This is a genomic window from Citrobacter sp. wls708, assembly GCF_005281255.1.
GTDB classification, from domain to species: domain Bacteria; phylum Pseudomonadota; class Gammaproteobacteria; order Enterobacterales; family Enterobacteriaceae; genus Citrobacter; species Citrobacter werkmanii.
On record NZ_SZXE01000003.1, the window covers coordinates 1 to 56,501 of the forward strand.

At 52.5% G+C, this 56,501-nt stretch carries 56 protein-coding genes and 2 pseudogenes (1 of these 58 running past the window's edge); 32 read left to right on the plus strand and 26 right to left on the minus strand.

Annotated elements, in window-relative coordinates; genetic code table 11:
* Positions 1-99: 99 nt before the first annotated feature.
* Positions 100-798 (minus strand): arsenical resistance protein ArsH, encoded by a 699-nt coding sequence (gene arsH / locus FDW97_RS01720; RefSeq protein WP_085049572.1) that lies wholly within the window; start codon positions 796-798, stop codon positions 100-102.
* Between the two features lie 85 nt (positions 799-883).
* Here arsH and FDW97_RS01725 point away from each other — a divergent pair, with 85 nt between their 5' ends.
* The 4 genes from FDW97_RS01725 to FDW97_RS01740 all read left to right on the plus strand — a co-directional run bounded on the left by FDW97_RS01725 (position 884) and on the right by FDW97_RS01740 (position 3,739).
* Positions 884-1,204 (plus strand): transcriptional regulator, encoded by a 321-nt coding sequence (locus FDW97_RS01725; protein ID WP_038636209.1) that lies wholly within the window; start codon positions 884-886, stop codon positions 1,202-1,204.
* A 44-nt stretch (positions 1,205-1,248) separates the two neighbouring features.
* The gene (locus FDW97_RS01730; protein ID WP_137350572.1) at positions 1,249-2,538 is read left to right on the plus strand and encodes an arsenic transporter; all 1,290 of its coding nucleotides are present in this window, start codon (positions 1,249-1,251) and stop codon (positions 2,536-2,538) included.
* Positions 2,539-2,550: 12 nt separating this feature from the next.
* Complete coding sequence (arsC, locus tag FDW97_RS01735) at positions 2,551-2,976, plus strand: glutaredoxin-dependent arsenate reductase (protein WP_085049574.1); 426 nt, start codon at positions 2,551-2,553, stop codon at positions 2,974-2,976.
* A 103-nt stretch (positions 2,977-3,079) separates the two neighbouring features.
* Positions 3,080-3,739 (plus strand): LysE family translocator, encoded by a 660-nt coding sequence (locus FDW97_RS01740; protein WP_121529819.1) that lies wholly within the window; start codon positions 3,080-3,082, stop codon positions 3,737-3,739.
* A gap of 63 nt (positions 3,740-3,802) precedes the next feature.
* Here the strand turns inward: FDW97_RS01740 and FDW97_RS01745 are convergent, their stop codons facing one another.
* Positions 3,803-4,393, minus strand: coding sequence for a GNAT family N-acetyltransferase (locus tag FDW97_RS01745; RefSeq protein WP_087856551.1), 591 nt, complete (start codon positions 4,391-4,393; stop codon positions 3,803-3,805).
* A gap of 248 nt (positions 4,394-4,641) precedes the next feature.
* Between FDW97_RS01745 and FDW97_RS01750 the strand changes: the two genes are divergently transcribed.
* Complete coding sequence (locus tag FDW97_RS01750) at positions 4,642-5,118, plus strand: GNAT family N-acetyltransferase (protein ID WP_137350573.1); 477 nt, start codon at positions 4,642-4,644, stop codon at positions 5,116-5,118.
* 158 nt (positions 5,119-5,276) lie between these two features.
* Here the strand turns inward: FDW97_RS01750 and FDW97_RS01755 are convergent, their stop codons facing one another.
* Entirely contained in the window at positions 5,277-5,438 is a 162-nt protein-coding gene (locus FDW97_RS01755) for a phage protein (RefSeq protein ID WP_003841416.1), read from the minus strand.
* 141 nt (positions 5,439-5,579) lie between these two features.
* Between FDW97_RS01755 and FDW97_RS01760 the strand changes: the two genes are divergently transcribed.
* Positions 5,580-5,936: a hypothetical protein gene (locus FDW97_RS01760; protein WP_137350606.1), complete on the plus strand. Its 357-nt coding sequence runs from the start codon at positions 5,580-5,582 to the stop codon at positions 5,934-5,936.
* 49 nt (positions 5,937-5,985) lie between these two features.
* Here the strand turns inward: FDW97_RS01760 and FDW97_RS01765 are convergent, their stop codons facing one another.
* The 8 genes from FDW97_RS01765 to FDW97_RS01800 all read right to left on the minus strand — a co-directional run bounded on the left by FDW97_RS01765 (position 5,986) and on the right by FDW97_RS01800 (position 12,532).
* Positions 5,986-6,798 (minus strand): shikimate 5-dehydrogenase, encoded by an 813-nt coding sequence (locus FDW97_RS01765; protein WP_137350574.1) that lies wholly within the window; start codon positions 6,796-6,798, stop codon positions 5,986-5,988.
* Between the two features lies 1 nt (position 6,799).
* Positions 6,800-8,023, minus strand: coding sequence for an L-sorbose 1-phosphate reductase (gene sorE / locus FDW97_RS01770; RefSeq protein ID WP_137350575.1), 1,224 nt, complete (start codon positions 8,021-8,023; stop codon positions 6,800-6,802).
* A 68-nt stretch (positions 8,024-8,091) separates the two neighbouring features.
* Positions 8,092-8,916, minus strand: coding sequence for a PTS system mannose/fructose/sorbose family transporter subunit IID (locus FDW97_RS01775; RefSeq protein WP_048216971.1), 825 nt, complete (start codon positions 8,914-8,916; stop codon positions 8,092-8,094).
* A gap of 11 nt (positions 8,917-8,927) precedes the next feature.
* Complete coding sequence (locus FDW97_RS01780) at positions 8,928-9,725, minus strand: PTS mannose/fructose/sorbose transporter subunit IIC (protein ID WP_137350576.1); 798 nt, start codon at positions 9,723-9,725, stop codon at positions 8,928-8,930.
* A 65-nt stretch (positions 9,726-9,790) separates the two neighbouring features.
* Positions 9,791-10,285 (minus strand): mannose/fructose/sorbose PTS transporter subunit IIB, encoded by a 495-nt coding sequence (locus tag FDW97_RS01785; RefSeq protein WP_137350577.1) that lies wholly within the window; start codon positions 10,283-10,285, stop codon positions 9,791-9,793.
* A complete protein-coding gene (locus tag FDW97_RS01790) occupies positions 10,285-10,692 on the minus strand; it encodes a mannose/fructose/sorbose PTS transporter subunit IIA (RefSeq protein ID WP_137350578.1) in 408 nt (135 codons plus the stop codon). The genes FDW97_RS01785 and FDW97_RS01790 overlap by 1 nt, the downstream gene beginning before the upstream one ends.
* Before the next feature lie 9 nt (positions 10,693-10,701).
* Positions 10,702-11,508, minus strand: coding sequence for an SDR family oxidoreductase (locus FDW97_RS01795; protein WP_137350579.1), 807 nt, complete (start codon positions 11,506-11,508; stop codon positions 10,702-10,704).
* Positions 11,509-11,578: 70 nt separating this feature from the next.
* The gene (locus tag FDW97_RS01800) at positions 11,579-12,532 is read right to left on the minus strand and encodes a sugar-binding transcriptional regulator (RefSeq protein ID WP_137350580.1); all 954 of its coding nucleotides are present in this window, start codon (positions 12,530-12,532) and stop codon (positions 11,579-11,581) included.
* Between the two features lie 469 nt (positions 12,533-13,001).
* Between FDW97_RS01800 and rluF the strand changes: the two genes are divergently transcribed.
* Positions 13,002-13,877, plus strand: a complete 876-nt coding sequence (gene rluF / locus FDW97_RS01805; protein WP_137350581.1) for a 23S rRNA pseudouridine(2604) synthase RluF — start codon at positions 13,002-13,004, stop codon at positions 13,875-13,877.
* Here rluF and FDW97_RS01810 read toward each other — a convergent pair.
* The 3 genes from FDW97_RS01810 to lysC form a co-directional block, all read right to left on the minus strand.
* The gene (locus FDW97_RS01810) at positions 13,874-14,146 is read right to left on the minus strand and encodes a DUF3811 domain-containing protein (RefSeq protein ID WP_003826541.1); all 273 of its coding nucleotides are present in this window, start codon (positions 14,144-14,146) and stop codon (positions 13,874-13,876) included. The two genes, rluF and FDW97_RS01810, sit on opposite strands and share 4 nt — an antisense overlap.
* A gap of 144 nt (positions 14,147-14,290) precedes the next feature.
* A complete protein-coding gene (gene panS / locus FDW97_RS01815; protein WP_137350582.1) occupies positions 14,291-15,217 on the minus strand; it encodes a ketopantoate/pantoate/pantothenate transporter PanS in 927 nt (308 codons plus the stop codon).
* Positions 15,218-15,309: 92 nt separating this feature from the next.
* Entirely contained in the window at positions 15,310-16,659 is a 1,350-nt protein-coding gene (gene lysC, locus FDW97_RS01820; protein ID WP_137350583.1) for a lysine-sensitive aspartokinase 3, read from the minus strand.
* 314 nt (positions 16,660-16,973) lie between these two features.
* Here lysC and pgi point away from each other — a divergent pair, with 314 nt between their 5' ends.
* From pgi to FDW97_RS01845, 5 genes are all read left to right on the plus strand, one after another.
* A complete protein-coding gene (gene pgi, locus FDW97_RS01825; protein WP_137350584.1) occupies positions 16,974-18,623 on the plus strand; it encodes a glucose-6-phosphate isomerase in 1,650 nt (549 codons plus the stop codon).
* 421 nt (positions 18,624-19,044) lie between these two features.
* Positions 19,045-19,287, plus strand: coding sequence for an exopolysaccharide production protein YjbE (yjbE, locus tag FDW97_RS01830; protein WP_137350585.1), 243 nt, complete (start codon positions 19,045-19,047; stop codon positions 19,285-19,287).
* Between the two features lie 117 nt (positions 19,288-19,404).
* Positions 19,405-20,043 (plus strand): YjbF family lipoprotein, encoded by a 639-nt coding sequence (locus tag FDW97_RS01835; protein WP_137350586.1) that lies wholly within the window; start codon positions 19,405-19,407, stop codon positions 20,041-20,043.
* Positions 20,040-20,777, plus strand: coding sequence for a capsule biosynthesis GfcC D2 domain-containing protein (locus FDW97_RS01840; protein ID WP_137350587.1), 738 nt, complete (start codon positions 20,040-20,042; stop codon positions 20,775-20,777). Before FDW97_RS01835 ends, FDW97_RS01840 begins: the two co-directional genes overlap by 4 nt.
* Positions 20,777-22,873: a YjbH domain-containing protein gene (locus FDW97_RS01845; RefSeq protein ID WP_038636233.1), complete on the plus strand. Its 2,097-nt coding sequence runs from the start codon at positions 20,777-20,779 to the stop codon at positions 22,871-22,873. Before FDW97_RS01840 ends, FDW97_RS01845 begins: the two co-directional genes overlap by 1 nt.
* 79 nt (positions 22,874-22,952) lie before the next feature.
* On the opposite strand, the gene FDW97_RS01850 is transcribed toward FDW97_RS01845, so the two are convergent.
* Together FDW97_RS01850 and FDW97_RS01855 are read right to left on the minus strand one after the other, a co-directional pair.
* Positions 22,953-23,405 (minus strand): acyltransferase, encoded by a 453-nt coding sequence (locus FDW97_RS01850; protein WP_069325179.1) that lies wholly within the window; start codon positions 23,403-23,405, stop codon positions 22,953-22,955.
* A 13-nt stretch (positions 23,406-23,418) separates the two neighbouring features.
* On the minus strand, positions 23,419-23,928 hold the full coding sequence (locus tag FDW97_RS01855; RefSeq protein WP_137350588.1) for a GNAT family N-acetyltransferase: 510 nt from the start codon (positions 23,926-23,928) through the stop codon (positions 23,419-23,421).
* 139 nt (positions 23,929-24,067) lie between these two features.
* Here FDW97_RS01855 and psiE point away from each other — a divergent pair, with 139 nt between their 5' ends.
* A complete protein-coding gene (psiE, locus tag FDW97_RS01860; protein WP_003031674.1) occupies positions 24,068-24,478 on the plus strand; it encodes a phosphate-starvation-inducible protein PsiE in 411 nt (136 codons plus the stop codon).
* A 45-nt stretch (positions 24,479-24,523) separates the two neighbouring features.
* Here the strand turns inward: psiE and xylE are convergent, their stop codons facing one another.
* The 4 genes from xylE to malE all read right to left on the minus strand — a co-directional run bounded on the left by xylE (position 24,524) and on the right by malE (position 30,093).
* Positions 24,524-25,999, minus strand: a complete 1,476-nt coding sequence (gene xylE / locus FDW97_RS01865) for a D-xylose transporter XylE (protein WP_038636240.1) — start codon at positions 25,997-25,999, stop codon at positions 24,524-24,526.
* Between the two features lie 323 nt (positions 26,000-26,322).
* Complete coding sequence (gene malG / locus FDW97_RS01870; protein WP_038636242.1) at positions 26,323-27,213, minus strand: maltose ABC transporter permease MalG; 891 nt, start codon at positions 27,211-27,213, stop codon at positions 26,323-26,325.
* A 14-nt stretch (positions 27,214-27,227) separates the two neighbouring features.
* A complete protein-coding gene (gene malF, locus FDW97_RS01875; protein WP_137350589.1) occupies positions 27,228-28,772 on the minus strand; it encodes a maltose ABC transporter permease MalF in 1,545 nt (514 codons plus the stop codon).
* A gap of 130 nt (positions 28,773-28,902) precedes the next feature.
* A complete protein-coding gene (malE, locus tag FDW97_RS01880; protein WP_032940895.1) occupies positions 28,903-30,093 on the minus strand; it encodes a maltose/maltodextrin ABC transporter substrate-binding protein MalE in 1,191 nt (396 codons plus the stop codon).
* Positions 30,094-30,453: 360 nt separating this feature from the next.
* Between malE and malK the strand changes: the two genes are divergently transcribed.
* From malK to ubiA, 5 genes are all read left to right on the plus strand, one after another.
* Positions 30,454-31,563 carry a maltose/maltodextrin ABC transporter ATP-binding protein MalK gene (gene malK, locus FDW97_RS01885; RefSeq protein ID WP_038636246.1) on the plus strand — a complete coding sequence of 370 codons (1,110 nt, stop codon included), beginning with the start codon at positions 30,454-30,456 and terminating at the stop codon, positions 31,561-31,563.
* 91 nt (positions 31,564-31,654) lie between these two features.
* Positions 31,655-33,010 (plus strand): maltoporin, encoded by a 1,356-nt coding sequence (locus tag FDW97_RS01890; RefSeq protein ID WP_038636248.1) that lies wholly within the window; start codon positions 31,655-31,657, stop codon positions 33,008-33,010.
* A 113-nt stretch (positions 33,011-33,123) separates the two neighbouring features.
* Entirely contained in the window at positions 33,124-34,071 is a 948-nt protein-coding gene (malM, locus tag FDW97_RS01895) for a maltose operon protein MalM (protein ID WP_137350590.1), read from the plus strand.
* A gap of 180 nt (positions 34,072-34,251) precedes the next feature.
* Positions 34,252-34,749, plus strand: coding sequence for a chorismate lyase (gene ubiC / locus FDW97_RS01900; protein WP_038636252.1), 498 nt, complete (start codon positions 34,252-34,254; stop codon positions 34,747-34,749).
* Between the two features lie 13 nt (positions 34,750-34,762).
* Positions 34,763-35,635: a 4-hydroxybenzoate octaprenyltransferase gene (gene ubiA, locus FDW97_RS01905; RefSeq protein WP_003826589.1), complete on the plus strand. Its 873-nt coding sequence runs from the start codon at positions 34,763-34,765 to the stop codon at positions 35,633-35,635.
* Between the two features lie 54 nt (positions 35,636-35,689).
* Here ubiA and plsB read toward each other — a convergent pair whose 3' ends face one another.
* Positions 35,690-38,110, minus strand: a complete 2,421-nt coding sequence (gene plsB / locus FDW97_RS01910; RefSeq protein WP_038636254.1) for a glycerol-3-phosphate 1-O-acyltransferase PlsB — start codon at positions 38,108-38,110, stop codon at positions 35,690-35,692.
* Between the two features lie 171 nt (positions 38,111-38,281).
* Here plsB and FDW97_RS01915 point away from each other — a divergent pair, with 171 nt between their 5' ends.
* From FDW97_RS01915 to FDW97_RS01930, 4 genes are all read left to right on the plus strand, one after another.
* On the plus strand, positions 38,282-38,650 hold the full coding sequence (locus FDW97_RS01915; protein WP_003826594.1) for a diacylglycerol kinase: 369 nt from the start codon (positions 38,282-38,284) through the stop codon (positions 38,648-38,650).
* Between the two features lie 109 nt (positions 38,651-38,759).
* Positions 38,760-39,368 carry a transcriptional repressor LexA gene (gene lexA, locus FDW97_RS01920; protein WP_003826596.1) on the plus strand — a complete coding sequence of 203 codons (609 nt, stop codon included), beginning with the start codon at positions 38,760-38,762 and terminating at the stop codon, positions 39,366-39,368.
* A 131-nt stretch (positions 39,369-39,499) separates the two neighbouring features.
* On the plus strand, positions 39,500-40,825 hold the full coding sequence (gene dinF / locus FDW97_RS01925) for an MATE family efflux transporter DinF (RefSeq protein ID WP_137350591.1): 1,326 nt from the start codon (positions 39,500-39,502) through the stop codon (positions 40,823-40,825).
* A 131-nt stretch (positions 40,826-40,956) separates the two neighbouring features.
* Positions 40,957-41,166 (plus strand): CsbD family protein, encoded by a 210-nt coding sequence (locus tag FDW97_RS01930; RefSeq protein ID WP_085049594.1) that lies wholly within the window; start codon positions 40,957-40,959, stop codon positions 41,164-41,166.
* A gap of 41 nt (positions 41,167-41,207) precedes the next feature.
* Here FDW97_RS01930 and zur read toward each other — a convergent pair whose 3' ends face one another.
* Positions 41,208-41,726 (minus strand): zinc uptake transcriptional repressor Zur, encoded by a 519-nt coding sequence (gene zur / locus FDW97_RS01935; protein ID WP_038636258.1) that lies wholly within the window; start codon positions 41,724-41,726, stop codon positions 41,208-41,210.
* Positions 41,727-41,840: 114 nt separating this feature from the next.
* Between zur and FDW97_RS01940 the strand changes: the two are divergent.
* The 3 genes and pseudogenes from FDW97_RS01940 to pspG all read left to right on the plus strand — a co-directional run bounded on the left by FDW97_RS01940 (position 41,841) and on the right by pspG (position 43,810).
* A pseudogene (locus FDW97_RS01940) lies at positions 41,841-42,328 on the plus strand (cupin domain-containing protein).
* A 106-nt stretch (positions 42,329-42,434) separates the two neighbouring features.
* Entirely contained in the window at positions 42,435-43,433 is a 999-nt protein-coding gene (dusA, locus tag FDW97_RS01945; protein WP_121529835.1) for a tRNA dihydrouridine(20/20a) synthase DusA, read from the plus strand.
* A gap of 134 nt (positions 43,434-43,567) precedes the next feature.
* Positions 43,568-43,810 (plus strand): envelope stress response protein PspG, encoded by a 243-nt coding sequence (pspG, locus tag FDW97_RS01950; protein WP_016155352.1) that lies wholly within the window; start codon positions 43,568-43,570, stop codon positions 43,808-43,810.
* A gap of 164 nt (positions 43,811-43,974) precedes the next feature.
* Here the strand turns inward: pspG and FDW97_RS01955 are convergent, their stop codons facing one another.
* Positions 43,975-44,958 carry a quinone oxidoreductase gene (locus tag FDW97_RS01955; RefSeq protein WP_038642960.1) on the minus strand — a complete coding sequence of 328 codons (984 nt, stop codon included), beginning with the start codon at positions 44,956-44,958 and terminating at the stop codon, positions 43,975-43,977.
* A gap of 64 nt (positions 44,959-45,022) precedes the next feature.
* Between FDW97_RS01955 and dnaB the strand changes: the two genes are divergently transcribed.
* The 3 genes from dnaB to tyrB all read left to right on the plus strand — a co-directional run bounded on the left by dnaB (position 45,023) and on the right by tyrB (position 48,991).
* Positions 45,023-46,438 (plus strand): replicative DNA helicase, encoded by a 1,416-nt coding sequence (gene dnaB / locus FDW97_RS01960; RefSeq protein WP_137350592.1) that lies wholly within the window; start codon positions 45,023-45,025, stop codon positions 46,436-46,438.
* A 145-nt stretch (positions 46,439-46,583) separates the two neighbouring features.
* On the plus strand, positions 46,584-47,663 hold the full coding sequence (alr, locus tag FDW97_RS01965; RefSeq protein WP_085049635.1) for an alanine racemase: 1,080 nt from the start codon (positions 46,584-46,586) through the stop codon (positions 47,661-47,663).
* 134 nt (positions 47,664-47,797) lie between these two features.
* On the plus strand, positions 47,798-48,991 hold the full coding sequence (tyrB, locus tag FDW97_RS01970; RefSeq protein WP_085049636.1) for an aromatic amino acid transaminase: 1,194 nt from the start codon (positions 47,798-47,800) through the stop codon (positions 48,989-48,991).
* Here tyrB and FDW97_RS23750 read toward each other — a convergent pair.
* A pseudogene (locus FDW97_RS23750) lies at positions 48,943-49,092 on the minus strand (hypothetical protein); the annotation flags it as partial. The gene tyrB and the pseudogene FDW97_RS23750 sit on opposite strands and share 49 nt — an antisense overlap.
* A gap of 144 nt (positions 49,093-49,236) precedes the next feature.
* Between FDW97_RS23750 and aphA the strand changes: the two are divergent.
* Both aphA and FDW97_RS01980 read left to right on the plus strand, forming a co-directional pair.
* Positions 49,237-49,950, plus strand: a complete 714-nt coding sequence (gene aphA / locus FDW97_RS01975; RefSeq protein ID WP_085049637.1) for an acid phosphatase AphA — start codon at positions 49,237-49,239, stop codon at positions 49,948-49,950.
* A 126-nt stretch (positions 49,951-50,076) separates the two neighbouring features.
* Positions 50,077-50,433, plus strand: coding sequence for an MmcQ/YjbR family DNA-binding protein (locus tag FDW97_RS01980; protein WP_038636271.1), 357 nt, complete (start codon positions 50,077-50,079; stop codon positions 50,431-50,433).
* Between the two features lie 85 nt (positions 50,434-50,518).
* On the opposite strand, the gene uvrA is transcribed toward FDW97_RS01980, so the two are convergent.
* Entirely contained in the window at positions 50,519-53,341 is a 2,823-nt protein-coding gene (gene uvrA / locus FDW97_RS01985; protein ID WP_085049638.1) for an excinuclease ABC subunit UvrA, read from the minus strand.
* A gap of 251 nt (positions 53,342-53,592) precedes the next feature.
* Between uvrA and ssb1 the strand changes: the two genes are divergently transcribed.
* A complete protein-coding gene (gene ssb1, locus FDW97_RS01995) occupies positions 53,593-54,117 on the plus strand; it encodes a single-stranded DNA-binding protein SSB1 (protein WP_003826621.1) in 525 nt (174 codons plus the stop codon).
* Positions 54,118-54,182: 65 nt separating this feature from the next.
* On the opposite strand, the gene FDW97_RS02000 is transcribed toward ssb1, so the two are convergent.
* On the minus strand, positions 54,183-54,464 hold the full coding sequence (locus tag FDW97_RS02000; protein WP_038636276.1) for a YjcB family protein: 282 nt from the start codon (positions 54,462-54,464) through the stop codon (positions 54,183-54,185).
* A gap of 551 nt (positions 54,465-55,015) precedes the next feature.
* On the opposite strand from FDW97_RS02000, the gene FDW97_RS02005 reads away from it, so the two are divergent.
* Positions 55,016-56,501, plus strand: partial view of an EAL domain-containing protein gene (locus FDW97_RS02005; protein WP_085049639.1) — the 5' portion only. The gene runs 101 nt beyond the window's last position; the window shows 1,486 of its 1,587 coding nt (coding positions 1-1,486); its start codon is at positions 55,016-55,018; its stop codon lies off the right edge, out of view.

Here is a 56,501-nt window from a genome sequence, read left to right on the forward strand (position 1 = left end):
CCATCATTATTTAAGCACAATGTCAGCTCTTCGCTCACAGCGGACCTTCATCTCAGTTAGCTCGTCCGCTTCGTGCTGTGAGCTCAATAAGTAAGGACGTTATATTTTGTCCTGATTGACACGGGATGAAAGCTCCTGATGGCTCTCTTTTCGCTCGCTGTAACGATCTGCAAGGTAACCGGTTTGTCCCTTAAGCAGCAGCGTGATTTTAAACAGCTCCTCGGCGACATCGACGATACGGTCATACCATGACGAAGGTTTCATTCGTCCGTTTTCGTCGAACTCTTGCCATGCCTTGGCTACAGAGGACTGGTTGGGGATCGTAAACATCCGCATCCAGCGACCCAGAATACGCATCTGGTTCACGGCATTGAAGGACTGTGAACCGCCGCAGACCTGCATTACCGCAAGTGTTTTGCCCTGCGAAGGACGAACCGCGCCTTCACTTAAGGGTATCCAGTCAATCTGCGCCTTCATCACCGCGCTCATAGCACCATGCCGTTCCGGAGAACTCCACACCATCCCGTCACACCATCTGACCAGACCGCGCAGCTCGGTGACTTTGGGATGCGTGTCCGGCGCATCATCCGGCAGGGGTAAACCGGAGGGGTTAAAGAGTTTCACCTCCGCGCCCATCGCCGTCAGCAGGCGACCCACTTCCTCCGCGGCAAAGCGGCTGTAGGAGCGCTCTCTTACTGAACCATACAGGATCAGAATTCTTGGTGGCTCCTGCAGATGCAGGCGTTCAGCGATGTCTTGATCAAAGCATTCCGTATTCAGGGCAGGAAATTGTTCCATTTTTCTCCTCCAGAGAGAGCATATGATTTCAAAGTTAATATATATGATTTATCATATATATATTCTAAAGGGAACGGAGAGGAAAATGCTACAACCTGTTCAGCTTTTCAAAATCCTGTCGGATGAAACACGGCTCGCCATTGTCATGCTTCTGCGGGAGTCCGGAGAACTGTGCGTGTGCGATATCTGTGCAGCTACCGCCGAATCACAGCCCAAAATATCACGCCATATGGCTATTCTTCGCGAGTCTGGGCTAGTTCTGGATCGTCGGGAAGGCAAATGGATTCACTATCGTCTGTCACCTCATATTCCTGCGTGGGCCGCTGAGACAATCACGACGTCCTGGCAGTGCCTTCGGGAAGATGTGCGGGAATGGTTGGCAAAGTCGGCCTGCACCTCTTGCTGAGGAAGGAAAACATATTCACATAATCATATATAACGGGGTTTGAAATGTTTTTGGCAGGGAGTATATTTTTACTGACGCTGGTACTGGTGATCTGGCAACCCAGAGGTCTGAGTATTGGCTGGAGCGCGAGTATCGGAGCTGCGCTGGCGCTGGGTACCGGAGTCATCCATATCGCTGATATTCCCGTTGTCTGGAATATCGTCTGGAACGCGACAGCGGCATTTATTGCGGTCATCATCATCAGCCTGCTGCTCGATGAGTCCGGCTTCTTTGAATGGGCCGCACTGCACGTCTCCCGCTGGGGTAACGGACGTGGCCGCCTTTTGTTTACCTGGATAGTCTTGCTTGGGGCCGCTGTTGCTGCGTTGTTTGCCAATGACGGCGCCGCACTGATCCTGACGCCGATTGTAATTGCGATGCTGCTCGCACTGGGGTTCAGCCAGGGCACGACATTGGCCTTTGTCATGGCCGCAGGATTTATTGCAGATACGGCCAGCCTGCCGCTGATAGTTTCCAATCTGGTGAATATCGTCTCGGCGGACTTTTTCGGTCTGGGCTTTACGCAGTATGCCTCCGTTATGATCCCCGTAGATGTGGCCGCGATTGCGGCCACTCTGGTCATGCTGCATCTCTTCTTCCGCAAGGACATTCCGGAGACGTATGACGTTTCGCTGCTGAAGACGCCTGCCAGTGTGATAAAGGATCCGGCAACGTTCAGGGCGGGCTGGATTGTCCTGTTATTGCTGCTTGTCGGTTTCTTTGTGCTGGAACCTCTGGGGATCCCGGTCAGTGCGATAGCGGCTACTGGCGCAGCAGTACTGTTTATAGTGGCGAAAAGAGGTCATGCCATCAACACCGGAAAAGTCCTGCGCGGTGCGCCATGGCAGATTGTTATTTTTTCGCTGGGCATGTACCTGGTGGTCTATGGCCTGCGCAATGCAGGACTCACGGAGTATCTGTCTGACGTGCTGAACCTGCTGGCAGAAAAGGGGTTATGGGCAGCAACGTTCGGCACCGGTTTCCTGACCGCGTTCCTGTCATCGGTGATGAACAATATGCCGACGGTGCTGATTGGCGCACTGTCGATTGACGGGAGTACGGCGACTGGCGTCGTCAAAGAGGCTATGATTTATGCCAATGTGATTGGCTGCGATTTAGGCCCGAAAATCACCCCGATTGGCAGTTTGGCAACCTTGCTTTGGCTGCATGTGCTTGGCCAGAAAAATATAACGATTACATGGGGATATTACTTCCGCACTGGCATTATCATGACTCTGCCCGTGCTGTTTGTCACTCTGGCCGCGCTGGCGTTGCGGTTCTCCATCACTTTGTAATGAGATACAGATATGAGCAACATTACCATCTATCACAACCCTGCCTGCGGCACTTCTCGTAACACGCTGGAGATGATCCGTAACAGCGGCAACGAACCGACGATAATTTATTATCTCGATACGCCACCGACCCGTGATGAGCTGATTAAACTTATTTCAGAAATGGGAATTACGGTGCGTGCATTACTGCGTAAGAATGTTGAGCCTTATGAACACCTGGGTCTTGATGAAGAGAAATTTAGTGATGAGCAGTTGATTGATTTCATGCTTCAACATCCGATCCTGATTAATCGGCCGGTAGTCGTTACGCCGCTTGGCACTCGTCTTTGCCGCCCTTCAGAAATAGTGTTGGATATTCTACCGGAAGGTCAGAAACGAGCGTTTACCAAAGAGGATGGCGAGAAGGTCATTGACGAAACGGGGAAGCGGGTTAAGTAATCTGCCCACTTCGAGCCAGGAGCGGGCGCTGCGGTATATTACGCTTTCTGCTCGAATCGGACTGAGGTAACGTAGCGGAAATATTTTTCCGGATTCAACCAAGATGCCTTCGATCGAAACGTTTATGACCTTCCTTCTTGCGCTGACTCTACTGGAGATTTCTCCGGGGCCAGACATGATGCTAACTATCGCCAGAGGAGTCGGTCAGGGAAGACGTATTGCACTGCTTACGGTACTGGGTAATGTATTTGTAGCTGGTTTTGTACAAGTTTCTTTTCTTGTCCTGGGGCTGGTAACCGTTGTTCATGCCTGGCCGGTGGCGCTAGATCTGCTAAGGTGGGCTGGCGCAGCTTATCTGATATGGCTGGGCATAAAAATGATTGCGACTTCAGGCACTGATACACGTCTGCGAAAAACTGCAAAAATTTCTGACTGGAATGCCGTTAAGGAAGGCGCCCTGAATAGCCTGACTAACCCAAAATCCCTGTTGTTCATGTTTGCTTTTCTTCCTCAGTTTGTCGATCCCACCGCGGGTCCTGTCTGGCTGCAATTACTTGTTCTGGGTAGTATCCAAAAGCTGGCAGGAATCGTTTCCCTGGGGTCGGTCGCGATGGCATCAGGGACATTTGGAAACTGGCTGGGTAAACACCCAGGCTTTATCAAATGGCAGGAACGGTTTACCGGAGTTGTCATGATAGGCCTCGGTATCCGCATGTTGTTTAGCGGGTCTGGTGTAGTATCGAAATCTGCCAGAGAAGCTTAACCGAAACGGTAAACCCAGTGTCCGCTTCGTTTACAGCAGACCATCCGCCCGCAAAAGCTCGAGTTATTTCTCTTTGCTGTAACTGGAGAGGCGGCGCTCAAGGTTAGTCCGAACCTGCGGCCACTCATCATCAATTATGCTATACCGTATAGAAGTACGTTTTCGGCCATCAGGCATAATTCGTTCATTTCTGATGATGCTTTCCTGGACTGCGCCAATACGGAGAATGGCAGCTTGAGAGCGCTCATTCAATACATCAGTCGTAAACTGAACGCGAACACAGTTCAGTTGCTCAAAGGCGTATCGCAGCAGTAACAGTTTACTCTCGGTATTTGCAGCTGTTTTTTGCCAGCTTTGTGAATACCAGGTATGACCAATTTCGAGCTTTCGGTTTTCTCTATCAATCTTCCAGAAACGTGTTGACCCAATGACGCGTTGGTCTGATGAGAGCGTTACAGCAAACGGCATGACTGTGCCTTCAGTTTGCCCCTGCAGGGCTTTCTGAATGTACGACTCAGCTGTGTCAGCAGACGGAACTACCGTAAATGGCAGGGACCAGAGTTCCCCATCCGCAGCAGCATCAATCAATAGCTGAGCATCTGTCTTAAGCAGAGGACGGAGCGTGACAAGAGATCCTTGCAATGTAGGCGTCATATTTGTGACCTTACAGTTATTTTGTGTCGATGGATTGGACTGCATAATCCTGTACCGAATGACTTACTATGCTCCGTTTACATTTAATAATCGACTAATCAAGAGGTGATTATCTGCTTACTGCTCATGATGGCAGCTTGTCCGCTCCGTGCCTGGAATGGACTTTCCTCTTTTGTTAAACAAAGATATTGAAACGAAACCGTTTCATGATAAATCTATAAATATAATAAGACGAAAAGGAAGAACAAATGAAAATCAGACTTGCAGTACCTGAAGAGGCAGAGGAATGCTGGAATATAAGGAATCTTTCTATTCGGGAAGGATGTAAGCCAAGTTATTGTGCCTGGGTGCTTGAGGCCTGGACGCCTGAAGCTATGCCTGAACATTACAGGGAGGTTATTACGGAAAATCCTTTCTTTGTTGTCGATCTGCCTGATGCAGGATTGGTAGCAACGGGATATCTGGATCTTACCCAAGGTAGCGTAGAAGCTATTTTTACATTGCCGGATTATTTTGGTAAAGGTTTTGCTAGCCTGATTATTGAAACGATTAAAGCTGAAGCGATTAAAAGAGGGTTGAAACAGTTAACCTTGACCTCAACACCAAACGCGCAAACTTTCTACGAAAAGCATGGATTTATGTTTATCAAGGAAACAACATCCCCATCAAGACTTGCCCAAACAGATCTGCGTTGCATGGACATGTCCATCGTATTATCAGCCTAAGTTTCTTTTGCTCTGGCAGGAAAGCTCACCAACGGAAATCTAATCGCTACGAGTTCAGTTCGGCAGCTTCGAAGCTTTGGGCTGACTATAACTCATATGTTCAATGTCCGTTCCCCGCTCTAAACAGATCTTCAGAAAACGACACATAATGCTGACCACTAGACTTCGATCCCTTTCTGTTTCAGCTCTTTTCTAATCACACGCTTAATCCAGGCAGCCAACGATTCATCGCCATCCTGCCGTTGTGCTTCTTCCATCGCTTTGCGAAGTTCCGGATCCAGACGGAATTGAAACGGAGGATTGCCTCTTCTTTCGTTCATGTGTGTTGACACCTTAATTACACAAGAGTAGTGTGAGTATGTGTGATGACACATTACTCTCACACACCCAAAATGACAACGCCCCGAAAGTGCGGGAACACGATCAGGGCGTCTAACCACAACATTATACGAGGTAATGCTATGGCTGATGCTAATAGTACCACTAACGCCTGTTTTGCGTCTTCTTCTCCCATTCCGCAAGCCGATCTGCTTTATTTTCCACTCGCCGAGGCGTTCCGCCATCTTGATTGTAGCTATCTCTCCACCGAAGAAAATCTGGCGCTATCGTTTGGCTGTGAAGAGGCGCTGGCAGGGTTGTACCAGACGCTGAATTTTATGGGCGAAAGCCTGCTGACCATGGCGGGTGAAGGTCAGGAACATTTTGCGTATGAGAGCATATGCCAGTTAGGACACAGCCTGGTCAACATCAGCCAGTTGATTCCCGCGCTGGCGCAATTGGAAGCGAAAGCTGACCAGCAATTGTTCGCTGTTGCATAGTACCTAAAATAAACAGAGCGCCCATCCCTGGCGCTCTGTTCCTGCTACTTTACCCCGCCCGAGCAAATTCTGCCGCTTCGGCGATTAGCGCGTCATCCGGGCGTACGCCGGTGTACATGGCGAACTGCTCCACGGCCTGTAAGGCAATCACCTCTGCGCCGCTGATGGTCTTTTTACCTAATTGCTGTGCCAGTTTGATTACCGGTGTTTCCGGCGGCAGGGCGACCACGTCAAACACCACGCTGGCGGCAGCGACCATCGCTTCGCTGTAGGCCAGTTCATCGCTCTCTTTACCGCCAGCCATGCCGACGGGCGTCACGTTGACCAGAATATCGCAGGTAATCCCTTCCGGCTGCGGTTGCCACTGGAAACCGTACTGTTTTGCCAGCGCCGGACCTCTCTCCCGGTTACGGGCGGCGACGATCACATCGCGAAAACCGGCATCGCGAAATCCAGCAATGACCGCTTTACCCATTCCACCGCTGCCGCGGATCATGACGCGTGCGTGGTTATCAAGCTGGTGGCTGGTAATCAGGCTTTTTACCGCAATGTAGTCGGTGTTAAATCCTGTCAGCGTACCGTTGTCATTGACGATGGTGTTGACGGAGTCAATGACTTTTGCGGAAGGATCGATGGCATCCAGAAACGGCATGCAACTCTCTTTAAACGGCATAGAGACCGCACAGCCGCGAATCCCGAGTGCGCGAACGCCTTTCACTGCGGCCTCAATATCCTGCGTAGTAAAGGCTTTGTAGATAAAATTTAACCCCAACTTTTCATACAAATAGTTGTGAAAACGTGTGCCGAAGTTGCCGGGTCGGCCGGCAAGCGACATGCACAGCTGGGTGTCGCGGTTAATCATGTTAAATCTCCTCGGCGTGAGACAATATGTACTGTTCGGCTTCCTGCGACCAAATCCCCTGATGACGCTTCAGGATATCGCGCAAGGCTGGATCATCAATCTGAGTGAGCGCGGTTAATGGTAAGGCTTTGCCGGTGTAAACCAGTTTTTTACCGCCACCGACCTGCGGCAGCTCCAGCGTTGTTTCACCTGCCGCATTCAATCCCAGAATGTGCGTCACCACTTTTGCCGCCTGAACTTTCTTCTCTTCGATCAGTTTTACCGCCGTGCGCATGTCGTCGGTATTGCCGCCAGATGTCCCAACATAATGGGTGAAGGCATAGTGCACGTCGTAGAAGTTAATCGGCGCGCTAAACTGCTTATCCTGCGGACCCGCAAAGAAGTTCATGCAGCCATCGGCAGCCAGCAGGGAAGAAGCCAGCGTGACCAGTTCTTCGTTGGGCACAAATACAAAGATGTCGTCAAACCCATGTCCGCCGCTCAATGCCATCAATGAGTCATAAGCCGCATCCTGAGCGTGAAGGTAGTGGATTAACGTTTGTGGCTCCGACGGATAGTGCTTGCGGGCATAGCTCAATTTTTCGTTGTTGGTGTCGGTCACTACCAGCAGCGCCGGGTTAACCGGACCATGCAGCGCGTAGTCGATCGCCAGTAGTCCCATTGGCCCGGTGCCGCCGAGAATTAACGTCCGCCCCTGCGGACGAATGCCCATCTTATGGTTATAAGTGCCTTCCTGCAGGTGATAGTTGGCGTTGAATGCGCCAATCACGCAGGATAGCGGCTCAACCAGCGAGCCTTCAAAATAGGTTTCGCCTTCGTAGGCCAACAAGCAGTCCTGCTGCATGACTTCATCAGGAATGATGACGTGCGTGGCTTCACCGCCTACCCACGGGAAGGAGTAGCCGGGGCAGTCCGGGCGATCCGGCAGTTGCAGGTTGGCCTGAATGACATAGCGTTGACCCGGCTGAAACTTATGCTGCCATTTTTTCCCTACGGCGAGAATATCGCCGCAGAACTCGTGGCCGATGATTATCGGGTTGATGGCTACATCGTCCGGCACCTTTTTGTGGTTCTCGCCCTGGTTAGCCTCTTTCCAGGAAGAAAGGCACAGGCTGTCGGTCACGACCGAAGCCAGAATTTCATCGTCCTGCATTTCGGGAAGGTCGAAGGTTTCCAGGCGCAGATCGCGTTTACCATAAAGGCGTAAAGCTGTTGTTGTTTGCATTGTTACCACCTCTTCCTCTTTCGAGGACAATTTATTGAAGGTGCCCCAGCATCGCCGGGGCGGAAAAATCAGGACAGGAAGCCCAGTGCGTTACCAATAATCCCCAGCGCAAACAGGGCGAAGATCAGCCATACTGGATTAATTTTTTTGTTGAGTAGCCGTACCATCAGAAGCGTCAGACCCAGCGCCAGCAGGCCAGGACAGAGTTGGTCGAGGATGTTCTGCACGGTCATGGTGACGGTGGCGCCGTCTGCGCCAGGCGTTTGCGATACCACCAGCGGCACGTTGATGCTGGTCCATTTGGTGACCAGCACTCCCATGACAAACAGGCCAAGAATTGATGCGCCTTCGGTCAGTTTTTGCAGCAGGTTGCCGCCCATGTCGCTGACGATATTGACCCCTTTACGAAAGCCAAGCTGTAAGCCGTACCACTTCATTGCCAGACGTACTGCATTGAAAATAAAGAAGAACAATAATGGGCCGAGAATGTTACCGGACAGTGCGAGCGAGGCGCCGAGCGCGGCGGTAATCGGGCGCAGCGTTCCCCATACCAGCGGATCGCCGACGCCGGCCAGCGGACCCATCAGCCCAACTTTGATGCCATTGATTGCGCCGTCGTCAATTTCAGCGCCGTTGGCGCGGGCTTCTTCCATCGCGGCGGTCACGCCAATCACCGGGCCGCAAACGGCAGGTGTGGTATTGAAGAACACCAGGTGACGTTTGAGTGCTGCAACCTGGTCCTCTTTCAGTGGATACAGCCGCTTGATGGCAGGGATCATGTCGTAGCAAAAGCCCAACCCATGAATGCGTTCAAAGTTGAATGATGCCTGTTGCAGGTTGGAGCGAACAAACATGCTAAACAGGTCGGATTTGGTCAGTTTTTTCTGTTCCATGGCTGGCTCCATTAGTCATCAAGCTGATCGAGAGCTTGAGAAGAGGCGGGTTGCGCCTGCGGTTCGGCTTTACGCCACTGTGGGTTCAACTGGATGTAGACCAGCGCGATAATCACGCCCACGCCACCGAAAGCCAGCAGACTCAAATCGAGATACCCTCCGGCAATAAATCCGAGAAAGAAGAAGGGCATCAGGTACTTCACGCCCATCATGCGCAGCACCATGGCGTAACCGACCACCACGATAAAGCCACCGGCTATCTGTAACCCGCGAGTGACGAATTCCGGAATGGCGTTGAGCATGTTGCTGACCATATCCGCGCTGACAAACAGCGAGACAATCAGCGCGGGGATGGCGACACGCAGCGCCTGTACGCCGAGAGCGGAAACGTGCAGCATGTCGATGGTGCGAAAGCGGGCGTCTTCGGCTGCTTTATCTGCCGCGTGCTGGAACACCACGGTAATGGTACGGGCAAAGACTGTCAGTACCTGACCTGCTGCTGCCACCGGCAGGGCGATAGCGATACCGGTAGCAATGCTTTGCTGACCGACGATAACCAGAATGGCGGAGATAATACTGGCGAGCGCCGAATCGGGAGACTGCGCTGCGCCGACGTTCATCCAACCCAGAGCAATTAACTCCAGCGTGCCGCCGAGCATAATCCCGGTTTTTAAATCACCGAGGATCAGGCCGATAACGGTACAAGCGATGAGAGGACGGTGGGTCTGGAACTCATCCAGCACGCTGCCTATTCCGGCAATACAGGAAAATATAAATATGGCGATAATTTGTAGGGTACTTATTTCCATAATATGTCACCTTGTGAATGTGGTCATCCCTGCCTGTTAAAGCATAAGTACACAGGCATTTTTATTTATTCAGCGAGCGATTGTTCTTTTATTTTATCGAGAATATTAATTGATGGATCCGATGTGACGACGCGTAAATCCAGCGTGACACCTAGTTTATCTAACTCACGAAACGCATTAATGTCGTCGCTGTCTAAAGAAACGGCTTTGGTTAATTGTTTTTTACCCGGTCGCCAGGCCATGCCGCCAATATTTAACGTGGCAATTTTTACCCCTTGTTTTACCATTGCTAAAACATCCTGCGGGCGGGTAAACAGATAAAAAACAGTTTCGCTCTGATATTGCGGGTTATGGTAAACAGCGACTGCCTTTTCGATATTAACGACGTTAACCTTCATTCCTGGCGGGGCTGCCTGACGTAATAATGTTCGACGTACTTCATCGTTATAAACGTCGTCATTGCAGATAATAATTCGTTGGGCATTCGCCACCTTCGACCAGACGGTGGTTACCTGACCGTGAATCAAGCGGTCATCGATACGAGCAAGGGTAATGTTCATCAGAAATCCTCTTCGGTCGTTTCCAGATGTTGCCAGACGACACAGGTTTGTTGAGCAATGGTCGTCAGGTGTTCGCACAGTTCATCCACATTCATACTGCTTTGGTTGTCTACCAGTTCCAGCGCTAATGGCAGCGACAACCCGCTAATGACGCGAATGGTGGGGTTTTGCATTGCCAGCGAAGCGGCAGCATTCCAGGGGCTGCCACACTGCAGATCGACGGCAATCAGCCATTCATTACTGGTGTGAGTGCTTACTAACTTTTCCAGCTTTTCCACGATGTTGCTGGCGTTCTCTCCTGGGACAAATGCCACCGCTTCGACGTTGACATCGCCGTAGACCATCTGTACCGATTCCAGCATGGCGCAGGCCAGATTGCCGTGAGCACAGAAGATTGCATTGACCATAAAACCTCCTTAGCCGCGCGTTTTTCCGCCCGCAATGTTAGTGGTTACTCCGGTGATATAACTGGCGCGATCTGAGAGGAGATAACAAACAAAATCAGCGACTTCACTTAAACGTCCTGAACGACCGATCGGGATCGCGTTCCTGGTATAACCCTCACGCAGCTGTTCGACGGTGATGTTGCGGGTCCAGGCCAGCGCTTCTTCATACTCGGGGGTGCGCAGACCGGTTTTTTCCAGAATGCCAGGCGCAATTCCCACCACACGAATACCGTGTTTGCCCAACTCTTTCGACCAGGAGCGGGTAAAGCTATTCAACGCGGCTTTGGTGGCGGCATAGCAGCTTTGGCCCTCTGAACCTTCCAGCCCGCTTTCGGAAGAGACATTCACGATCACGCCGTTATGCTGTTTTACCATTTGGCGTGCCGTTGCTTGCGACATTAAGAACACACCTTTCTGGTTGATATTAACCATTTTTTCAAAAGCAGCTTCGTTGAGTTCGTATTGCCCGGCGGGTGCTTTTTCATCAACCAGCAGCCGTGGGAAGTTAACGCCAGCATTATTTACCAGTCCATCAATACGTCCGTAGCGTTGGATTATTTCAGCAACAGTATGATTAACCGCTTTGGCACTGGAAATATCCGTTGGCCAGAAATGATATCCGCTATGGCTGTCATATTTACCTTCTCCGCCATGAATATCCGCCATTTGTACATTAGCGCCTTGCGCTAATAGCTCCTCGACAATGGCCAGGCCAATTCCGGATGCACCACCGGTAACAATAATGACTTTGCCCTGCAAGTTTAACCACGTTTGCATAATAAACTCCCGATTTCAGATAAGGGGATCCCACATAAAATTAATTATGGCAGGACCAATTAGAATTTATTTACTTCAACAATAATTCAGCGGTATGACTGTTGGTGACTAAACAGTTAATATAATTCCCACGTAATGCGCCTAATATCCCACTGTATTTTTCTTCACCCATCGCAATACCAATGGAGTAACGTGCCTGTTTTAATTTATCGGTTTCGATGGCGAGCGTCTTTTCACTCATCCTGGTCTCTACGGTCACACCGTTGATATCGTAAAAGCGCGAGCAAATGTCTCCGGCGACATGGCGGGCATGCAGGTCATCACTCTCTTCGCTGCCGTAAAAAGCGAGCCAGTTGGCGCCATCGCGTATTGCCGGAGACCCAATTCCAACCAGCGCGACATCCAGATTATCCCAGTAAGCGGAAATCGATTTGAAGTGCCGGGACTGCATAATGCCGTTACGGATCAGCGGGTTTTCCAGCAGCGCCGGGAAATCGGCCAGGTGTGATTCCCCTTTCAGCTTTGCCGCGGCACCGTAGGTCAGCGTATTGACGTGGTAGCGGCTTTCAAGTTTACCGGACGGTCCGCCGATAATCGGCACACAGATAAGCTGGCGTGACTGGCTGGCCGGGGATAATCCTTCAACCAATCCTCGCACCGCGCGACCCCATGAAAAACCAATAATGTCGCCGGGTTCCAGTAAGCGTTCCAGCAGCTGTGCGCCGTGCACGCCCATCATAGTGAGTTGTTCATCTTCCTGTTCGCTGTCGCAGGAGACTACGACCGCTTCTTTCAGGCCAAATTTCTGTTTTAGCTGCTGTTCCAGCCACAGATTTTCGTTGTAGTCGTAATTAATAGCGATGGTGACGATACCCTGCTCGCGGCCACGTTTTAGTAATCGGCTGATCGTGGTGCGGTAAATCCCCAGTTCGCGGGCGATTTGCGCTTGTGTCATATCCTGCTCGTAATAAAGCTGCGCTATTTTTACGATCAGGCGGATATCATCGCTGTTTTCCGTCGCCATTTTTGGACTCCTGCACATTTGTGCAAATCACGAAATTGCCTTCTTGATCTGATATAACCCCATCCTTTCCACATCTCAAAGCTATTTTCACTTATTTCAGCGCGTTAAACTGGCCGATTATGTTGCACATTTGATGTGGCGATAGCACGCTGTCGGCACAGATGTGCATGTTGCTCTAATGTATTGATTCTGCTTGTTTTCACTCAGCAAAATTGCAGGTATGCATTACTAACACTTTTGTGTCAAAAGCTGGGACAGATCACAAATAGCGCTCGGGCATTTGAACACGATTATTTTTTATCGCCCACAAGGTAGGGTATATTTCGCTTTTAATACACAAAATCATTCAAGTTGTATCAAGGCGGCAAGGGAACGAATCCCTGGGAGCATAGATTGCTATGTGACCTGGGGGTGTGAGGGCAGCCAACGCAGAGACAGCTTGAAGGATGAAGTGTATACAGGAGAAATTATGCTGCCCGACTCATCCATCCGACTAAATAAATACATCAGTGAAAGCGGAATCTGCTCGCGTCGCGAGGCGGATCGCTTTATCGAACAAGGGAATGTCTTCCTGAATGGCAAACGCGCCACCATTGGCGATCAGGTAAAGCCTGGCGACGTCGTAAAAGTGAATGGTCGGTTGATTGAGCCGCGTGAAGCGGAAGATCTGGTCTTTATCGCGCTGAATAAGCCGGTAGGGATTGTCAGCACCACCGAAGACAGCGAGCGCGACAACATTGTTGATTTCGTGAATCACAGCAAGCGTGTGTTCCCAATCGGTCGTCTGGACAAAGATTCCCAGGGACTTATCTTTCTGACCAACCACGGCGACCTGGTGAATAAAATCCTGCGTGCCGGTAACGATCACGAAAAAGAGTATCTGGTGACGGTCGATAAGCCGGTCACTGATGACTTTATCCGTGGGATGGGGGCCGGTGTGCCTATTCTCGGTACCGTCACCAAAAAATGTAAGGTGAAGAAAGAAGCGCCGTTTGTGTTTCGCATTACGCTGATTCAGGGGCTGAACCGCCAGATCCGCCGCATGTGCGAGCACTTTGGCTATGAAGTTACCAAACTTGAGCGTACGCGTATCATGAACGTTAGTTTATCCGGCCTGCCGCTTGGCGAATGGCGCGACCTGACGGATGACGAACTGATCGAACTCTTTAAGCTGATCGAGAACTCGTCCTCGGAAGCCAAACCGAAGGCGAAAGCGAAGCCAAAAACCACAGGCATTAAGCGCCCGGTAGTGAAAATCGAAAAATCTGCGGAGAAAGAGAAATCGCGCCCGGCAGCAAACGGCAAACGCTTTACCTCGCCGGGGCGTAAGAAGAAAGGGCGTTAACGTCTGCCGCGCGTTGGCGTATTCGCTGACCAGGAAAACGATGCTTCCGCATCCGGTTTATAAGCCTGCTTTTTCTTTAACTGGCGGGCTTTTTTTGCTTCCGCTTCGCGCAAGGCCATCAGTTTATCGATGTACTCTTTCTTGATGCTGTTGGTCTCTGCGTTGGTCAGCAGTCGACCATGCGCTATGCGCGCGCGGTCGAGCAGCGTTTTCAGTTCACGCTGCTCGCGCTCGGTCATCTCTTTTTGGGTAATGCGGGGGAGTGCCATAGGGGTGCCCTCTGTTAGCCGATGTCCTCAGTGTACGGCAAAGTGCAGAGGCTGGGTAGGCCGGATAAGGCGTTAGCCGCCATCCGGCGACGTGCGCGTATTATGCCTGCTAGCGCTTACACTTATCAGGCCTACAGCCGACAATTAGCGGCGTGCTTTCTCTTTAATCGGCTTACCGGACCAGTAGCCTGCCAGCAGCGAACCGGAAAGGTTGTGCCAAACGGAGAACAGCGCGCCGGGCAGGGCGGCAAGCGGGCCGAAATAGATTTTACCCAGCGCAGCGGCCAGCCCCGAATTCTGCATGCCAACTTCGATAGCTAACGTACGACAGGTCGACTCGTCGAAACCAAACAGTTTTCCGCCCCAGTATCCGCCGAGCAGGCCAATGGTGTTATGCAGGATAACGGCGATAATCACCACAAAGCCAACGGACGCAATGTGCGAAGCGGAGCCTGCCACGACGGCGCTGATGATCGCCAGGATGCACACCATAGAAAACGCAGGCAGAAACGGCTCGACGGCTTTTACGACGCGTGGGAACAGATGGTGAATGACCAGTCCCAGGGCAATCGGAATGACCACGATCTGCAGAATACTCAGCAGCATACCCATCACATCCACCTGAATATGCGCATCGACATACAGCCGTGTCAGCAGCGGTGTGGCGACGACGCCGACCAACGTTGAAACGGATGAAATAGTCACGGAGAGCGCCACATCGCCTTTGGCCAGATAGATCATGACGTTAGACGCTGTTCCGCTGGCGACACTCCCGACCAGCACCATGCCTGCGGACAGTTCCGGCGGCATATTAAAAGCCAGCGCCAAAATCCAGGCGGCGAGCGGCATCACCAGATAATGCAGGAAAATACCCGCGGCGACCGGCGCAGGACGTGAGAGTACACGTTTAAAGTCATCCACCTTCAAATGGACGCCCATGCCGAACATAATCAGCATCAGTAACGACGGCACGAATGGCCCGACAGGTGTAAAGGTGGGGGGCGTGTAATACGCAATAACAGAGAGCAGCAGCGCCCATAATGGGAACAGCCGCGTCAGAGTAGCGAGCATGTTATATTCCTTGCGATTGAAATGTGTTGTGTTGTTATAAAAAAGCCGGGTTCGAGCCCGGCTATAGTTATTATTTATCGCGTGATGAAATATTATTCAAACAAATTATGGTGCAGCTTCTGTACCACCTGTTCGGCTTCGGTACCTGGCACCAGGAAGCACAGGTTATGGCTGGACGCGCCGTAGCAAATCATGCGGATGTTGAACGGCTCCAGTACGCCGAACACCTCTTTACCCACGCCACAGGCTTTGGACAGGTCGTTGCCAATCAGCGCCACCAGCGCCAGGTCTTCTTCCACTTCAACCCGACACAGGGCAGACAGTTCGATCAGCAGAGACTGTGTTAACAGCGTATCGCCGGTAGACGTTGAACCGGTGGTATCCAGCGTCAGCGCCACGCTGACTTCCGATGTGGTAATTAAATCTACCGAGATGTTGTGGCGCGCCAGGATGCCGAACACTTCCGCTAAAAAGCCGCGAGAGTGCAGCATATTCAGGCTATGCAGCGTTAGCAGCGTTTGCTTACGGCGTAGCGCCAGGGCACGGAACAACGGTGGATTTTGGGTTTTATTGCATACCAGCGTACCGCCTGCTTTTGGATCCTTACTGGAGCCAACAAACACCGGGATATCGCTACGTACGGCAGGTAACAGGGTTGCCGGGTGCAGCACTTTCGCGCCGAAGGTCGCCATTTCCGCGGCTTCTTCGAAGGCGATTTCATCAATACGTTTAGCGGCTGGAACGACGCGCGGATCGGTGGTGTAAATGCCGGGAACATCGGTCCAGATATCGACGCGCGTTGCGTGCAGCGCTTCAGCCAGCAGGGCGGCCGTATAATCACTGCCGCCGCGTCCCAGCGTGGTGGTGCGGCCTTTGCTTTCGCTGCCGATAAAGCCTTGGGTAATCACCAGACCTTCACTCAGACGTGGTGCTAACTGGAGCGTTGCCAGTTCGGCCAGCGCCGCGACGTCGGGTTCTGCACGACCGAAACGATCGTTAGTGCGCATCACTTTACGTACGTCAAACCACTGCGCTTGCACGTTGCGCTCACGCAGGATCTCAACAAACAGGAGGGTAGACATCAGCTCACCGTGGCTGACCAGTTCGTCGGTCAGCGCGGTTGAGGTCGCCAGTGACGCCGCCTCTGCCAGCGTGGTGATGTTTTCCAGCAGGCGTTCGATCTCTTCACGAATCACGTTTGGATAACGCAGGCGTTCCAGAATATTGAACTGAATTTGGCGAATGGCGTCGAGTTTTTCGAAACGCTCGGTTGGCTCCAGCCCTTCCGCCAGAGCAACCAGCAGGTTGGTAATACCTGCCGATGCGGAGAGCACCACTAACCGGACGTTCGCATCAGAAAGCACCACATCAGCGCTGCGATTCATGGCATCAAAGTCCGCCACGCTGGTACCGCCAAACTTGGAGACAACTACATCAGTCATAACTACCTCGTGTCAGGGAGTGAATAGAGCGACCATGGCACATAAGGCAGAACGGAAACCGGTGCAGGCGCAAATGCAAATACCGTATTTATAAATAAAATGTGTAGCTTGCACTGTCAACGCTGGGATTATGCGGATTTTTCATGCTGCAACTGCGTTGAGTAACGGTACTAATAACAACGCTGATAACGGCTATACTTTGTAGCCTCGTTTGGCGGATGCCCTGGCAATGGCATTAAAACAATCACACTTTTCTGTGACTGGCGTTACAATCGATCTCAGTCACAATTCTCAAAATCAGAAGAGTATTGCTAATGAAAAACATCAATCCAACGCAGACCTCAGCCTGGCAGGCACTACAAAAACACTTTGAAGAGATGAAAGACGTTACTATCGCCGATCTGTTCGCGAAAGATAGCGATCGTTTCACCAAATTTTCCGCGACGTTTGACGATCTGATGCTGGTGGATTTCTCCAAAAACCGTATCACTGAAGAGACGCTGGCCAAACTGCAGGATCTGGCGAAAGAGACCGATTTGGCAGGCGCCATCAAGTCCATGTTCTCCGGTGAGAAAATCAACCGTACCGAAGACCGTGCCGTGCTGCACGTGGCGCTGCGTAACCGTAGCAATACCCCAATCATCGTTGACGGCAAAGATGTGATGCCGGAAGTGAACGCGGTGCTGGAGAAGATGAAATCCTTCTCTGAAGCGATCATCTCCGGAAGCTGGAAAGGCTATACCGGCAAAGCCATTACTGATGTAGTGAACATCGGTATCGGCGGTTCCGACCTTGGTCCGTTCATGGTGACCGAAGCGCTGCGTCCGTACAAAAACCATCTGAACATGCACTTTGTGTCTAACGTCGATGGGACGCACATCGCTGAAGTGCTGAAGAAAGTGAACCCGGAAACCACGCTGTTCCTGGTCGCATCTAAAACCTTCACCACTCAGGAAACCATGACTAACGCCCACAGCGCGCGCGACTGGTTCCTGGCGACCGCGGGCGACAACAAGCACGTTGCCAAACATTTCGCGGCGCTCTCCACCAACGGTAAAGCGGTTGGCGAATTCGGTATTGATACCGCTAATATGTTCGAATTCTGGGATTGGGTTGGCGGTCGTTACTCCCTGTGGTCAGCGATTGGTCTGTCGATCATCCTGTCCGTCGGTTTCGACAACTTCGTAGAGCTGCTGTCCGGCGCGCACGCGATGGACAAACATTTCTCCACTACCCCGGCGGAGAAAAACCTGCCGGTGCTGCTGGCGCTGATCGGTATCTGGTACAACAATTTCTTCGGTGCTGAAACCGAAGCGATCCTGCCGTATGACCAGTATATGCACCGTTTCGCGGCCTACTTCCAGCAGGGCAATATGGAATCCAACGGTAAATACGTGGACCGTAACGGCAATGCGGTGGATTACCAGACCGGCCCAATCATTTGGGGTGAGCCGGGGACTAACGGCCAGCATGCGTTCTACCAGCTGATCCACCAGGGTACAAAAATGGTGCCGTGCGATTTCATCGCCCCGGCTATTACCCACAACCCGCTGTCGGATCACCATCCGAAACTGTTGTCTAACTTCTTCGCTCAGACCGAAGCGCTGGCGTTCGGTAAATCTCGTGATGTGGTTGAGCAGGAATATCGCGACCAGGGTAAAGATCCGGCAACGCTGGAACACGTGGTGCCGTTCAAAGTGTTCGAAGGCAACCGCCCAACCAACTCCATCCTGCTGCGTGAAATCACGCCGTTCAGCCTGGGGGCGCTAATTGCGCTGTATGAGCACAAAATCTTTACTCAGGGCGCAATCCTGAACATCTTCACTTTCGACCAGTGGGGCGTGGAGCTGGGCAAACAGCTGGCAAATCGCATCCTGCCGGAGCTGAATGATGATAAAGAGATTACCAGCCATGATTGCTCGACTAACGGTTTGATTAACCGTTATAAGTCCTGGCGCGCCTGATGACACTGCGCTTATCCGGCCTACAGGCACACATTTGTAGGCCGGATAAGGCGTTTAGCCGTCATCCGGCATTAATGAAATAAAAAAGCCGATATTAATATCGGCTTTTTTTATAAGATTGCTCCAGGATATCTACGCTTTTGCTTCACTCCCTAATTGAGCATAATCCTAAAATAATTAACTTAACGGAATTTAATTTCTGTTGTTTTCAGAATTTACGGATATTGTATTTCTGGTGTGTGTATTTTAACTGATTGATTTTACTGTTTAATGCTATTAATTAATAATAGCAATCTACTTTCATTTCTCATTATCCTAAATTCCCGCCAGGCGTAATTTGCACACTTTGGCTTGTGTATACTCGATCTCGCCCGAAATTCTTTTGGGTAAATCTCCATTCATTAAATGAAGGGAATTTGTGATGAAAAAAGTTCTGTATGGCCTTTGGGCTATATCTGCGCTTGCGGCGACCTCTGCCTATGCTGCCCCCGTTCAGGTGGGTGAAGCTGCAGGGTCGGCTGCCGCGTCGGTTTCGGCAGGAAGTTCCTCTGCCACCAGCGTGAGCACCGTAAGTTCTGCGGTGGGGGTGGCCCTTGCGGCGACCGGTGGTGGTGATGGTTCTAATACCGGAACGACAACCACGACAACCACCAGTACCCAGTAATACCGGTACGTTTAATTCTAACCACACTTCGGTGTGGTTATTTTGAATTGCCAAAAGTCTGCGGGATTTGTAGGCCGGGTAAGCGTTGCGCACCCGGCAATAATGCGGAGAAGTGTCGTGAAGCGACCAGCGCTCATATTGGTTTGCCTGTTACTACAGGCGTGCTCGGCCACCACCGAAGGGCTGGGCCATTCGCTGTGGGATAGTGTGTTTGGTACTCCCGGCGTTCAGATGACGGATGATGAAATCCAAAACATGCCCTACGCCAGCAAGTATATGCAGCTCAATGGTGGTCCACAGCTGTTTGTCGTACTCGCGTTTGCAGAAAACGGACAACAGAAATGGGTGACTCAGGATCAGGCCATTCTCGTCACGCAGCATGGGCGCATTGTGAAAACGCAGCTCGGCGGTGACAACCTGATTGAGGTGAATAATCTGGCAGCGGACCCGCTCATCAAACCCAATCAGATAGCCGATGGCGCAACATGGACCCGCACGATGGGCTGGACTGAACATCAGCAGGTGCGCTATGCCACCGCCCGCTCTGTTTTCACATGGGATGGCACTGACAGCATTCAGGTCGGCAGCGATAAAACGCCAGTACGCATCCTTGATGAAGAGATAACGACCGATCAAACGCGCTGGCATAACCGCTACTGGATCGATAGCGAAGGGCAAATCCGTCAGTCGGAACAGTATCTGGGAGCTAACTTCTTCCCGGTGAAAACCACGCTGATTAAGGCGGCAAAATCATGATGAAACGAGCCGTAATGGCGCTGGTTTTTAGCCTGAGCGCACCCTCTGTTTTTGCTGCGGGCAATGTCAAAGTCATGATTGCAGACAGCGCTGAACCCAAAATATTGACCGGTGCGGAGCATCTGATTGATCTGGTTGGACAGCCGCGGCTGAGTAATAGCTGGTGGCCCGGAGCGGTCATCAGCGAAGAGCGGGCAACGGCAGCGGCAGAACGCCAGCGGCAGACACTACTGGCTCGTCTGGCAGCGCTGAGTGCTGAAGAAAGCGGTGACGATGCGGCGGCTATCAACGCATTACGCCAGCAAATTCAGGCGCTGAAGGTGACCGGCAGACAGAACATTAACCTTGACCCGGATGTGGTGCGCGTCAGCGAGCGAAGCAACCCGCCGTTGCAGGGCAACTACACGCTATGGGTTGGATCGCAGCCAACGGATATCACATTGTTTGGTTTGCTAAGCCGTCCGGGTAAACAACCGTTTGTGCCTGGGCGTGATGTCGCCAGCTATCTCGATGGGCAAAGTCGGCTCAGCGGTGCGGATCGCAGCTACGCGTGGGTCATCTATCCCGATGGACGCTCGCAAAAAGTCCCTATCGCTTACTGGAACAAACGTCACGTTGAGCCGATGCCCGGCAGCATCATTTTTGTCGGACTCTCTGATGCCTTCTGGAGCAGTACCCCGGATGAAATCAATGCCGATATTCTTCACACCCTGACCCAGCGGATACCTGAATAATGAGAAAAACTTATCTGCTCAGCTTACTGGCGCTGGGCGTAAGCGTTGCCTGTCACGGTGAAACATGGCCTGCGCCTATTGGTCCATCCCAGTCCGATTTTGGCGGCGTGGGCCTGCTGCAAACCCCGACAGCACGGATGGCGCGTGAAGGGGAAATGAGCCTCAACTACCGGGACAACGATCAGTACCGCTACTACTCTGCGTCGGTGCAACTGTTCCCCTGGCTGGAAACCACGCTGCGCTATACCGATGTGCGTACCAAAAAATACAGCAGCGTGGAGTCATTTTCTGGCGATCAGACATACAAGGATAAAGCGTTTGATCTCAAACTGCGGCTGTGGGAAGAGAGCTACTGGATGCCGCAGGTGGCCGTTGGCGCGCGGGATATCGGCGGGACGGGTCTGTTTGATGCGGAGTATATTGTAGCGAACAAAGCCTGGGGCCCGTTTGATTTCTCGCTCGGTCTGGGCTGGGGGTATCTTGGCACCAGCGGCAACGTCAGCAATCCGTTTTGCTCATACAGCGATAAATTCTGTCATCGCGATAACAGCTACAAGCAGGCTGGTTCTATTGACGGCAGTCAGATGTTTCATGGTCCGGCATCGTTATTTGGCGGCGTGGAATATCAGACACCCTGGCAGCCGCTGCGCCTGAAACTGGAGTATGAAGGCAATAATTACCAGCAGGATTTTGCGGGCAAGCTGGATCAAAAGAGCAAGTTTAACGTCGGCGCTATCTATCGCGTCACCGATTGGGCCGACGTTAACCTCAGCTATGAGCGCGGGAACACCTTTATGTTTGGGTTTACGCTGCGGACTAACTTCAACGACTTGCGACCAAACTATAACGATAACGCCCGTCCGAAGTATCAACCACAGCCGCAGGATGCGATTCTGCAACATTCGGTAGTGGCGAATCAGTTAACGCTGCTGAAATATAACGCCGGGCTGGCGGATCCCAAAATCCAGGTACAGGGCGATACGCTGTATGTGACCGGCGAACAGGTGAAATATCGTGATTCGCGAGAAGGGATCGAACGCGCCAATCGGATCGTGATGAACGATCTTCCCGACGGGATCCGCACGATCCGGATTACCGAAAATCGCCTTAACTTGCCGCAGGTGACGACCGAAACGGATGTTTCCAGCCTTAAGCGACACCTGGAAGGTGAGCCGCTGGGTCATGAAACACAACTGGCGCAAAAACGCGTTGAGCCCGTGGTGCCGAAAACGACCGAGCAGGGTTGGTATATTGATAAGTCTCGCTTTGATTTTCATATCGATCCGGTGCTCAATCAGTCGGTGGGCGGCCCGGAAAACTTCTATATGTACCAGTTGGGCGTAATGGGAACTGCGGATTGGTGGGTGACCGATCATCTGCTGACCACCGGGAGTTTGTTCGCCAACCTCGCCAATAACTATGACAAATTTAACTACACCAACCCGCCGCAGGATTCGCATTTACCACGCGTGCGTACTCATGTGCGCGAGTATGTGCAAAACGATGTCTACGTGAATAACCTGCAGGCCAACTACTTCCAGTCACTCGGAAACGGGTTCTACGGACAGGTTTACGCTGGTTACCTGGAGACCATGTACGGCGGGGCGGGGGCAGAAGTGTTGTATCGTCCGTTAGACAGCAACTGGGCGTTTGGCATTGACGCCAACTATGTGAAACAGCGTGACTGGCGTAGCGCGCAGGATATGATGAAATTCACCGACTACAGCGTGAAGACCGGGCATTTGACGGCTTACTGGAATCCTTCATTCGCCCAGGATGTACTGGTGAAAGCCAGCGTCGGCCAGTATCTGGCGGGAGATAAGGGTGGCACGCTGGAAATTGCCAAACGCTTCGACAGCGGTGTGGTGGTGGGCGGCTATGCGACCATCACCGACGCCTCGCCGGATGAATATGGAGAGGGCGATTTTACCAAAGGGGTGTACGTTTCCGTGCCGCTGGATCTCTTCTCTTCAGGTCCAACCCGCAGTCGTGCGGCGATTGGCTGGACACCGTTGACGCGTGACGGTGGGCAGCAGTTGGGACGTAAGTTTGGTCTGTATGATATGACCAGCGACAGAAGTGAGAACTTCCGTTAATGCTTGATCGCCCGGTGCGCTGCGCTTATCCGGCCTACATTGTCGGTCGGATAAGGCATTTATGCCGCCACCCGGCAACTTACAAACGACGCAATAATTTTGCCGGGTTGCCCGCGTACACGCCTTTCTCGGTAATCGATTTTGTCACCACGCTTCCCGCGCCGATGACTGCGCCATCGCAGATTGTGACTGCCAGAATGGTCGCCCCACTGCCGATCGAGACATCATTACCAATCGTAATTCTTCCCCAACTGGTGCGGTCGGCATTGGGTTTTCCTTGCCGAAACATATCGTTGGCGAACATCACGCCATGACCGATAAAACAGCGGGAACCGATGGTGACATATTCGCAGATGAAGGTGTGCGACTGAATTTTGCTATCTGCGCCAATCTGCGTGTTGCCCTGGATTTCAACAAATGGTCCGACAAAAACGTTGTCTTCCAGTATGCAGTCGTACAGGTTCGCCGGTTCATAAACCACCACATTCTCACCGCACGTGACGTTGCGGACAGCGGATTGACGAATATTCATCATTTATATCCTCTTAAATCTGCTTTTCCATAACGTACAAAATACTGGTCTGGGAGGCGGTAGTGAAAGCAGTTTCCTTCACAAGCGTCATCCCTTGCCGTTCATAGAACTGCCGGGCCTTAGGATTATCAGCCAGTACCTCAAGCCAGAGCCATTTTTCATCCTGCTCTTTGGCCTGGCGAATAACATCGGCAAAAAGCTGCTCACCGTACTGTTTGCCCGTTGCATCTGGCATCAGGTAGATCTTATGTAGCAATGCCCCTGAACGCCCTTCTGGATCAATAGAGTGGCGGAGACTGTATTTGGCAAAGCCAACCGGCGCGTCGGCAAAGGCGATAAGCCAGAAGGTTCCGGGCTCGGCCAAACTGCTGGATATCGCTGGTAAGGAATATTCCTGCTCAAGATAAGCGTCGAGCTCGCTCGGGTTTTTCCACAAAGGCGCAAAGTGATGTCGATAGCTGATATAGCCCATTGCGCTTAGCAAGCTGGCATCGTCGACGGTTGCCATTTCAATCTTAAGCATTTCTATTCCGTTCAAGATGTTAGTGTCAAAAGCATTGTTGCACTATTATTGAGCTGCACAAAACATAAACAAAAAATGTAGATCTCTGTCACATTTCTGCGTTATACAGGAACCTTGTTACTGAACAGGAGGGGCCGTTATGACGTCGCTATCTCGTCCGCGCGTGGAGTTTATCTCCACCATCTTGCAGACCGTGTTGAATCTGGGGCTGTTGAGTCTGGGCCTGATCCTGGTTGTATTCCTTGGGAAAGAAACGCTACACCTGGCGGATGTACTGTTCGCGCCTGAACAGACCAGCAAGTATGAGCTGGTGGAAGGGCTGGTGGTTTACTTTCTCTATTTTGAATTTATCGCGCTGATTGTGAAGTACTTTCAGTCAGGATTTCACTTTCCGCTGCGCTACTTTGTTTATATCGGGATCACCGCAATTGTGCGGTTGATCATTGTCGATCATAAAGCGCCGATGGATGTATTGATCTATTCTGCGGCGATCCTGCTGTTAGTGATTACGCTGTGGCTGTGTAACTCTAAACGGCTGAAGCGAGAGTAAAAGACAACACGCCGCAATCCGGCTGCGGCGTGTTGTATGTCAGGGTTACTGCGCAGAGGCTGGCTGGGTTTTCTCTGCTGCGGGTTCCCACAGTTCTTCAAGTTCTTCCAGCGTTTTGCCTTTGGTTTCCGGCACGAACTTCCACATAAACAGCGCCGCCAGAATACCCATACAACCGTAAATCCAGTAGGAGAAACCGTTGTGGAAATGGGAAACCAGCCACGAATTTTTGTCCATCATCGGGAAGGTCCAGGAGACGAAGTAGTTCGCCAGCCACTGAGCGGCGACGGCAATGGCGAGCGCTTTGCCACGAATCGCGTTCGGGAAGATTTCTGCCAACAGCACCCAACAAACCGGTCCCCAGGACATGGCGAATGCGGCGACGTAAAACAGCATCGACAGCAGCGCTATCAGCCCGGAAGCCTGGGTGTAAAACGCGGTGCCAAGGCTGAACATCCCAAGAGCCATACCCAATGCGCCAATTATTTGCAGCGGTTTGCGACCAAATTTGTCCACCGTCATGATTGCCAGCACGGTGAAGCTCAGGTTGATTACGCCGACAATAATAGTCTGCAAGAGCGCCACATCGGTGCTGGCCCCTAACGTTTTAAACACTTCCGGCGCGTAGTACAGCACGACATTAATACCGACAAACTGCTGGAAGATGGAGAGCATCACACCGATGACGATAACGCCCACACCAAACATCAACAGGCGTCCGCCGGTTTTACGGCCATGCTCCAGTGACTGATTGATCTCCTGCATGGCCTGGGTGGCGAGGCTGTTGCCCATAATTTTGCGCAGAATGCCCTCCGCCTGCTCGTGTCTGCCACGCGCCATCAGCCAGCGCGGGCTTTCCGGTACGGTGTACAGCAACAGTAAGAACAGCAGGGCGGGAATGCTTTCGGAAGCAAACATATATCGCCAGCCATCGGTATTCAGCCAGTTAGCGTCACCGGAACGGGCAATAAAATAGTTAACGCAATACACCAGCAGTTGACCAAAAATAATGGCGAACTGGTTAAAGGAAACCAGTTTCCCACGAATATGCGCTGGAGCCAGTTCTGCAATATACATCGGTGAGAGCATTGAGGCTAAACCAACGCCAATACCACCAATGATGCGATAAATAACAAATTCGGGGACGTATCCGGCCAAATAAACAGGCACGGCATTATCTGGGTTAATCGTGGTAAATCCTAATTCTGGCCACGCAGAACCAATACCGGAAATAAAGAACAGCAGGGCGGCGATTTTCAGCGAGTCCCGGCGACCGAAGCGGTTACTGCAATAACCGCCCAGCGCACCGCCGATGATGCAGCCAATCAACGCGCTGGCAACGCAAAAGCCTAACAGCGAGTTGGCGGCGGATTCACTTAAATGTTGCGGGGCGACAAACACGGTATTTAAGGATTCTACCGTTCCGGATATGACGGCGGTGTCATAGCCGAATAATAGCCCTCCTAATGTTGCTACTAATGTAATCGAAAAAATATAACTGGAATTATATTGGGTGTTCATTCAGACCTGCCTTAGAGGATACAGCTCTTTTGATCAGTGTCGTGATGGTGGATTTAACAGGCAGGGAAGACAATTATCATTTTTTACATTGCAATTATGTTTTGTCTTTTCTGTGATCTTAATTCTGTTTAATTTGTCTGTTTTCAGGTGGTAAATATAATTGCAGTGATGGGGGCCACGAAAGGAAATAATCGTAACAGCAATGCAAAATAACATAAAAAAGGGCGCTCCGCAGAGCGCCGAATAACAGTCACAGGTTGGGATAACATAAGTTGAGGGTTGCAGTGGCATTGCCCGTTGCCGGGCAGGTACTTCGATAAAACTTAACCTTTCACACCACCCGCCGTCAGGCCGTTGACCAGCCAGCGTTGTGCCAGCAGGAACACCAGAGTGATCGGAATAGCGGAAAGTACAGCAGCGGCGGCAAAGTCGCCCCACAAGTAGTTCTGTGGATTGAGGTACTGCTGCATACCAACCGCAAGGGTGTAGCTGTTCACATCACGCAGCAGCAGTGACGCGACCGGTACTTCGGTAATAGCGGCAATGAATGACAGAATAAACACGACCGCCAGAATTGGTACGGAAAGCGGCAGCAGTACCAGGCGGAATGCCTGCCACGGCGTGGCGCCATCCAGCGCGGCCGCTTCTTCCAGCGAACCGTCGATGGTTTCAAAATAGCCCTTAATTGTCCACACATGCAGCGCGATACCGCCGAGATAGGCGAAGATCACGCCGCCGTGAGTGTTCAGGCCGATAAATGGAATGTACTGGCCCAGGCGGTCAAACAAGGCGTACAACGCGACCAGAGACAGCACCGCCGGGAACATCTGGAAGATTAGCATCCCTTTCAGCAGGGTCGCTTTACCCGGGAAGCGCATACGGGCAAAGGCGTAAGCACAGGTGGTGGAAAGCGTCACAATACCAATCGCGGTAATGGTGGCGACTTTCACCGAGTTCCACAACCACAGCAGTACCGGGAACGGCGGCGGAGTGACGCGGCCATCCGCATGTTCTACGCTAAAGCCCAGCGCCAGTTTCCAGTGTTCCCAGGAAATATTATCCGGGATCAGGCTGCCAGTAGCGAAGTTACCTTCACGCAGCGAAATGGCGATGACCATCAGCAGCGGGAACATGATCGCCGCGATAAAAATCAGCAGCCCTAAGTGCGTTGCGAATAAACGTAACTTTTGTGATTTCGGTTGGACCATAGCCATTGTCGTTGTCTCCCTTAATCAAACTTCATACGTGTGGCTTTCAGGTTCACAATCGCCAGCGCGCCAACCAGCAGGAAGATCAGGGTGGCAATCGCCGCCGCCAGCCCGAAGTCCTGACCGCCGCCGCCTTCAAAGGCGATACGGTAGGTGTAGCTGACGAGCAGGTCGGTGTAACCGGCAGGCGTAGTGGTGCCAAGACGGTCCGGACCGCCGTTGGTCAACAGTTGAATCAGCACGAAGTTATTAAAGTTAAAGGCGAAGCTGGCGATCATCAGCGGCGTCAGCGGCTTGATCAGCAGCGGTAACGTAATTTTAAAGAAGTTCTGGAACGGACCCGCGCCGTCCATTGCCGAGGCTTCATACAGATCGTCAGGAATCGCTTTCAGCAGCCCCATGCACAGGATCATCATGTACGGATAACCCAGCCAGGTGTTAACGATGATAATCATCGAACGCGCGGTGGTTGGATCGCTAAACCAGGCCGGCTTGATACCAAACAGCGCGCTGAGCATCATGTTGATTTCACCAAAACTCTGGTTGAACAGCCCTTTGAAAATCAGAATCGAGATAAACGATGGTACGGCGTAGGGCAGAATCAGCAGGACGCGGTAAATCGCTTTGCCCTTCAGAGATTCCCACTGCACCAGACAGGCCAGCACCATACCCACAGCCACGGTCAGAATCACCGTCAGGACTGAGAACACTACCGTCCAGACAAAGATGGCGAAGAACGGTTTCTGGATGCCCTCGTCGGTAAATACGCGAGTGAAATTGTCCCAGCCGATGGTGACGGTATAGCCCGGGCTGAGTTTTTCAGTACCCCAGCTACCGTCTGCGTTAATGGCCTGATAATAACCAATATCGTTATTAGCGCGGTACTTCACGCCGCTTTGGTTGTTGGTGAGCGTCCCATCATCGGCCAGGGAGTAGAGCGGCTGCGTACCGGAGAACTGACGCAGTGAACTCATGATGACTTTGCTTTCGTCCGGCAGAATGGCTGTTAGCTGAGTCAGCGCCTGACGATTCTGGGTGATGATGCGCAGCGTCGCACGTTCGCCCGCTGGCAGCGCCTCGGTTTCTTTTAACTGCAGCTTCTGTTCGCCGCCAAATTTAAAGGCGTCGGAAACATAATTTTTTCCCGTTTCACCGTCGGTGAGGGCCAGTTGCCACTCATCACCCGCCGGATACAGGCCAAAGTTGTAGGTTTTTCCTGCCTGATAAGAACGATCCATCAGGACTTGTTGAGTACGTTCAAAGGTCAGTTGGTTGGTGCTGCTGTAGTTGGTAAAAGCAATGGCGATGGTACAAATGAGCGGAAACAGGACAAACAGCCCCATACCGGCCACGCCAGGATAAACATAGCGCCAGGCATAGGCTTTACGGTTAGCGAAAATATACAGGCCAACAGAGCTTAAAATGAGCGTCATGATGGCAAACAGATACTCCCCCTGAGCGTACATCAAAACAACAAGGTAACCGACCAGCAGACCAAGCAGACCCATTACTGACCATTTCAGCATGTCGCTTTGCCACCAGTGTTTCTTTTTAATGACATCCATGGGGTTCAATCCTCAACAACAATGAAAACCTGTTGGTCAGCGTGCCTGATGGCGCTGCGCTTATCAGGCCTACATACGTTGTAGGCCGGATAAGGCATGTATGCCGCCATCCGGCACGTTCACAACTGTATTACTTGGTGATACGACCCTGCGCGTCTTTCAGCGCGGCATCGACGGTCTGACGACCGCTGGCGGCGTTGATCACTGCGGTACGCACGGCATACCAGAATGCGGACATCTGCGGGATGTTCGGCATGATTTCGCCTTTCTGGGCGTTATCCATGGTGGCCGCGATACGCGGATCTTTCGCTAACTGTTCCTGGAAGGATTTCAGCGCAACCGCGCCCAGTGGTTTGTCCTTGTTCACTTCATCCAGACCCTGGTCGGTCAACAGGTAGTTTTCGAGGAACTCTTTCGCCAGTTCTTTGTTCGGGCTGGCGGCGTTGATACCCGCGCTCAGTACGCCAACGAACGGTTTAGACGGCTTGCCTTTGAAGGTTGGCAGCAGCGTAACGCCGTAGTTCACCTTGCTCTTATCGATGTTGGACCACGCCCACGGACCGTTGATGGTCATCGCGGTATCGCCTTTGTTAAAGGCCGCTTCGGCGATGGAGTAGTCGGTATCCGCATTCATGTGTTTGTTTTTGATTAGGTCGACCAGGAAGGTCAGGCCCGCTTTCGCGCCAGCGCTATCCACGCCAACGTCTTTCACGTCGTACTTGCCGTTTTCAAACTTGAACGCGTAACCGCCGTCGGCGGCAATCAGCGGCCAGGTGAAGTACGGTTCTTGCAGGTTGAACATCAGCGCGGATTTACCTTTTGCTTTCAGCTCTTTATCCAGCGCCGGAATTTCTTCCCAGGTTTTCGGTGGGTTCGGAACGAGGTCTTTGTTGTAAATCAGCGACAGCGCTTCCACGGCGATCGGGTACGCAATCAGTTTGCCGTTATAGCGTACGGCATCCCAGGTGAACGGATAGAGCTTGTCCTGGAACGCTTTGTCTGGGGTGATTTCAGCCAGCAGGCCAGATTGTGCGTAGCCGCCAAAACGGTCATGCGCCCAGAAGATGATGTCCGGGCCGTCGCCAGTCGCGGCAACCTGCGGGAACTTCTCTTCCAGCTTGTCCGGGTGCTCAATGGTAACTTTGATACCCGTGTCTTTCTCGAATTTTTTACCCACTTCAGCGAGGCCGTTATAGCCTTTGTCGCCGTTAATCCAGATGACCAACTTACCTTCTTCAATCTTGGCGAGAGCCGAGGCGGAAAACATCATCGTCGTTAATGCAGACAATGCGAGGATGCGTGCGCCAGTTTTGATATTCATAGTTCCCATCCTGTTTGGTGATTTTGCAGAGGTGGCTTAACGGGTACTAGTTTCTTTATACGGCAACCTCTTTCCATCCTCCTTACACCTACGCCCCACCCGTTCTTTATGTGATCTGTGTTACATAAATGTGAGTATTGCGCACTGGCGCACATAAAACCCCACCCATTTTTGCAAGCTGCATCACGAAATTCCTCTGAGGCTGGTGGTCCGGGTCTCAGACGCTGCGCTCTCATCCTCCCGCCTCCTCCCCCATAAAAAAGCTGGGGGGTGGAGGATTCACGCCCGTGAGGGATAACGCATAGTCAGTCCATCATGAATGTTGCTGTCGATGACAGGTTGTAACGAAGGGAGAAGGGCATGGCGAGCGTACAGCTGCGAAATGTAACGAAAGCCTGGGGTGACGTGGTGGTATCGAAGGATATCAATCTCGACATTCACGAAGGGGAATTCGTGGTGTTTGTCGGACCGTCAGGCTGTGGTAAGTCGACCTTGCTGCGTATGATCGCCGGACTTGAAACCATCACCAGCGGCGACCTGTTTATCGGGGAGACCCGGATGAACGATATTCCACCCGCCGAACGCGGTGTGGGCATGGTCTTCCAGTCCTATGCGTTATACCCCCATTTATCCGTCGCGGAAAACATGTCGTTCGGCCTCAAACTGGCCGGCGCGAAAAAAGAGGTAATGAACCAGCGCGTTAATCAGGTAGCTGAGGTTCTGCAACTGGCGCACCTGCTGGACCGTAAACCGAAAGCGCTGTCCGGTGGACAACGTCAGCGTGTGGCGATTGGCCGTACGTTGGTTGCCGAGCCGCGAGTATTCCTGCTGGACGAACCGTTGTCGAACCTTGATGCCGCGCTGCGCGTCCAGATGCGTATTGAAATCTCCCGCCTGCATAAACGTCTTGGCCGCACGATGATTTACGTCACCCACGATCAGGTCGAAGCGATGACCCTGGCAGACAAAATTGTGGTGTTGGATGCCGGTCGTGTGGCGCAGGTCGGTAAACCCCTGGAGCTGTACCACTATCCTGCCGACCGCTTTGTCGCGGGCTTTATCGGTTCGCCAAAGATGAATTTCCTGCCGGTGAAAGTTACCGCAACGGCAATTGATCAGGTGCAGGTTGAATTACCAAACCGCCAGCAAGTCTGGTTACCCGTCGACAGTGCCCGCGTTCAGGTGGGTGCCAATATGTCTTTAGGTATCCGCCCGGAACATCTGCTGCCCAGTGAAATCGCCGATGTCACCCTCGAAGGTGAAGTCCAGGTGGTCGAACAACTTGGTCACGAAACACAAATTCATATCCAGATCCCCGCCATCCGTCAAAACCTGGTTTACCGCCAGAACGACGTGGTGTTGGTAGAAGAGGGTGCCACATTCGCTATCGGCCTGCCGCCAGAGCGTTGCCATCTGTTCCGTGAGGATGGCACTGCATGTCGTCGGTTGCACCAGGAGCCGGGCGTTTAAGGTCCCCATAAAAAAACGAAACGCAAAACCATTCGCAGTTTCAGAAGGTGGCAGCGTTTAAAGAAAAGCAATGATCTCAGGAGATAGAACGATGATTACTCTGCGCAAACTTCCTCTGGCGGTTGCTGTGGCAGCAGGCATTATGTCTGTTCAGGCAATGGCTGTGGATTTCCATGGTTATGCTCGTTCCGGTATCGGTTGGACGGGTAGCGGCGGCGAACAACAATGTTTCCAGGCAACAGGTGCACAAAGTAAATACCGTCTCGGTAACGAATGTGAAACCTATGCGGAAATCAAATTAGGTCAGGAAGTGTGGAAAGAAGGCGATAAGAGCTTCTACTTCGACACCAACGTCGCCTACTCCGTAGCACAGCAGAATGACTGGGAAGGAACTGATCCAGCCTTCCGTGAAGCCAACGTGCAGGGTAAAAACCTGATTGAATGGCTGCCAGGCTCTACTATCTGGGCCGGTAAGCGCTTCTACCAACGTCATGACGTGCACATGATCGACTTCTACTACTGGGATATTTCAGGTCCTGGCGCCGGTATTGAAAACATCGATCTGGGCTTCGGTAAACTGTCTCTGGCCGCGAGCCGTTCTCAGGAAGCGGGTGGTTCATACGCGTTCAGCAGCCAGAATATCTATGATCGTACCAAAGACACCGCCAACGACGTATTTGACGTTCGTTTAGCGCAGTTGGCAACGAACACTGACGGTATGTTGGAACTGGGTGTTGACTACGGTCGTGCGAATACGACAGATGATTACAGCCTGGCAGACGGCGCATCAAAAGATGGCTGGATGTTCACCGCTGAACATACTCAGAGCATGCTGAAGGGCTACAACAAGTTTGTTGTTCAGTACGCGACAGACTCCATGACCACGCAGGGTAAAGGTTTGAACCAGGGTTCTTACGGTTCTTCTTCCTTCACCATTACTAATCCAGATGGTAGTAAAACCAATTACGCCAATAACGTGATTAATAACAACGGTAGCCTGGTGCGTATTCTCGACCACGGCGCCATCTCCCTGGGCGACAAATGGGATCTGATGTACGTCGGTATGTACCAGAACCTCGATATGGATAACGATCTGGGTACCGAATGGTACACCGTCGGTATCCGCCCGATGTACAAATGGACGCCAATCATGAGCACCCTGATGGAAGTCGGCTACGACAACGTCAAATCTCAGCAGACTGGCGATCGCAACAGCCAGTACAAAATCACCCTCGCGCAACAGTGGCAGGCTGGCGACAGCATCTGGTCCCGCCCGGCAATTCGTGTCTTCGCAACCTATGCCAAGTGGGATGAGGAGTGGGGCTACGTCAAAAATGGTAACGACGTAACCAAATATGCAGCTGCAACGAACTCTGGTATCAGCACCACCAGCCGTGGCGACAGCGATGAGTGGTCCTTCGGGGCTCAGATGGAAATCTGGTGGTAATTCAGCACTAACCTGACGTAAAGACCGAAAGAGGGGCTTACGCCCCTCTTGATTACGGTTTAGCGCGCTATTGCCTGGCCACCGCTGAACCCATGCTATCTGAGGTGATAACAATGAAAATGAAGAAAAGTCTCGTTGCCCTTTGTTTATCTGCAGGGTTATTTGCCAGCGCGCCTGGCATCAGCCTGGCCGATGTGAATATTGTTCCGCAGAACACCACCGCGGCGCCTGCTATTCCCACTGCTGCGTTGCAACAGCTAACCTGGACGCCTGTTGATCAATCCAAAACTCAGTCCACGCAGCTTGCGAGCGCGGGCCAGCGTTTGGATGTTGCTGGTATTACCGGTCCGGTCGCGGCCTGGAGCGTACCGGCCAATATTGGCGAGTTAAGTCTGACGCTAACCAGCGAAGTAAACAAACAAACCAGCGTATTTGCGCCAAACGTCTTAATTCTTGATCAGAACATGACGCCATCTGCGTTCTTCCCCAGCAGCTATTTCACCTACCAGGAGCCCGGCGTAATGAGTGCCGATCGCCTGGAAGGCGTAATGCGTCTGACGCCAGCGCTGGGCCAGCAAAAGCTTTATGTTCTGGTCTTTACGACGGATAAAGACCTCCAGCAGACCACGACCCTGCTTGATCCGGCAAAAGCCTATGCCAAGGGCGTCGGTAACGCCGTTCCCGATATTCCGGACCCGATCGCGCGTCATACCACCGATGGTCTGTTGAAATTGAAAGTCAAAACCAGCTCGTCCTCCAGTGTGTTGGTCGGGCCGCTGTTCGGTTCTTCCGGCCCTGGCCCTGTCACTGTCGGCAATACCGCAGCGCCTGCAGTGACTTATGCTGCTCCGGCAGCAGCGGTTGCCGCTCCTGCGCCGCAGCCGGTGAAGAAAAGTGAGCCGATGCTGAACGACACCGAAAGCTATTTTAATCAGGCGATTAAGGATGCCGTGGCGAAAGGCGATGTCGATAAAGCGCTGAAGCTGCTTGATGAAGCTGAACGTCTGGGATCCAAATCAGCCCGATCCACCTTTATCAGCAGTGTAAAAGGCAAGGGGTAAACATCACCCCACATTGTTGATTTTGCAACAACTGGTGCGTCTCCTGGCGCACCTTTTTTTATCCTTCAGTGCGAATTGTTACGCTTATGTTGCTCTGCCGATCACTTAATTGTGTTTGCTCACCCCGTAATGCCTTTTCTGCGATACAATGCCTTTAGGTTATAAATCGGAGAGTAAGGCATGCCACACCCTGCGTTAACGCAACTGCGTGCGCTGCGTTATTTTGATGCGATCCCGGCGCTGGACCCGCAACTGCTCGACTGGTTGTTACTGGAAGATTCCATGACCAAACGTTTTGAGCAGCAGGGCAAAGAAGTCACCGTCACGTTGATTCGCGAAGCGTTCGTTGGGCAAAATGAGGTGGCTGAAGAACTGACGCTGCTGCCTAAAGAGTCCCGCTATTGGTTACGCGAAATCCTGTTATGCGCGGATGGTGAACCCTGGCTTGCCGGGCGTACCGTGGTGCCTGAATCCACCCTGTGTGGCCCTGAACTGGCCTTACAAAACCTGGGGAAAACCCCGCTCGGACGCTACCTGTTTACGTCATCGACATTGACCCGAGATTTTATTGAGATTGGCCGCGATGCAGCGCTGTGGGGGCGTCGTTCCCGCCTGCGGCTGAGCGGTAAGCCGTTGATGCTTACCGAGCTTTTTCTGCCTGCATCGCCGTTGTACTGAGAGGAAGATAAAGATGGAGTGGAGTCTGACGCAGAATAAGCTGCTGGCGTTTCACCGCTTGATGCGTACGGATAAGCCAATCGGCGCCTTACTGCTGCTCTGGCCTACGCTGTGGGCATTATGGGTAGCAACCCCTGGCATGCCGCAACTGTGGATCCTGGCGGTTTTTGTCGCCGGCGTATGGTTAATGCGCGCTGCCGGATGCGTGGTGAATGACTATGCCGACAGGAAGTTTGACGGCCACGTTAAGCGTACCGCGAATCGACCGCTGCCGAGCGGGGCTGTCACCGAGAAAGAAGCCCGAACGCTGTTTGTCGTACTGGTATTGCTGGCCTTCCTGCTGGTATTGACGCTCAATACGATGACCATTTTGTTGTCCGTTGCGGCATTAGCGCTGGCGTGGGTTTACCCGTTTATGAAGCGCTATACGCATCTGCCGCAGGTGGTGCTGGGGGCGGCGTTTGGCTGGTCGATCCCGATGGCGTTCGCCGCCGTGAGCGAGTCCGTACCGCTGAGCTGCTGGCTGATGTTCCTCGCCAATATCCTCTGGGCGGTGGCCTATGATACGCAGTATGCAATGGTTGACCGCGATGATGACCTGAAGATCGGTATTAAATCGACCGCGATTCTGTTCGGCCAGAACGACAAGCTGATTATTGGTATTCTGCAGGTGGGCGTGCTGGTGCTGATGGCGCTGGTGGGCTGGTTAAACGGGTTGGGACTGGGCTATTACTGGTCTCTGTTAGTGGCTGGGGCGCTGTTTGTGTATCAGCAGAAACTGATCGTCAACCGTGAACGTGACGCCTGCTTTAAAGCGTTTATGAACAATAACTATGTTGGTCTGGTGCTGTTCTTAGGCCTGGCAATGAGCTACTGGCATTTTTGAGTTTGGCTTAGCCTGCAAAATAAAAACCGGTCATTTCGACCGGTTTTTTTATGCTTACTCGCCTTGTGTGGCGCTCTCGATGGTCAGACGCACATCCGACGTGACCAGTTCGGCCAGCATCTGATAGATCTTCATCGTCTCTTCCGGTTCGGCATCTCCGGTATCGCTGATATATCCCTCGTCACGCAGCGTCAGCACCAGAGAGCTGAAAACGGCCTTGTCGAAGAATTCCGGCGCGTTAATGCCGTGCAGGACAGAAAGACGCTGAGCCACGGTGCGGCTCTCTTTCTCCAGCGTACCACGGTTGATAGATGGGTTAGCGCTCAGTAGCCAGAAGGTAATAGCGTAGCGCTGCAACGTCTCACGAGCACCCGCCGCCAGCAGCTGTAGCGTACGGGAGCGGGCCGGATTGATATGCAGTTCGTCATCGTCCAGGGTGATGAGTCCCTGGCGCTGCATTTCGCTGGCCAGTTCGTCGATCACGCCAGCGAGTTCGTCACGCTCCCAGCGCAGGAACAGCTCCGCTTTCAGCATTGGGTATAGCGCTTCAATATGCTGCAGCAGCGCGGCGCGTGAAATATGACGATGCTGGGTTACGATGGCCGCCATTAACGAAGGCAGAACCAGCATATGCGCAATGTTGTTGCGGTAGTACGTCATCAATACCGCCTGCTCACGCGGCAGAATAATGATGTCGCCAATGGTGTCTTTCTCGACCTCAAACTTGTTCATCTGCAAGGCATGGTCAATCAGTTCACTGGCGCTCTGCGCAGGAACCGTCGCATCCGGGGCATACGGTACGTTGCGCAGCAGACTCAGATAGCAATCGAGTTGTTCAGTCAACTGCTCACGGGTCAGAGAGCGCTGGCGGGAAGCCAGTAACGCGGTACAGCACAGGTTCATGGCGTTGGCCGCGCCTGCGTTGTTAATGCGTACCATCAGATCGGCGGCAATGTTATTTACCGTCGGCGTCAGCCAGGCTGGACGGATAGACTCGATAGGATCGATAGATTCACGCCACTCCGGCACATGCTGGTTGAGGTAAGTCATCAACGGCATCGGCTCGCCAAAGTTAACGTAACCCTGACCCAGATTACGCAGCTTGCTTAAGCCACGCAGCATTTGCGGCAGGCTCTCTTTCTCTTTCGTCGCGCCCCGCAGTTCTTTCGCATACGTGCCCACTTCCATGACGTGCTCGTAGCCGATGTAGATCGGTACGAGGGTAATCGGACGCGTACCGCCGCGCAGCATCGCCTGAATGGTCATCGACAGCGTGCCGGTTTTCGGGTCGAGCAAACGACCAGTACGTGAACGACCGCCTTCGACAAAGTACTCAACCGAGTAGCCGCGGCTGAACAACTCGCCCAGGTATTCGCGGAAAACGGTGGAATAAAGCTTGTTGCCCTTGAAGGTACGACGAATAAAGAACGCGCCCAGGCGGCGGAAGATGGGACCTGCTGGCCAGAAATTCAGGTTGATGCCTGCCGCGATGTGCGGCGGAACCAGACCCTGATGATACAGCACGTACGACAGCAGCATATAGTCCATATGGCTGCGGTGGCACGGAACATAGACGATTTCATGGCCATCGTGCGCCAACTGGCGTACACGCTCTGCATTATGAACGTTAATCCCCTGATACAGACGGTTCCAGGTAAAGCCCAGAATACGGTCTGTCAGACGGATCATCTCGTAGGAGAAGTTGGCGGCAATCTCTTCCATCAGCGCTATCGCATTTTGCTGCGCTTTTTCGTGGGAGATTTTTTTACTGCGCGCTTCATCTTCTACCGCGCGCGCGATAGCTTTTGAGGCCAACAGCTTGTTGAACAGATCCTGTCGGGCAGGGAGGCGCGGACCGACTGCGGCCAGGCGCTGGCGTGCAAAGTGCATACGCGCTACGCGCGCCAGCTTCTGGGCGATAATTTTATCTGTACCGTGTTCATCCGCCATGCGACGCAGGGAAACCGACGGGGAGAAGCGGACAAAGCTGTCGCGACCCAGCCAGGACACAGCAAAGAATTTTTGTACGCCGTTCAGCATACGTAGCGGCGGGTTGACCTCGCCTTTTTCGCGTCCAGGCGCACGGCCAAACATTACCGAAACCGGCACCATCTGCACATCCAGGTCTGGATTGCTGCGATGCAAGTCGAGGTAGTTATGGAACAGCTTAATAGACTCTTCTTTTGGCGTGTAATAGGTGAAGACACGTGGGCCGCCGTGAATAAACACGTAGCGCGGCAGTAGAGTTCCGTCTATCTCCAGCGGTTCCAGGGGATCCGGGAGATCGTGCGCCAGACATTGGGCGCGCAGCGTCAGCAAGTCTGCTTTGGAGTTGTACGGTAGGACGTACATAATGGGGCGAGAAGTATCGAGCCCCAATTCCGGTGCGGGTTCCGCCGGAATAGACTTGCTTTTTACCAGTACGCTTAATGGTAAATTCAGTAATTTGTAGTAAATTCGTGGCCAGCCGGACATAAACGATGTAAAGCCTCTGGTTAATAATGCAAATGCGCTGCAAGGATATCAGAAAGTTTAGTGAATTTCTGGTGTATCCGGTCATACTTCGCGCTGCTTTGCCACACCCTGAAACAAACGGGGTAACGTTACAATGACATTGACGCTAATAATGTAAAAAGGTTCTTTTTGATGGCCAATAATACCACTGGATTCACCCGAATTATCAAAGCTGCAGGCTATTCCTGGAAAGGTTTTCGCGCCGCATGGATTAATGAGGCGGCATTTCGTCAGGAAAGCGTTGCCGTTCTGCTAGGCGTTGCCATCGCCTGCTGGCTGGACGTCGACGCCATTACGCGCGTGTTGCTGATTGGTTCCGTGATGCTGGTGATGATCGTTGAAATCCTCAATAGTGCGATTGAGGCGGTGGTTGATCGTATCGGTTCCGAGTACCACGAACTGTCTGGTCGTGCGAAAGACATGGGGTCGGCGGCGGTATTGCTGTCGATTTTTGTCGCCTTGATCACCTGGGGCATCCTGTTGTGGTCGCATTTGCGATAAAGATTCCACAACTTCATCATTCTCCTGTTTTTTGTGCAGTTTGCGGTTCCAAAATCACCTTTAGCTGTATATACTCACAGCATAACTGTATATACACCCAGGGGGCGGAATGAAAGCGTTAACGGCCAGGCAGCAAGAGGTGTTTGATCTTATTAGAGATCACATCAGCCAGACAGGTATGCCACCGACGCGTGCGGAGATCGCGCAGCGTTTGGGGTTCCGTTCCCCAAACGCTGCTGAAGAACATCTGAAAGCGCTGGCGCGTAAAGGCGTGCTGGAAATTGTATCCGGCGCATCGCGTGGTATTCGTCTGTTGCAGGAAGAAGAAGAAGGTTTACCGCTTGTCGGTCGCGTTGCGGCAGGTGAGCCACTTCTGGCGCAGCAACACATCGAAGGCCATTATCAGGTCGATCCTTCACTGTTCAAACCGAACGCCGATTTTCTGCTGCGCGTCAGCGGTATGTCGATGAAAGACATCGGGATTATGGACGGTGATTTGCTGGCCGTGCATAAAACACAGGATGTGCGTAACGGTCAGGTTGTTGTTGCGCGCATTGATGACGAAGTGACGGTGAAGCGCCTGAAAAAACAGGGCAACAAGGTTGAACTCCTGCCAGAAAACAGCGAATTCAAACCCATTGTGGTCGACCTGCGCGAGCAAAACTTCACTATTGAAGGGCTGGCGGTAGGCGTCATTCGTAACGGGGAATGGCTGTAATACTCTGTTGAGTCCCTGTAGGCCGGATAAGACGTTTGCGTCGCCATCCGGCAACTCGCCCGGTGGCACTGCGCTTACCGGGCCAGGGCAACATCTTCCAGTACCTCTAACTTCTTTTCAGGCTCTATTTCATGCCTTTCTTTACCTCCTCCGACAAAGCACTCTGGCGTCTTGCCTTACCGATGATCTTCTCCAATATCACCGTTCCCTTGCTGGGATTGGTCGATACCGCGGTCATTGGTCATCTGGATAGTCCGGTCTATCTTGGCGGCGTTGCCGTTGGCGCCACCGCGACCAGTTTTCTCTTTATGCTGCTGCTTTTTTTACGCATGAGCACCACAGGTCTTACCGCCCAGGCATTTGGCGCGAAAGATCCGCAGGCACTGGCGCGTGCGCTGGTGCAGCCGCTAATGCTGGCGCTGGGGGCGGGGCTGCTTATCGCACTGTTTCGTACGCCGATTATCGATCTGGCTCTGAATATTGTCGGCGGCAGTGAAGCCGTACTGGAGCAGGCCCGACGTTTCCTGGAAATCCGTTGGTTAAGCGCCCCCGCCTCGCTGGCGAATCTGGTGCTGCTCGGCTGGCTGCTTGGCGTTCAGTATGCGCGGGCGCCGGTTATCCTGCTGATTGTCGGTAATGTTCTCAATATTGTGCTCGACTTATGGCTGGTGATGGGCCTGCATATGAACGTGCAGGGCGCGGCGCTGGCGACGGTCACCGCCGAATATGCCACCTTGCTGATCGGTCTGTTAATGGTACGCAAAGTCCTGCATATGCGCGGAATTTCGCTGGCAATGTTGAAACAGGCCTGGCGTGGCAATTTCCGCCGCTTACTGGCGCTTAACCGTGACATTATGCTGCGCTCGCTGTTGCTGCAGCTCTGTTTTGGTGCCATTACGGTGCTGGGCGCGCGCCTGGGGAGCGATATCATTGCGGTAAATGCCGTTCTGATGACCCTGCTGACCTTTACCGCCTACGCGCTGGACGGGTTTGCCTACGCCGTTGAAGCGCATTCTGGTCAGGCCTATGGCGCACGGGATGGCAGCCAGTTACTGGATGTCTGGCGCGCAGCCTGTCGACAGTCCGGTCTTGTGGCGATTCTGTTTTCGCTGGTTTATGCCCTGTTTGGCGAGCACATTATAGCGTTGCTGACCTCGCTCCCGCAGATTCAACTGCTGGCCGATCGTTATCTTATCTGGCAGGTGATTTTGCCGCTGGTTGGCGTCTGGTGTTATTTGCTGGACGGTATGTTTATCGGCGCAACACGGGCTGCAGAAATGCGCAACAGCATGGCCGTTGCCGCCGCGGGATTCGCATTAACGTTACTGGCTTTACCGCTGCTGGGTAACCACGGCTTGTGGCTGGCGCTCACCGTGTTTCTTGCCCTGCGCGGGCTTTCGCTGGCCTTTATCTGGCGACGTCACTGGCGCAACGGGACGTGGTTCGTTGAAGCCTGACGGTTAAAAATTCTGAATAGTGAATCGAATGCCGAATCAGTGACTACACTTATTCTCACGTCCAGCAGAAAAGATAGCGGAGTTGGACGAGATACTCTGGCTATTCACAACCTAACGATGAGGATTTGATGATGAATAAAGACGAAGTCGGCGGCAACTGGAAACAGTTCAAAGGTAAAGTGAAAGAGCAATGGGGCAAACTGACCGACGATGATATGACGGTCATTGAAGGCAAACGTGACCAACTGGTCGGTAAAGTCCAGGAGCGTTACGGTTATGCAAAAGATCAGGCGGAGAAAGAAGTCACTGACTGGGAAAACCGCAACGATTACCGCTGGTAATTAGTCCCCTCCTGAGAGTACAAGGATGTACGCTCTCTGGCTTAGCGACCGACTTTCTTTTTCACCAGAATTGAGTGGTCATGCTGGCATTCGCCCGGATGGCGACAGGCTTCAACCTCCACGCATGCCGGGCACAGCCCGTGAGCTTCAATCACGTTATGCCGCAGAGCAAAACCCATTTTTGCCGCCAGCATATGCATGATGTCTTCCACACCCTCCGCACACTCTTCTTTTACCACGCCACAGCGATCGCAAATAAACATCGCAGAACTGTGGGTCGGTTGATCGAACAGGTGACACAGCACGTAGCTGTTGGTCGATTCCACTTTATGTACAAAACCTTGTTCCAGCAGAAAATCGAGCGCACGATAAACGGTCGGTGGCTTGGCCTGCGGCTCGGTTTCCCGTAGCAGGTCGAGCAGGTCATAAGCGCTAATGGCGCCTTCCTGCAGGCTCATCAGGCGCAGCACTTCGAGGCGCTGTGGCGTTAGCCGCACGTTGCGTTGCGCACAGAGTTTTTCAGCTTGAGCCAATAACTCCTGCGTGGTGGTTTTGTCCATTTGGCGCCTCGATTTGTGTGAAAGGTTAATCCCTTACTTTATCATGTTCTGCTTAAAACGCCGAGATCCGCCGCTGTGTGCTATACCTGACGCATCGTATTCTGGAGAATCCACATGAAAAGACCCGACTGTATTCGCCACTGGCGAGAGGTGGAGGGGCTGATGACTCCACCTACCCCGACAGCAATGAACTTTTTGCTATTGGCGCGCCGCTTGCCCGTAAACTGGGGTTAGGAAGACTAGGTATTCATCATGAACGCCTGCCGCCGGGGCGTCGCACATCTTATCCTCATGCCGAAAGCGATGAAGAAGAGTTTATCTATGTGCTGGAAGGTTATCCGGAAGCCTGGATTAACGGCTATTTATGGAAGCTCGAACCTGGCGACAGCGTCGGTTTTCCGGCAGGAACCGGGGTGTGCCACACCTTTATCAATAACACCAGTGAAGAGGTGCGCTTGCTGGTCGTGGGTGAGACAAACAAAAAATATAATCGCATTTATTACCCGCTTAACCCGGTTTATGCCGCCACGCGCGAGGATCGCTGGGTTGACCATCCGCCGCAGTTTTTTGGCCCACATGACGGCAAACCGGGGCGCAAATAACGCTCTGTGAGAATATGCTGTGCGAGCCACGATGATGGGGCGCACTATCGCACCGGTCTATGCTATAGTAGCGCCCCTTTTTTAACCGGATGCTTGAATATTCGCCATGCTGCCTGAATCTCAGTCTACCGCTTTTCCCGCTCATCGTTTTTCTATCGCGCCGATGCTCGACTGGACGGACAGACATTGCCGCTACTTTTTGCGCTTACTGTCCCGCCAGACGCTGCTGTATACGGAGATGGTGACCACCGGAGCGATCATTCATGGTAAAGGCGATTATCTGGCGTATAGCGAAGAAGAACATCCGGTCGCGTTGCAACTGGGCGGGAGCGATCCGGCTGCGCTGGCGCAGTGTGCGAAGCTCGCTGAACAGCGGGGCTATGACGAAATTAACCTCAACGTGGGTTGTCCTTCCGACCGCGTACAGAATGGCATGTTTGGCGCCTGTCTGATGGGGAATGCGCAACTGGTCGCCGATTGCGTCAAGGCGATGCGCGATGTGGTGTCGATTCCGGTGACGGTGAAGACCCGAATCGGCATTGATGATCAAGACAGCTACGAATTCCTGTGCGATTTCATCAACACGGTATCTGGCAACGGCGAATGCGAGATGTTCATCATTCACGCCCGCAAGGCCTGGCTGTCCGGATTAAGCCCGAAAGAAAACCGCGAGATCCCTCCGCTGGATTATGACCGTGTTTATCAGTTAAAGCGTGATTTCCCACATCTGACGATGTCGATCAACGGCGGTATTAAATCGCTGGAAGAAGCGAAAAAGCATCTGCAACATATGGATGGCGTGATGGTGGGGCGTGAAGCCTATCAAAATCCCGGAATTCTGGCGTCAGTCGATCGCGAAATTTTTGCTACTGCTACTCATGATGCTGATCCGGTCGCCGTGGTGCGTGCCATGTACCCATATATTGAGCGTGAACTGAGTCAGGGCACTTATCTGGGGCATGTGACGCGCCATATGTTGGGACTGTTTCAGGGGATCCCCGGCGCACGTCAGTGGCGTCGTTACCTGAGTGAGAACGCGCATAAAGCCGGAGCCGATATTAACGTCCTGGAACATGCTTTGAAGCTGGTGGCTGATAAGCGTTAGTTTCTCACTAAAAGTTAGTTAATTTCACCACACCCTGTGCGTTGTCACAGGGTGTTTTGTTTTATAAATCAGTAGATTAACTTTGGCATGTTTCTTGTAAAGGAATGGAGAGTATTTTATTTCGGGAGAGAGTCATGCTGGAACTACTTTTTGTGATTGGATTTTTTATCATGCTGATGGTCACCGGCGTCTCGTTGCTGGGGGTGCTGGCCGCGCTGGTGGTAGCCACCGTCGTCATGTTTTTGGGCGGGCTATTTGCCTTGATGATTAAACTGTTGCCCTGGCTGTTACTGGCCGTTGCCGTGGTGTGGGTGATCAAGGCGATAAAAGCGCCAAAAGTCCCACAGTATCAGCGCAATAACCGCCGATTTTACTAAGGTATTGAGTGGTCCGTCACAACCTGAAACATTGCCTTTAGAACCAAATAGGAATTGATTATAAAATCTGTCACTATTGCCTGGTTAACGAATTCATCGAGCTGTACCCTACATACAGCCGAACTAAAAAAAAGAAAGGGCTTCCTGCGGGAAGCCCTAATTCTTTACGGGATTAGCAGACTCGATCCCTGCGTGGCGCGACTTTCCAGCACTTCATGAGCACGCTGCGCGTCGTGCAGCGCAAATGTCTGACCAGGTGCGACATCCACTTTGATCACCCCGCTGGCAATCAGCGAGAACAGCTCATTGCTGGCTTCGGTTAATTCATGGTGGTTGGTGATGTAACCCTGGAGCGAAGGGCGGGTCACGTACAGCGAACCTTTCTGATTCAGAATCCCTAAATTTACACCAGTCACGGGTCCGGACGCGTTGCCAAAACTGACCATCAGTCCGCGGCGCTGCAGACAATCGAGAGACGCCTCCCAGGTATCTTTCCCCACCGAGTCGTACACCACCCGCACTTTTTTACCGCCGGTGATCTCTTTTACCCGCTCAACAATGCTTTCTTCACGATAGTTAATCACCTGCCACGCGCCGGCCTGCTGCGCAATTTGCGCTTTTTGCGCATTGCCGACGGTGCCAATCAGTTTCGCTCCCAACGCTTTCGCCCACTGACAAGCGATCAGACCGACGCCACCTGCGGCTGCGTGGAATAAAAACGGTTCGTCAGGCTGGATTTCATAGGTTTTGCGCAACAGGTAAAAAACGGTCAGCCCCTTCAGAAACGAGGCGGCTGCCTGTTCAAACGAGATAGCGTTAGGCAGAATAGCGGCTTTATCAGCCGGCACGTTATGCACTGAGCTGTAAGCGCCAAGCGCAGACTGAGCATACACCACGCGATCGCCAGCTTTGATGTGCGTCACTTTGCTGCCAACTTTGCTGACCACGCCTGCGGCTTCGGTACCCAGACCGCTGGGCAGAGAAGGCGGCGGATAAAGACCACTGCGGATGTAGGTGTCGATGTAGTTGATCCCTATCGCTTTATTCTCGACCTGGATTTCGTTTTCCGCCGGGTCAACCGGCGTAAACTCCACAGCCTTGAGTACATCAGGCCCACCATGCTTGTGAAATTCAATACGTGTTGCCATGCTTCCTCCAAAAGAAATGTGGTAATCTTTCGACCCAATCATTATCTCGGTAACTCCATTCACTATGGCAGGAAATAAACCCTTCAACAAACAACAGACTGATGCTCGTGAGCGCGATTCCCAGGTCGCCGGGCTGAAAGTACCGCCGCACTCGATTGAAGCGGAACAGTCGGTGTTGGGCGGTTTAATGCTGGATAACGAACGCTGGGATGACGTGGCCGAACGCGTGGTCGCGGAGGATTTTTATACCCGCCCGCACCGGCATATCTTTACGGAAATGCATCGCCTGCAGGAGATGGGAAAACCCATCGATCTGATTACCCTGGCAGAGTCGCTGGAGGTTCAGGGCCAGCTGGACAGCGTGGGCGGTTTTGCGTACCTGGCTGAGTTATCGAAAAATACGCCAAGTGCGGCCAACATTAGCGCTTATGCGGATATCGTCCGCGAACGTGCCGTTGTCCGTGACATGATTTCGGTCGCGAACGAAATTGCGGAAGCCGGATTCGATCCGCAAGGACGTTCCAGTGAAGACCTGCTGGATCTCGCGGAGTCTCGCGTCTTTAAAATCGCTGAAAGCCGCGCCAACAAAGACGAAGGTCCGAAAAACATTACCGATGTGCTCGACGCTACCGTCGCGCGTATCGAGCAGCTATTCCAGCAGCCGCACGACGGCGTCACCGGGGTGAACACCGGTTATGACGACCTCAACAAAAAAACCGCTGGTTTGCAGCCGTCAGACCTCATCATCGTCGCCGCGCGTCCGTCGATGGGTAAAACGACATTTGCAATGAACCTCGTCGAAAATGCGGCGATGTTGCAGGATAAGCCGGTTCTTATCTTTAGTCTTGAAATGCCCTCAGAGCAGATCATGATGCGTTCCCTGGCCTCGCTTTCACGCGTAGACCAAACAAAAATTCGTACTGGTCAACTGGATGACGAAGACTGGGCGCGAATTTCCGGAACAATGGGTATTTTGCTGGAGAAACGAAACATCTATATTGATGACTCCTCCGGCCTGACGCCAACGGAAGTGCGTTCGCGTGCTCGTCGTATCGCCCGTGAACACGGCGGTATCGGACTTATCATGATCGACTACCTGCAGCTGATGCGCGTGCCGTCGCTTTCCGACAACCGTACGCTGGAAATTGCTGAAATTTCCCGCTCGCTGAAAGCGTTAGCGAAAGAACTGCATGTGCCGGTGGTGGCGCTGTCGCAGCTTAACCGCTCTCTGGAACAACGCGCCGACAAGCGTCCGGTCAACTCAGATCTGCGTGAATCCGGCTCCATCGAGCAGGATGCCGACTTAATCATGTTTATCTATCGTGATGAGGTTTATCACGAAAACAGCGACTTAAAAGGCATCGCCGAAATTATTATTGGTAAGCAGCGTAACGGTCCGATCGGAACGGTTCGCCTGACTTTTAACGGACAGTGGTCGCGATTCGACAACTATGCGGGCCCACAATACGACGACGAATAAATCTCCGTCATCCTTCATGCTGCAGATGCGTTGACTTCGCCCGTTCACCCCGGTCACTTAGTTTACTAAGCTTCCGGGGATTCTCAGGCTTGTCGCCTTTCTGCAACACGAATGATTTAGGAGATTCTTTTATTAAGGAATACACATGCAAGCGGCAACTGTAGTTATTAACCGCCGCGCTCTGCGACACAACCTGCAACGTCTGCGTGAACTGGCTCCTGCCAGTAAACTGGTTGCGGTCGTGAAAGCGAACGCCTACGGCCATGGTCTGTTAGAGACCGCGCGAACGCTCCCCGATGCGGACGCTTTTGGTGTCGCTCGTCTTGAAGAAGCCCTGCGGCTGCGCGCGGGTGGCATCACGCAGCCTATCCTGCTACTGGAGGGATTTTTCGATGCCACCGATCTGCCGACTATCTCCGCGCAGCGTCTGCATACCGCCGTACACAACCTGGAGCAGCTCGAGGCCCTGGAGGCCGCAAAACTGGCTGAGCCGGTCACCGTCTGGATGAAACTCGACACGGGCATGCACCGCCTGGGCGTGCGTCCTGAGCAGGCCGAGGCGTTTTATCAGCGCCTGACGCAATGTGAAAATGTGCGCCAGCCGGTCAATATCGTCAGCCACTTTGCACGCGCGGACGAGCCTGAGTGTGGCGCGACTGAAAAGCAGCTCGATATCTTTAATAGCTTCTGTGAAGGCAAACCGGGGCAGCGTTCGATTGCCGCATCCGGTGGTATTCTGCTGTGGCCGCAATCTCACTTCGACTGGGCGCGTCCGGGGCTGATTCTGTACGGTGTATCACCGCTGGAAAACCACTCTATCGGTGCCGATTTTGGCTGCCAGCCGGTGATGTCGCTAACCTCCAGCCTGATTGCGGTGCGTGAGCACAAAGCGGGCGAACCGGTCGGCTATGGCGGTACCTGGCAGAGCGAGCGCGACACGCGTTTAGGCGTGGTGGCGATGGGTTATGGTGATGGTTACCCGCGTGCGGCGCCGTCTGGAACACCGGTGCTGGTCAATGGTCGTGAAGTGCCGATCGTTGGTCGCGTCGCGATGGATATGATCTGCGTCGATTTAGGCCCTGAGGCACAGGATAAGGCCGGTGATTCAGTGATTCTTTGGGGTGAAGGTTTGCCCGTGGAACGCATTGCTGAAATGACGAAAGTAAGTGCTTACGAACTTATCACGCGCCTGACCTCAAGGGTGGCGATGAAGTATATCGACTAAGTTCATGATATGCCGGACAGGCGGAACGCCGCCATCCGGCAATATGCTCGCCAACTGCAACATCCTCTCGATCTTCTTCCGCTTCCGGTTTATTGTGTTCTTATCCTCTGCCTGTAAACCTGGAGAACCACCTCGTGTTTCAAAAAGTTGACGCCTACGCTGGCGACCCGATTTTATCGCTCATGGAGCGATTCAAAGAAGATTCACGTAGCGACAAAGTGAACCTCAGCATTGGTCTGTACTACAACGAAGACGGCATTATTCCTCAGCTTAAAGCGGTGGCGGAGGCGGAAGCCCGACTCAATGCCCAACCGCATGGCGCTTCGCTGTATCTACCGATGGAAGGTCTGAACACGTATCGTAATACCATTGCGCCGCTGCTGTTTGGCGCAGATCATCCGGTTCTCCTGCAACAGCGTGTCGCAACCATTCAGACGCTGGGTGGTTCCGGGGCGCTAAAAATTGGCGCAGACTTCCTGAAACGCTATTTCCCTGACTCTGGCGTATGGGTCAGCGATCCAACATGGGAAAACCATATCGCGATTTTTGAAGGGGCTGGATTCGAAGTGAGTACTTACCCCTGGTATGACAATGAAACCAACGGGGTACGTTTCAATGACCTGCTGGCGACGCTGAATACCTTACCAGCGCGCAGCATCGTGCTGCTGCATCCGTGCTGCCATAACCCGACCGGTGCAGATTTAACCCCTGCGCAATGGGATGCCGTTATTGAGATTCTGAAATCGCGCGATCTGATCCCGTTCCTCGACATTGCCTATCAGGGCTTTGGCGGCGGAATGCAAGACGATGCTTACGCGATCCGCTCTATAGCCAGCGCCGGATTACCCGCTCTGGTCAGCAACTCATTTTCTAAAATTTTCTCTTTATACGGCGAGCGCGTCGGTGGGCTGTCTGTGGTATGTGAAGACGCCGATGCGGCAAGCCGCGTTCTCGGGCAATTAAAAGCGACCGTACGTCGTAACTACTCCAGCCCGGCGAACTTTGGTGCGCAGGTGGTCGCTACGGTACTGGGTGATGACGCGCTGAAAGCCAGCTGGCTGGCGGAGGTCGAAGAGATGCGTACCCGCATTCTGGCAATGCGCCAGGAGCTGGTTAACGTGCTGAGCGCTGAAATTCCTGGCCGTAACTTCGACTATCTGCTGCAACAGCGCGGCATGTTCAGCTATACCGGGCTTAGCGCTGCTCAGGTCGATCGCCTGCGTGATGAGTTTGGTGTGTACCTGGTTGCCAGTGGTCGTATGTGCGTGGCCGGTTTGAATCACGCTAACGTGCAGCGCGTGGCGAAGGCCTTTGCTGCCGTTATGTAACAATCTGGTTTGCCGGATGGCGGCGTCAACGCTTTATCCGGCCTACAAGAGCATTGGTTTTTTTCGTTTGTAGGCCGGATAAGCGTAGCGCCATCAGGCACGCTTTTCTGTGTGATCGTGCTCTTTTTCTGTAACAAAACCAGAGAAAATCCTTCCTTTCCCTCCCCTCAGGGGGTAAGGTCAGATAGTTTTTTGACCAGTTGTTAATAAAAAAATGATAACTAACTGACTACTTAGGGAAAAATATGCGCAAGTTTACGTTGGCACTGAGTGCCGTTTGTTTATTGTTCACGTTAAATCAGTCTGCTCAGGCATTAGTTTCTTCTCCCTCGCAGCTCAATCCAGGCACCAACGTTGCAAAACTCGCCGAGCAGGCCCCCATTCACTGGGTTTCCGTGGCGCAAATTGAAAACAGTCTGACTGGACGCCCGCCGATGGCCGTCGGGTTTGATATCGATGATACCGTCCTTTTTTCCAGTCCGGGCTTCTGGCGCGGTAAGAAAACGTACTCTCCGGACAGTGAAGATTACCTGAAGAATCCGGCTTTCTGGGAGAAAATGAACAACGGCTGGGACGAGTTCAGTATTCCAAAAGAAGTGGCGCGCCAGTTAATTGATATGCATGTGCGTCGTGGCGATAGCATTTTCTTTGTCACCGGACGTAGCCCGACGAAGACTGAAACGGTATCGAAAACGCTGGCTGATAACTTTCACATCCCGGCCGCCAATATGAATCCGGTCATTTTTGCCGGTGACAAGCCGGGCCAGAACACCAAAACGCAGTGGTTACAGGATAAAAACGTGCGCATGTTCTACGGCGATTCTGACAATGACATCACCGCCGCTCGCGACGTGGGTATTCGCGGTATTCGTATTTTACGTGCTTCCAACTCCACCTATAAACCGCTACCTCAGGCTGGCGCGTTTGGTGAAGAGGTGATCGTAAATTCTGAGTATTAAAGGCGCAGGCTGCTATTTGGTGGTTTTTTAAACAAATTTGCGTTACCGGCTTTTACCTTTTGCGGACTTGCTGCACACTGAATAAAAGATGTTCTCATTAGGCGAGTGCTGGTAAGGGGAATAAAGATGACGAATTCGGAGTTGCTGCAATACTGCATGGCAAAAACGGGCGCGGAGCAGAGCGTGCACAGTGACTGGAAAGCCACACAAATCAAAGTCGAAGATGTACTCTTTGCCATGGTAAAAGAGGTAGAAGAACGCCCGGCGGTCTCTCTGAAAACCAGCCCTGAACTGGCGGAATTACTGCGTCAGCAGCATAGCGATGTACGACCAAGCAGACATCTGAATAAAGCGCACTGGAGCACGGTGTATCTGGACGGCTCGCTGCCGGATTCGCAGATTTATTATCTGGTTGATGCCTCTTATCAGCTGGCGGTAAACACGCTGCCGGAAGATAAACGTCGGATATTGGCGCAGCCCTGATCTGTTTTGCCGGATGCGGCGCAAGCGCCTTATCCGGCCTACAAGAAATTATGCATATTCTGTAGGCCAGATAAGTGTTGCGCAATTACAACAGCGGTTTGAGGAAGCGGGCCGTGTGTGAAGCTTCACACTCAGCGACCGTTTCTGGCGTGCCGGAGACCAGAATTTCCCCGCCGCCGCTACCGCCTTCCGGACCGAGATCGACAATCCAGTCAGCGGTTTTGATTACGTCCAGATTGTGCTCAATCACCACGATGGTGTTGCCCTGATCGCGCAACTGATGCAGCACGTCCAGTAACTGCTGAATATCCGCAAAATGCAGACCGGTGGTCGGTTCATCAAGGATATACAACGTCTGCCCGGTGCCGCGTTTTGACAGTTCGCGCGCCAGCTTCACGCGCTGCGCTTCGCCGCCGGAGAGCGTAGTGGCCGACTGGCCGAGACGGATATACGTCAGGCCCACGTCCATCAGCGTTTGTAGCTTACGCGCCAGCGCCGGGACGGCATCGAAGAACTCGCGTGCTTCTTCAATGGTCATATCCAGCACTTCGTGGATGGTCTTGCCCTTGTACTTAATCTCCAGCGTTTCGCGGTTATAGCGCTTGCCTTTACACTGGTCGCACGGCACGTAGATATCCGGCAGGAAGTGCATTTCAACTTTGATCACCCCGTCGCCCTGACAGGCTTCACAGCGTCCGCCGCGAACGTTAAAGCTGAAACGACCCGGCGTGTAACCGCGCGCGCGGGACTCTGGTACGCCAGCAAACAGTTCGCGCACCGGCGTAAACACACCGGTGTAGGTTGCCGGGTTGGATCGCGGAGTACGACCAATCGGGCTTTGGTCAATGTCGATCACTTTGTCGAAATGTTCCAGGCCCTGAACATCGCGGTACGGCGCAGGTTCAGCCAGCGTGGCGCCGTTCAGCGCTGTCTGCGCAATCGGGAACAGCGTGTCGTTGATCAGCGTCGATTTACCGGAACCAGAAACCCCGGTAATGCAGGTGAACAGGCCAACCGGCAGCGTCAGGGTGACATCTTTCAGGTTGTTGCCGCGCGCGCCGGTAAGCTTCAGCACTTTTTCCGGATCGGCCGCCACGCGCTGTTTCGGTACTTCAATTTTACGCTTACCGCTCATGTACTGGCCGGTCAGCGACTCAGGCACCGCCATGATGTCGTCGAGCGTCCCTTCGGCAACCACCTGGCCGCCGTGAACGCCAGCGCCCGGGCCGATATCGATAACGTGGTCAGCGGCGCGAATCGCATCTTCATCGTGCTCGACCACAATCACGGTATTACCCAGATTACGCAGATGGATGAGCGTGCCCAACAGACGTTCGTTATCGCGCTGATGCAGACCAATAGACGGTTCATCCAGGACGTACATCACGCCGACCAGACCCGCGCCGATCTGGCTTGCCAGACGAATACGCTGGGCTTCGCCGCCGGAGAGCGTTTCCGCTGAACGTGACAGCGTCAGGTAGTTGAGGCCGACGTTGACCAGGAATTTCAGACGATCGCCAATCTCTTTAAGAATTTTCTCTGCAATCTTCGCTCGCTGGCCGGCAAGCTTCAGGTTGTTGAAGAAATCCATCGCATGACCGATGCTCATGTCGGAAATTGCGGGCAGCGGCGTATTTTCAACAAATACGTGGCGGGCTTCCCGGCGCAAACGCGTCCCTTCACAGCTGGCGCACGGGCGGTTGCTGATGAATTTGGCTAATTCCTCGCGTACCGCGCTGGATTCCGTCTCTTTATAACGGCGCTCCATATTGTGCAATACGCCTTCGAACGGATGGCGACGTACGGACGTATCGCCGCGATCGTTCATGTATTTAAATTCGATATTCTCTTTACCGGAACCGTACAGCACCACTTTATGCACGGCGGGGTTCAGGCTGGCCCATGGGGCTTCGACGTCGAATTTATAGTGTTCCGCCAGTGACTTAAGCATCTGGAAGTAGTAGAAGTTGCGGCGATCCCAGCCGCGGATAGCGCCACCGGCCAGCGACAGTTCCGGGTTTTGAATCACCCGGTCAGGATCGAAATACTGTTGTACGCCGAGGCCGTCACAGGTCGGGCATGCGCCCGCCGGGTTGTTGAATGAAAACAGACGCGGTTCCAGTTCGCGCATGCTGTAGCCGCAGATCGGGCAGGCGAAGTTGGCAGAGAACAGCAGCTCTTCCGCTTTCGGGTCGTCCATATCGGCAACCACTGCCGTACCGCCGGACAGTTCCAGCGCGGTTTCAAACGATTCCGCCAGGCGCTGGGTGAGATCGCCACGTACTTTAAAGCGGTCAATCACCACTTCAATGGTGTGTTTCTTTTGCAGCTCAAGCTTGGGCGGATCGGACAGGTCGCACACTTCCCCGTCGATACGGGCACGGATATAGCCCTGACCCGCCAGGTTTTCCAGCGTTTTGGTGTGCTCGCCTTTACGCTCTTTAATTATCGGCGCCAGCAGCATCAGACGCTTGCCTTCCGGCTGCGACAGGACGTTGTCCACCATCTGACTCACGGTCTGCGCCGCCAGGGGAACGTCGTGATCCGGGCAGCGCGGTTCGCCAACGCGGGCAAACAGCAGGCGCAGATAGTCGTGAATTTCGGTAATCGTACCTACCGTGGATCGCGGGTTATGGGATGTCGATTTTTGCTCGATTGAGATGGCGGGAGACAGCCCCTCAATGTGGTCGACATCCGGCTTTTCCATCAGTGACAGAAACTGACGCGCGTACGCGGAAAGGGATTCAACGTAACGACGCTGTCCTTCGGCATACAAGGTGTCGAAAGCGAGCGAAGATTTGCCTGAGCCCGAAAGCCCGGTGACGACAATCAGCTTGTCGCGCGGGATGACGAGGTTGATGTTTTTGAGATTATGGGTGCGGGCGCCCCGAACTTCGATCTTATCCATTCATCTTTCCCGGATTAAACGCTTTTTTGCCTGGCTGCATGGTGCTACCGGCGATCACAAACGGTTAATTATGACACAACCTGACCTGAATGGATATACAGTATTGGAATGCAAAACGCAGGTGTCTGTGCAACAATGTCTATCCGGGGTTGTTTACTGGAATCGATCTCGCAACGTAGTAAAAGCGCTATTGGAAATGCTACAATCCCGCGCTTACACTTATTCAGTAACGTTTTTCAGGAGACACGATCATGGCCAGCAGAGGCGTAAACAAGGTGATTCTCGTCGGTAATCTGGGCCAGGACCCGGAAGTACGCTATATGCCGAATGGTGGCGCAGTTGCCAACATTACGCTGGCTACTTCCGAATCCTGGCGTGATAAAGCGACCGGCGAAATGAAAGAGCAGACTGAATGGCACCGTGTCGTGCTGTTCGGCAAACTGGCGGAAGTAGCCAGCGAATATCTGCGTAAAGGTTCTCAGGTCTATATCGAAGGCCAGCTGCGTACCCGCAAATGGACCGATCAGTCCGGCGTAGAAAAGTACACCACTGAAGTTGTGGTTAACGTTGGCGGCACCATGCAAATGCTGGGTGGTCGTCAGGGTGGTGGTGCTCCGGCAGGTGGCGGTCAGCAGCAGGGCGGTTGGGGTCAGCCTCAGCAGCCGCAGGGCGGCAATCAGTTCAGCGGCGGCGCGCAGTCTCGCCCGCAGCAGTCAGCTCCGGCAGCGCCGTCTAACGAGCCGCCGATGGATTTCGACGACGATATTCCGTTCTAATTTTTCTGCTTTATACGAAAAATTATGGCTACCTCATAACAGGGGTAGCCATATGTAATTTTTTATCAGTTCAACACCATCGGCCAGTCTGGCGGTGTGTGGCTCATCACTTCAACCATCACGTTTTCAATGTTCTTCCAGATTGCGGACATATCCACCAGGGTTATGCCGAGCAGCCCGGTTGCAAACCAGCAGGCGAAAACCAGTCCCAAACCGCTACTAATGACGGCCAGGCCAATATAATCTGATTTACGAAAACGGATATTGAGCGTGCTGGCTAAAAACATCAGCACCGCGCTGAGTAGCTGCCATCGCAGAAGAACCACGCCAGTTGTTATCGTTGCCATGAAAAAACGTCCTCAGAAAGTCTTGATGCCCATGACAGCGCGGGGGTGTTCACCGAGGGTGTAGTACTCTGGCTCTCGACGGGCAATAACACGAATGAAACATTGTTTCTGTTACATGAATTGTGTGAACTATATCACATTTGCTCGTTTGTTCACCAGTGTTAGAGGTTATTTTTGCAGGATAATAACCATGTTATTTGCATGGTTATTTTTAATAAAAAAAACGATAACAAATAATCTAATAAAAAGATGCATATGGATTACCTGTTATGTTTATCCTAAATTATTCGTTAAGAAATTTAATGAATTTCTTAAACACGACCAGGATAATGCTCATAAAAAATTACTACTTATTGATAATAATGTTATGAAATAAGCATAACTTTGAGTTTGCCTTACGGAAAAATAATATCAGCATCATCTATTATCAGACTTTTACATAGAGAAGTCTGTTGCTAATAATGATAGATTCATGCAACTTAATCAGTCAGTGTTTATAGCATCCCGCCTAATGGGTTCTGGCATATACGAAACAGGGAAATAGGGCTGACATGAATCACAGTGCGCGACGCAAGATGCTGAAGTTCTTCGGAACATTCATGGTGGTATTGCTCCCCGTGGTGCTGGCGTTATGGTTTGCTCACATCCGGGCGATGTCCGAAACCCGTAATCAACTCAGCTCTTTTGCTCAACTGGTGTTAAATAAAACGGAATTGGTGATCCTCCAGGCTGATTTAGCGCGTGATATGGCCCAATTGTATCAGGGTAAGATGTGTACCCCTGCCCATCAGAAAAGTATGCTGAATATTATTCGTGGTCGTTTATATATCAGTGAGCTAATTTATGCGCAGGGCGATCATTTTTTGTGCTCTACGTCAATGATGCCGCGAGTCCCATATATTATGGCGACAGCCGACTATAAACGCGCGCCAGACGTCTTCATCTATTACTACCGCGACACCCCCTTTTTCGCTGGCTACAAAATGACGTACATGCAACGAGGAAACTACGTTGTCGTCATCAATCCATTATCTTACAGCGAAGTCATGTCTGATGATCCGGATCTGTCCTGGGGAGTGTATGACACGGTAACGGACACCTTTTTCTCTGCCAGCGAAGGGGCGAATATTGCGCAGTTCTCGCCGCTGATAAGCGGTGAATCCTCAACATTCCAGCAGGGCGAGCGATTCTATACCATCGTACATTCAGAAAAACGCCCCATCGCGATTATTGTTTCGACCTCCGACGCTCGTGTGAATCAGATTTTCTATCATGAGGCGGCGTTAACGATCCCCTTTGGGATTATCTGCAGCATCCTGATACTGCTCATGTGGTGGCGTACGCGTCAGGAATACCTCTCTCCCCGCCGCTTATTAAAACGTGCGATCAAGAAACGTCAGCTTTGTCTGTACTATCAGCCGATCATTGACATCAAAAATGGACAATGTGTCGGTGCCGAGGCTTTGCTACGCTGGCCAGGCTGTAACGGTGAGGTGATGAGCCCGACGGAGTTTATTCCGCTGGCGGAAAAAGAGGGGATGATTGAGCAGATCACGGATTACGTTGTTGAGGAGGTCTTCAAAGATTTAGGGGCTTTTCTTTCGGCGAATCCTCAGTTGTATATCTCGATTAACCTCTCGGCTTCTGACTTTCATTCATCCCGACTGATTGCTCTGATTGCCGAAAAAAACCATGAATACTCCGTGGCGGCCCAGCAAATTAAAGTTGAGGTGACGGAGCGCGGCTTTATCGATGTACATAAAATGACACCCATCATCCAGGCGTTTCGGCAGGCCGGTTTTGAAGTGGCGTTTGACGATTTTGGCACGGGATATTCCAACCTCCATAATTTGTCAGCGTTGAATATCGATATCCTGAAGATCGACAAATCGTTTATTAGCACGCTGGCCACTAACAGCACCAGTCACTTGATTGCCGAACATATCATCGAGATGGCGCAAAGCTTAAAGCTGAAGACGATTGCGGAAGGGGTGGAAACGGCGGAGCAAATCGGGTGGTTGCTTGAACACGGCGTAC

What these genes read in the sequence shown, in the direction of transcription:
- FDW97_RS01790 (WP_137350578.1), bottom strand. Translation starts at nt 10,692, where the DNA reads ATGGTCAATGCAATCTTCTGTGCTCACGGCAATCTGGCCTGCGCCATG.
- FDW97_RS01775 (WP_048216971.1), bottom strand. Translation starts at nt 8,916, where the DNA reads ATGGAACAGAAAAAACTGACCAAATCCGACCTGTTTAGCATGTTTGTT.
- FDW97_RS02000 (WP_038636276.1), bottom strand. Translation starts at nt 54,464, where the DNA reads ATGGCAACGATAACAACTGGCGTGGTTCTTCTGCGATGGCAGCTACTC.
- dusA (WP_121529835.1), top strand. Translation starts at nt 42,435, where the DNA reads ATGCTGCCTGAATCTCAGTCTACCGCTTTTCCCGCTCATCGTTTTTCT.
- FDW97_RS01785 (WP_137350577.1), bottom strand. Translation starts at nt 10,285, where the DNA reads ATGAACATTACCCTTGCTCGTATCGATGACCGCTTGATTCACGGTCAG.
- ubiA (WP_003826589.1), top strand. Translation starts at nt 34,763, where the DNA reads ATGGAGTGGAGTCTGACGCAGAATAAGCTGCTGGCGTTTCACCGCTTG.
- FDW97_RS01890 (WP_038636248.1), top strand. Translation starts at nt 31,655, where the DNA reads ATGATTACTCTGCGCAAACTTCCTCTGGCGGTTGCTGTGGCAGCAGGC.
- FDW97_RS01930 (WP_085049594.1), top strand. Translation starts at nt 40,957, where the DNA reads ATGAATAAAGACGAAGTCGGCGGCAACTGGAAACAGTTCAAAGGTAAA.
- lysC (WP_137350583.1), bottom strand. Translation starts at nt 16,659, where the DNA reads ATGACTGATGTAGTTGTCTCCAAGTTTGGCGGTACCAGCGTGGCGGAC.
- psiE (WP_003031674.1), top strand. Translation starts at nt 24,068, where the DNA reads ATGACGTCGCTATCTCGTCCGCGCGTGGAGTTTATCTCCACCATCTTG.
- FDW97_RS01795 (WP_137350579.1), bottom strand. Translation starts at nt 11,508, where the DNA reads ATGCAAACGTGGTTAAACTTGCAGGGCAAAGTCATTATTGTTACCGGT.
- malE (WP_032940895.1), bottom strand. Translation starts at nt 30,093, where the DNA reads ATGAATATCAAAACTGGCGCACGCATCCTCGCATTGTCTGCATTAACG.
- FDW97_RS01955 (WP_038642960.1), bottom strand. Translation starts at nt 44,958, where the DNA reads ATGGCAACACGTATTGAATTTCACAAGCATGGTGGGCCTGATGTACTC.
- FDW97_RS01855 (WP_137350588.1), bottom strand. Translation starts at nt 23,928, where the DNA reads ATGCTTAAGATTGAAATGGCAACCGTCGACGATGCCAGCTTGCTAAGC.
- FDW97_RS01755 (WP_003841416.1), bottom strand. Translation starts at nt 5,438, where the DNA reads ATGAACGAAAGAAGAGGCAATCCTCCGTTTCAATTCCGTCTGGATCCG.
- arsC (WP_085049574.1), top strand. Translation starts at nt 2,551, where the DNA reads ATGAGCAACATTACCATCTATCACAACCCTGCCTGCGGCACTTCTCGT.
- FDW97_RS01765 (WP_137350574.1), bottom strand. Translation starts at nt 6,798, where the DNA reads ATGATTAACCGCGACACCCAGCTGTGCATGTCGCTTGCCGGCCGACCC.
- FDW97_RS01745 (WP_087856551.1), bottom strand. Translation starts at nt 4,393, where the DNA reads ATGACGCCTACATTGCAAGGATCTCTTGTCACGCTCCGTCCTCTGCTT.
- malM (WP_137350590.1), top strand. Translation starts at nt 33,124, where the DNA reads ATGAAAATGAAGAAAAGTCTCGTTGCCCTTTGTTTATCTGCAGGGTTA.
- lexA (WP_003826596.1), top strand. Translation starts at nt 38,760, where the DNA reads ATGAAAGCGTTAACGGCCAGGCAGCAAGAGGTGTTTGATCTTATTAGA.
- pspG (WP_016155352.1), top strand. Translation starts at nt 43,568, where the DNA reads ATGCTGGAACTACTTTTTGTGATTGGATTTTTTATCATGCTGATGGTC.
- malK (WP_038636246.1), top strand. Translation starts at nt 30,454, where the DNA reads ATGGCGAGCGTACAGCTGCGAAATGTAACGAAAGCCTGGGGTGACGTG.
- dinF (WP_137350591.1), top strand. Translation starts at nt 39,500, where the DNA reads ATGCCTTTCTTTACCTCCTCCGACAAAGCACTCTGGCGTCTTGCCTTA.
- FDW97_RS01750 (WP_137350573.1), top strand. Translation starts at nt 4,642, where the DNA reads ATGAAAATCAGACTTGCAGTACCTGAAGAGGCAGAGGAATGCTGGAAT.
- zur (WP_038636258.1), bottom strand. Translation starts at nt 41,726, where the DNA reads ATGGACAAAACCACCACGCAGGAGTTATTGGCTCAAGCTGAAAAACTC.
- FDW97_RS01915 (WP_003826594.1), top strand. Translation starts at nt 38,282, where the DNA reads ATGGCCAATAATACCACTGGATTCACCCGAATTATCAAAGCTGCAGGC.
- FDW97_RS01780 (WP_137350576.1), bottom strand. Translation starts at nt 9,725, where the DNA reads ATGGAAATAAGTACCCTACAAATTATCGCCATATTTATATTTTCCTGT.
- xylE (WP_038636240.1), bottom strand. Translation starts at nt 25,999, where the DNA reads ATGAACACCCAATATAATTCCAGTTATATTTTTTCGATTACATTAGTA.
- dnaB (WP_137350592.1), top strand. Translation starts at nt 45,023, where the DNA reads ATGGCAGGAAATAAACCCTTCAACAAACAACAGACTGATGCTCGTGAG.
- FDW97_RS01840 (WP_137350587.1), top strand. Translation starts at nt 20,040, where the DNA reads ATGATGAAACGAGCCGTAATGGCGCTGGTTTTTAGCCTGAGCGCACCC.
- aphA (WP_085049637.1), top strand. Translation starts at nt 49,237, where the DNA reads ATGCGCAAGTTTACGTTGGCACTGAGTGCCGTTTGTTTATTGTTCACG.
- rluF (WP_137350581.1), top strand. Translation starts at nt 13,002, where the DNA reads ATGCTGCCCGACTCATCCATCCGACTAAATAAATACATCAGTGAAAGC.
- arsH (WP_085049572.1), bottom strand. Translation starts at nt 798, where the DNA reads ATGGAACAATTTCCTGCCCTGAATACGGAATGCTTTGATCAAGACATC.
- FDW97_RS01850 (WP_069325179.1), bottom strand. Translation starts at nt 23,405, where the DNA reads ATGAATATTCGTCAATCCGCTGTCCGCAACGTCACGTGCGGTGAGAAT.
- FDW97_RS01810 (WP_003826541.1), bottom strand. Translation starts at nt 14,146, where the DNA reads ATGGCACTCCCCCGCATTACCCAAAAAGAGATGACCGAGCGCGAGCAG.
- FDW97_RS01725 (WP_038636209.1), top strand. Translation starts at nt 884, where the DNA reads ATGCTACAACCTGTTCAGCTTTTCAAAATCCTGTCGGATGAAACACGG.
- malG (WP_038636242.1), bottom strand. Translation starts at nt 27,213, where the DNA reads ATGGCTATGGTCCAACCGAAATCACAAAAGTTACGTTTATTCGCAACG.
- ssb1 (WP_003826621.1), top strand. Translation starts at nt 53,593, where the DNA reads ATGGCCAGCAGAGGCGTAAACAAGGTGATTCTCGTCGGTAATCTGGGC.
- FDW97_RS01760 (WP_137350606.1), top strand. Translation starts at nt 5,580, where the DNA reads ATGGCTGATGCTAATAGTACCACTAACGCCTGTTTTGCGTCTTCTTCT.
- plsB (WP_038636254.1), bottom strand. Translation starts at nt 38,110, where the DNA reads ATGTCCGGCTGGCCACGAATTTACTACAAATTACTGAATTTACCATTA.
- uvrA (WP_085049638.1), bottom strand. Translation starts at nt 53,341, where the DNA reads ATGGATAAGATCGAAGTTCGGGGCGCCCGCACCCATAATCTCAAAAAC.
- FDW97_RS01730 (WP_137350572.1), top strand. Translation starts at nt 1,249, where the DNA reads ATGTTTTTGGCAGGGAGTATATTTTTACTGACGCTGGTACTGGTGATC.
- ubiC (WP_038636252.1), top strand. Translation starts at nt 34,252, where the DNA reads ATGCCACACCCTGCGTTAACGCAACTGCGTGCGCTGCGTTATTTTGAT.
- pgi (WP_137350584.1), top strand. Translation starts at nt 16,974, where the DNA reads ATGAAAAACATCAATCCAACGCAGACCTCAGCCTGGCAGGCACTACAA.
- FDW97_RS01740 (WP_121529819.1), top strand. Translation starts at nt 3,080, where the DNA reads ATGCCTTCGATCGAAACGTTTATGACCTTCCTTCTTGCGCTGACTCTA.
- sorE (WP_137350575.1), bottom strand. Translation starts at nt 8,023, where the DNA reads ATGCAAACAACAACAGCTTTACGCCTTTATGGTAAACGCGATCTGCGC.
- yjbE (WP_137350585.1), top strand. Translation starts at nt 19,045, where the DNA reads ATGAAAAAAGTTCTGTATGGCCTTTGGGCTATATCTGCGCTTGCGGCG.
- FDW97_RS01980 (WP_038636271.1), top strand. Translation starts at nt 50,077, where the DNA reads ATGACGAATTCGGAGTTGCTGCAATACTGCATGGCAAAAACGGGCGCG.
- FDW97_RS01800 (WP_137350580.1), bottom strand. Translation starts at nt 12,532, where the DNA reads ATGGCGACGGAAAACAGCGATGATATCCGCCTGATCGTAAAAATAGCG.
- panS (WP_137350582.1), bottom strand. Translation starts at nt 15,217, where the DNA reads ATGCTCGCTACTCTGACGCGGCTGTTCCCATTATGGGCGCTGCTGCTC.
- FDW97_RS01845 (WP_038636233.1), top strand. Translation starts at nt 20,777, where the DNA reads ATGAGAAAAACTTATCTGCTCAGCTTACTGGCGCTGGGCGTAAGCGTT.
- alr (WP_085049635.1), top strand. Translation starts at nt 46,584, where the DNA reads ATGCAAGCGGCAACTGTAGTTATTAACCGCCGCGCTCTGCGACACAAC.
- malF (WP_137350589.1), bottom strand. Translation starts at nt 28,772, where the DNA reads ATGGATGTCATTAAAAAGAAACACTGGTGGCAAAGCGACATGCTGAAA.